This window comes from Rhodococcus sp. WB9 (genome assembly GCF_007558985.1).
Classification (GTDB): Bacteria; Actinomycetota; Actinomycetes; order Mycobacteriales; family Mycobacteriaceae; genus Rhodococcus_F; species Rhodococcus_F opacus.
Genome location: NZ_CP041769.1, coordinates 3235390 through 3293060 on the forward strand (window position 1 = coordinate 3235390; position 57671 = coordinate 3293060).

The 57671-nt window shown below is 67.4% G+C and carries 51 protein-coding genes and 2 tRNA genes (2 of these 53 only partly in view); 38 read left to right on the forward strand and 15 right to left on the reverse strand.

The genetic code is table 11. The features are described 5' to 3' along the window. Positions 1–460, forward strand: the 3' portion of a protein-coding gene (locus tag FND50_RS14950; protein WP_144289060.1) for a DoxX family protein. 410 nt of this gene lie to the left of the window's left edge; only the last 460 of its 870 coding nucleotides appear in the window; its start codon lies beyond the left edge, outside the window; it ends in the stop codon at positions 458–460. A 69-nt stretch (positions 461–529) separates the two neighbouring features. Here FND50_RS14950 and FND50_RS14955 read toward each other — a convergent pair whose 3' ends face one another. The 3 genes from FND50_RS14955 to FND50_RS14965 form a co-directional block, all read right to left on the reverse strand. Further along, positions 530–2065 carry an amino acid permease gene (locus tag FND50_RS14955; protein WP_144286236.1) on the reverse strand — a complete coding sequence of 512 codons (1536 nt, stop codon included), beginning with the start codon at positions 2063–2065 and terminating at the stop codon, positions 530–532. A gap of 321 nt (positions 2066–2386) precedes the next feature. After that, a complete protein-coding gene (gene ilvD / locus FND50_RS14960) occupies positions 2387–4231 on the reverse strand; it encodes a dihydroxy-acid dehydratase (RefSeq protein ID WP_144286237.1) in 1845 nt (614 codons plus the stop codon). A gap of 52 nt (positions 4232–4283) precedes the next feature. Next, the gene (locus tag FND50_RS14965) at positions 4284–4781 is read right to left on the reverse strand and encodes a PH domain-containing protein (protein WP_144289061.1); all 498 of its coding nucleotides are present in this window, start codon (positions 4779–4781) and stop codon (positions 4284–4286) included. 267 nt (positions 4782–5048) lie between these two features. On the opposite strand from FND50_RS14965, the gene FND50_RS14970 reads away from it, so the two are divergent. The 5 genes from FND50_RS14970 (at position 5049) to FND50_RS14990 (ending at position 11445) form a co-directional block, all read left to right on the forward strand. Then, positions 5049–6992 carry an acetolactate synthase large subunit gene (locus FND50_RS14970; protein ID WP_007296851.1) on the forward strand — a complete coding sequence of 648 codons (1944 nt, stop codon included), beginning with the start codon at positions 5049–5051 and terminating at the stop codon, positions 6990–6992. After that, on the forward strand, positions 6989–7492 hold the full coding sequence (gene ilvN, locus FND50_RS14975) for an acetolactate synthase small subunit (protein ID WP_005259476.1): 504 nt from the start codon (positions 6989–6991) through the stop codon (positions 7490–7492). Before FND50_RS14970 ends, ilvN begins: the two co-directional genes overlap by 4 nt. Positions 7493–7541: 49 nt before the next feature. After that, a complete protein-coding gene (gene ilvC / locus FND50_RS14980; RefSeq protein WP_061700158.1) occupies positions 7542–8543 on the forward strand; it encodes a ketol-acid reductoisomerase in 1002 nt (333 codons plus the stop codon). 224 nt (positions 8544–8767) lie between these two features. After that, the gene (gene serA, locus FND50_RS14985; protein WP_005264744.1) at positions 8768–10363 is read left to right on the forward strand and encodes a phosphoglycerate dehydrogenase; all 1596 of its coding nucleotides are present in this window, start codon (positions 8768–8770) and stop codon (positions 10361–10363) included. Positions 10364–10434: 71 nt separating this feature from the next. Beyond that, positions 10435–11445 (forward strand): 3-isopropylmalate dehydrogenase, encoded by a 1011-nt coding sequence (locus FND50_RS14990; protein ID WP_144286238.1) that lies wholly within the window; start codon positions 10435–10437, stop codon positions 11443–11445. Here the strand turns inward: FND50_RS14990 and FND50_RS14995 are convergent. Next, positions 11442–12686 carry an MFS transporter gene (locus FND50_RS14995; RefSeq protein WP_144286239.1) on the reverse strand — a complete coding sequence of 415 codons (1245 nt, stop codon included), beginning with the start codon at positions 12684–12686 and terminating at the stop codon, positions 11442–11444. The genes FND50_RS14990 and FND50_RS14995 overlap by 4 nt on opposite strands. 115 nt (positions 12687–12801) lie before the next feature. Between FND50_RS14995 and FND50_RS15000 the strand changes: the two genes are divergently transcribed. The 4 genes from FND50_RS15000 to FND50_RS15015 all read left to right on the forward strand — a co-directional run bounded on the left by FND50_RS15000 (position 12802) and on the right by FND50_RS15015 (position 15487). Continuing rightward, positions 12802–13575, forward strand: coding sequence for a fumarylacetoacetate hydrolase family protein (locus FND50_RS15000; protein WP_005264747.1), 774 nt, complete (start codon positions 12802–12804; stop codon positions 13573–13575). A gap of 73 nt (positions 13576–13648) precedes the next feature. After that, entirely contained in the window at positions 13649–15124 is a 1476-nt protein-coding gene (gene gltX / locus FND50_RS15005; protein WP_144286240.1) for a glutamate--tRNA ligase, read from the forward strand. A 142-nt stretch (positions 15125–15266) separates the two neighbouring features. Beyond that, a tRNA-Gln gene (locus FND50_RS15010) sits at positions 15267–15338 on the forward strand. Positions 15339–15414: 76 nt separating this feature from the next. After that, a tRNA-Glu gene (locus FND50_RS15015) sits at positions 15415–15487 on the forward strand. Positions 15488–15549: 62 nt separating this feature from the next. On the opposite strand, the gene FND50_RS36105 is transcribed toward FND50_RS15015, so the two are convergent. The 3 genes from FND50_RS36105 to FND50_RS15025 all read right to left on the reverse strand — a co-directional run bounded on the left by FND50_RS36105 (position 15550) and on the right by FND50_RS15025 (position 17057). Beyond that, positions 15550–15717: a DUF5302 domain-containing protein gene (locus tag FND50_RS36105; protein WP_005240394.1), complete on the reverse strand. Its 168-nt coding sequence runs from the start codon at positions 15715–15717 to the stop codon at positions 15550–15552. A gap of 81 nt (positions 15718–15798) precedes the next feature. Continuing rightward, positions 15799–16317, reverse strand: coding sequence for a pyridoxamine 5'-phosphate oxidase family protein (locus tag FND50_RS15020; RefSeq protein ID WP_005240396.1), 519 nt, complete (start codon positions 16315–16317; stop codon positions 15799–15801). Between the two features lie 38 nt (positions 16318–16355). After that, positions 16356–17057: an IclR family transcriptional regulator gene (locus FND50_RS15025; protein ID WP_005240398.1), complete on the reverse strand. Its 702-nt coding sequence runs from the start codon at positions 17055–17057 to the stop codon at positions 16356–16358. Between the two features lie 138 nt (positions 17058–17195). On the opposite strand from FND50_RS15025, the gene leuC reads away from it, so the two are divergent. The 3 genes from leuC to FND50_RS15040 all read left to right on the forward strand — a co-directional run bounded on the left by leuC (position 17196) and on the right by FND50_RS15040 (position 20104). Beyond that, positions 17196–18617: a 3-isopropylmalate dehydratase large subunit gene (gene leuC, locus FND50_RS15030; RefSeq protein ID WP_025432333.1), complete on the forward strand. Its 1422-nt coding sequence runs from the start codon at positions 17196–17198 to the stop codon at positions 18615–18617. A 27-nt stretch (positions 18618–18644) separates the two neighbouring features. Next, positions 18645–19253, forward strand: a complete 609-nt coding sequence (gene leuD / locus FND50_RS15035) for a 3-isopropylmalate dehydratase small subunit (protein WP_005240402.1) — start codon at positions 18645–18647, stop codon at positions 19251–19253. Between the two features lie 158 nt (positions 19254–19411). Beyond that, the gene (locus tag FND50_RS15040) at positions 19412–20104 is read left to right on the forward strand and encodes an HU family DNA-binding protein (protein WP_144286241.1); all 693 of its coding nucleotides are present in this window, start codon (positions 19412–19414) and stop codon (positions 20102–20104) included. A 103-nt stretch (positions 20105–20207) separates the two neighbouring features. Here FND50_RS15040 and FND50_RS15045 read toward each other — a convergent pair whose 3' ends face one another. The 3 genes from FND50_RS15045 to cofC form a co-directional block, all read right to left on the reverse strand. Beyond that, a complete protein-coding gene (locus FND50_RS15045) occupies positions 20208–21143 on the reverse strand; it encodes an NUDIX hydrolase (protein WP_144286242.1) in 936 nt (311 codons plus the stop codon). A 34-nt stretch (positions 21144–21177) separates the two neighbouring features. Continuing rightward, on the reverse strand, positions 21178–23382 hold the full coding sequence (locus FND50_RS15050; RefSeq protein ID WP_144286243.1) for an RNA degradosome polyphosphate kinase: 2205 nt from the start codon (positions 23380–23382) through the stop codon (positions 21178–21180). A gap of 68 nt (positions 23383–23450) precedes the next feature. Next, positions 23451–24173, reverse strand: coding sequence for a 2-phospho-L-lactate guanylyltransferase (gene cofC, locus FND50_RS15055; protein ID WP_005561652.1), 723 nt, complete (start codon positions 24171–24173; stop codon positions 23451–23453). Between the two features lie 149 nt (positions 24174–24322). On the opposite strand from cofC, the gene FND50_RS15060 reads away from it, so the two are divergent. The 3 genes from FND50_RS15060 (at position 24323) to FND50_RS15070 (ending at position 27649) form a co-directional block, all read left to right on the forward strand. After that, positions 24323–25321 carry an NAD(P)H-dependent glycerol-3-phosphate dehydrogenase gene (locus tag FND50_RS15060; RefSeq protein WP_005259443.1) on the forward strand — a complete coding sequence of 333 codons (999 nt, stop codon included), beginning with the start codon at positions 24323–24325 and terminating at the stop codon, positions 25319–25321. A 4-nt stretch (positions 25322–25325) separates the two neighbouring features. Next, positions 25326–26450: a cystathionine gamma-lyase gene (locus tag FND50_RS15065; RefSeq protein WP_144286244.1), complete on the forward strand. Its 1125-nt coding sequence runs from the start codon at positions 25326–25328 to the stop codon at positions 26448–26450. Positions 26451–26542: 92 nt separating this feature from the next. Beyond that, positions 26543–27649 carry a D-alanine--D-alanine ligase family protein gene (locus FND50_RS15070; protein WP_037204621.1) on the forward strand — a complete coding sequence of 369 codons (1107 nt, stop codon included), beginning with the start codon at positions 26543–26545 and terminating at the stop codon, positions 27647–27649. A 19-nt stretch (positions 27650–27668) separates the two neighbouring features. Here the strand turns inward: FND50_RS15070 and FND50_RS15075 are convergent, their stop codons facing one another. Together FND50_RS15075 and FND50_RS15080 are read right to left on the reverse strand one after the other, a co-directional pair. Beyond that, a complete protein-coding gene (locus FND50_RS15075; protein ID WP_144286245.1) occupies positions 27669–28265 on the reverse strand; it encodes a DUF3515 domain-containing protein in 597 nt (198 codons plus the stop codon). Between the two features lie 2 nt (positions 28266–28267). Further along, positions 28268–28501, reverse strand: a complete 234-nt coding sequence (locus FND50_RS15080; protein ID WP_144286246.1) for an Lrp/AsnC ligand binding domain-containing protein — start codon at positions 28499–28501, stop codon at positions 28268–28270. Between the two features lie 240 nt (positions 28502–28741). On the opposite strand from FND50_RS15080, the gene FND50_RS15085 reads away from it, so the two are divergent. The 3 genes from FND50_RS15085 to FND50_RS15095 are packed head-to-tail and all read left to right on the forward strand — an operon-like array spanning position 28742 to position 30858. Beyond that, positions 28742–29653, forward strand: coding sequence for a thiamine-phosphate kinase (locus FND50_RS15085; protein WP_260850987.1), 912 nt, complete (start codon positions 28742–28744; stop codon positions 29651–29653). A 9-nt stretch (positions 29654–29662) separates the two neighbouring features. Further along, complete coding sequence (locus FND50_RS15090) at positions 29663–30184, forward strand: gamma carbonic anhydrase family protein (protein ID WP_144286248.1); 522 nt, start codon at positions 29663–29665, stop codon at positions 30182–30184. Beyond that, complete coding sequence (locus FND50_RS15095; protein ID WP_144286249.1) at positions 30181–30858, forward strand: uracil-DNA glycosylase; 678 nt, start codon at positions 30181–30183, stop codon at positions 30856–30858. Before FND50_RS15090 ends, FND50_RS15095 begins: the two co-directional genes overlap by 4 nt. A gap of 109 nt (positions 30859–30967) precedes the next feature. Here FND50_RS15095 and FND50_RS15100 read toward each other — a convergent pair whose 3' ends face one another. After that, entirely contained in the window at positions 30968–31756 is a 789-nt protein-coding gene (locus FND50_RS15100; RefSeq protein WP_144286250.1) for an enoyl-CoA hydratase/isomerase family protein, read from the reverse strand. Between the two features lie 148 nt (positions 31757–31904). Then, on the reverse strand, positions 31905–32096 hold the full coding sequence (gene rpmB, locus FND50_RS15105; protein ID WP_005240429.1) for a 50S ribosomal protein L28: 192 nt from the start codon (positions 32094–32096) through the stop codon (positions 31905–31907). 236 nt (positions 32097–32332) lie between these two features. On the opposite strand from rpmB, the gene FND50_RS15110 reads away from it, so the two are divergent. The 10 genes from FND50_RS15110 to mutM all read left to right on the forward strand — a co-directional run bounded on the left by FND50_RS15110 (position 32333) and on the right by mutM (position 44343). Beyond that, positions 32333–34027, forward strand: coding sequence for a DAK2 domain-containing protein (locus FND50_RS15110; protein ID WP_144289062.1), 1695 nt, complete (start codon positions 32333–32335; stop codon positions 34025–34027). Positions 34028–34035: 8 nt separating this feature from the next. Further along, entirely contained in the window at positions 34036–36294 is a 2259-nt protein-coding gene (gene recG / locus FND50_RS15115) for an ATP-dependent DNA helicase RecG (protein ID WP_005259422.1), read from the forward strand. A 155-nt stretch (positions 36295–36449) separates the two neighbouring features. Beyond that, positions 36450–39854 (forward strand): pyruvate carboxylase, encoded by a 3405-nt coding sequence (locus FND50_RS15120; RefSeq protein ID WP_144286251.1) that lies wholly within the window; start codon positions 36450–36452, stop codon positions 39852–39854. Further along, the gene (gene rsmD / locus FND50_RS15125) at positions 39851–40417 is read left to right on the forward strand and encodes a 16S rRNA (guanine(966)-N(2))-methyltransferase RsmD (RefSeq protein ID WP_133986538.1); all 567 of its coding nucleotides are present in this window, start codon (positions 39851–39853) and stop codon (positions 40415–40417) included. The genes FND50_RS15120 and rsmD overlap by 4 nt, the downstream gene beginning before the upstream one ends. Next, entirely contained in the window at positions 40414–40908 is a 495-nt protein-coding gene (gene coaD / locus FND50_RS15130) for a pantetheine-phosphate adenylyltransferase (RefSeq protein WP_005240440.1), read from the forward strand. The genes rsmD and coaD overlap by 4 nt, the downstream gene beginning before the upstream one ends. 108 nt (positions 40909–41016) lie before the next feature. Continuing rightward, a complete protein-coding gene (locus FND50_RS15135) occupies positions 41017–41790 on the forward strand; it encodes a DivIVA domain-containing protein (protein WP_005566190.1) in 774 nt (257 codons plus the stop codon). Between the two features lie 158 nt (positions 41791–41948). Further along, positions 41949–42509, forward strand: a complete 561-nt coding sequence (locus tag FND50_RS15140; RefSeq protein ID WP_144286252.1) for a DUF177 domain-containing protein — start codon at positions 41949–41951, stop codon at positions 42507–42509. Positions 42510–42511: 2 nt separating this feature from the next. Beyond that, positions 42512–42694 carry a 50S ribosomal protein L32 gene (gene rpmF, locus FND50_RS15145; RefSeq protein WP_005240446.1) on the forward strand — a complete coding sequence of 61 codons (183 nt, stop codon included), beginning with the start codon at positions 42512–42514 and terminating at the stop codon, positions 42692–42694. A 19-nt stretch (positions 42695–42713) separates the two neighbouring features. Continuing rightward, positions 42714–43472: a ribonuclease III gene (gene rnc / locus FND50_RS15150; RefSeq protein WP_144286253.1), complete on the forward strand. Its 759-nt coding sequence runs from the start codon at positions 42714–42716 to the stop codon at positions 43470–43472. Then, entirely contained in the window at positions 43465–44343 is an 879-nt protein-coding gene (gene mutM / locus FND50_RS15155; RefSeq protein WP_144286254.1) for a bifunctional DNA-formamidopyrimidine glycosylase/DNA-(apurinic or apyrimidinic site) lyase, read from the forward strand. Before rnc ends, mutM begins: the two co-directional genes overlap by 8 nt. Here the strand turns inward: mutM and FND50_RS15160 are convergent. Further along, entirely contained in the window at positions 44285–44989 is a 705-nt protein-coding gene (locus FND50_RS15160) for a pyridoxamine 5'-phosphate oxidase family protein (protein WP_144286255.1), read from the reverse strand. The genes mutM and FND50_RS15160 overlap by 59 nt on opposite strands. Before the next feature lie 147 nt (positions 44990–45136). Between FND50_RS15160 and FND50_RS15165 the strand changes: the two genes are divergently transcribed. From FND50_RS15165 to ffh, 9 genes are all read left to right on the forward strand, one after another. Further along, on the forward strand, positions 45137–45577 hold the full coding sequence (locus FND50_RS15165; RefSeq protein ID WP_005240454.1) for an OsmC family protein: 441 nt from the start codon (positions 45137–45139) through the stop codon (positions 45575–45577). After that, positions 45577–46491 carry a hypothetical protein gene (locus FND50_RS15170; protein ID WP_144289063.1) on the forward strand — a complete coding sequence of 305 codons (915 nt, stop codon included), beginning with the start codon at positions 45577–45579 and terminating at the stop codon, positions 46489–46491. The genes FND50_RS15165 and FND50_RS15170 overlap by 1 nt, the downstream gene beginning before the upstream one ends. Positions 46492–46505: 14 nt before the next feature. Further along, positions 46506–46766 (forward strand): acylphosphatase, encoded by a 261-nt coding sequence (locus FND50_RS15175; protein WP_005259398.1) that lies wholly within the window; start codon positions 46506–46508, stop codon positions 46764–46766. Positions 46767–46788: 22 nt separating this feature from the next. After that, positions 46789–50394, forward strand: a complete 3606-nt coding sequence (smc, locus tag FND50_RS15180; RefSeq protein ID WP_144286256.1) for a chromosome segregation protein SMC — start codon at positions 46789–46791, stop codon at positions 50392–50394. Positions 50395–50460: 66 nt separating this feature from the next. Further along, entirely contained in the window at positions 50461–51852 is a 1392-nt protein-coding gene (ftsY, locus tag FND50_RS15185) for a signal recognition particle-docking protein FtsY (protein ID WP_144286257.1), read from the forward strand. A 259-nt stretch (positions 51853–52111) separates the two neighbouring features. After that, positions 52112–53431, forward strand: a complete 1320-nt coding sequence (locus FND50_RS15190; protein WP_210752954.1) for an ammonium transporter — start codon at positions 52112–52114, stop codon at positions 53429–53431. Positions 53432–53435: 4 nt separating this feature from the next. Then, on the forward strand, positions 53436–53774 hold the full coding sequence (locus FND50_RS15195; RefSeq protein WP_005240467.1) for a P-II family nitrogen regulator: 339 nt from the start codon (positions 53436–53438) through the stop codon (positions 53772–53774). After that, complete coding sequence (locus tag FND50_RS15200) at positions 53764–56316, forward strand: [protein-PII] uridylyltransferase (protein WP_144286258.1); 2553 nt, start codon at positions 53764–53766, stop codon at positions 56314–56316. The genes FND50_RS15195 and FND50_RS15200 overlap by 11 nt, the downstream gene beginning before the upstream one ends. A 76-nt stretch (positions 56317–56392) precedes the next feature. Further along, positions 56393–57671 carry the 5' portion of a signal recognition particle protein gene (ffh, locus tag FND50_RS15205; RefSeq protein WP_005564859.1) on the forward strand. The gene runs 308 nt beyond the window's last position, so 1279 of the gene's 1587 nt are visible here — the first part of the coding sequence; the start codon lies at positions 56393–56395; its stop codon lies beyond the right edge, outside the window.

Here is a 57671-nt window from a genome sequence, read left to right on the forward strand (position 1 = left end):
GGCACTCGTGCACGGGCTGCAGAAGCTGACGGGGATGTGGAACGGTCCGGGACTCGACGGGTTCGAAGAGATGCTCGTGAACTCGGGGTTCCAGCAGGCGAAACTGCTCGCGATCCTGGGTGCCATCGGTGAGGTCGCGGGCGGGGCGCTGCTGATCCTCGGTCTCGTCACCCCGCTGGCCGCCGCCTCAGTGCTGGCCGTGATGATCAATGCGTGGGCGTTCCGGCAGATCGCGGAACCGGGGCTCGAGTACTTTGCGCCCGCAGGCACCGAGTACGAGACGCTGCTGGGTGTGTGCGCCGGCGTGATCATTCTCACCGGGCCGGGACGTATCTCGCTCGACGGCCGTCGCGGCTGGGCGACGCGCCCGTTCATCGGGTCGTTCGCGGCACTTATCCTGGGCATCGGCGCCGGTGTGTGCGTGTGGATCTTCCTGAACGGCGCCAACCCGCTCATCTGATCGCCTCGTACATTCCACGGCTGCGCCGCACCCCCGGATCGGGAGTGCGGCGCAGTCGTTTTCGTCAGATCAGCGCTGGACGAGTTCCGGGATGTTCTCCTCCTCGGGCGGGCCGGCCTGTGCGGCCAGCTTCTGTCCGAGGACCGACTTGCGCCGGCCGTAGGCGAGGTACACGACGACGCCGAGGGCCATCCACACGAGGAATCGGATCCAGGTCTCGACCGAGAGGTTCAGCATCAGCCATCCGCAGGCCAGGACGGCGAGGATGGGAACCAGCGGGACGAGCGGAACGCGGAATCCGCGGGGCAGATCGGGACGCGTGCGGCGGAGGATGATGACGCCGATGCAGACGAGCACGAACGCGAAGAGGGTGCCGATGTTCACCATCTCCTCCAGCGTGCCCATCGGGAAGAAAGCGGCGAGGAGTGCGACCACGGCGCCGACGAACAGGGTGATGCGGACCGGGGTGCCGTTCTTTCCGGTCTTGGCGAGACCGCGGGGCACGAGTCCGTCGCGGGACATGGCGAACAGGACGCGGGTCTGGCCGAGCATCATCACCATCACGACGGTGGTGAGGCCTGCGAGTCCGCCGAAGTTGATGGCGGTCTGAGCCCAGGTGATGCCGTGTGCCTCGAAGGCGGTCGCCAGGGTGGCGCTGCTGTCGCCGACGAGCGGGCTACCGGTCTTCAGGTCGGTGTACTTCACCATGCCGGTGAGGACGAGGGTGACGGCGACGTAGAGCACGGTGACGATCGCGAGCGAGCCGAGAATGCCGCGGGGAAGCGCCTTCTGCGGGTTCTTGGTCTCTTCGGCGGTGGTGGCGACGACGTCGAAGCCGATGAAGGCGAAGAAGACGAGGCTTGCTGCGGCGAGGAGGCCGTACCAGCCGTAGCTGCTGCCGTCCGCTCCGGAGAGGAAGGAGAAGAGGGTCTGGTGCACACCCTGCGCGGAGCTGTCGTTGCTCTCGGCGGGCGGGATGTACGGGGCGTAGTTCTCCTTCTTGATGTAGAAGACGCCCACGGCGATGACGAGGAGGACGACGGCGATCTTGATGGCCGTGATGACGGCGGACACGCGTGAGGACACCTTGGTCCCGATGGCGAGCACGATCGTGATGCCGCCGACGATGATCAGCGAGCCCCAGTCGAAGTCGATGGGACCGAGGTGGGCGGTGGTCGATCCGCTGAACCCGAGGACGTTACCCAGATACAGCGACCAGCCCTTGGAGACGACGGCCGCTGCGAGGGCGAATTCGAGGATGAGGTCCCAGCCGATGATCCAGGCGACGAACTCGCCGAAGGTGGCGTAGGAGAACGTGTACGCACTGCCCGCGACGGGGACGGTGGATGCGAACTCGGCGTAGCAGAGAGCGGCCAGGCCGCACGCGATGGCGGCGAGGACGAAGGCGAGCGAGATGGACGGCCCGGCGACGTTGCCTGCAGTCCGGGCGGTGAGCGTGAAGATACCGGCGCCGATCACGACGGCGACACCGAAGACGGTGAGGTCCTTCGCGGTGAGTTCCCTCCGCAGCCGGGTGTCGGGTTCGTCGGTGTCCGCTATGGATTGCTCAACGGATTTCGTTCGCCAAATGCCGACTCCTGGCATGTGTCGCTCCTAGGTTGTGTTCCCGATGGCCTCGTGGGCCGGAGATGTTCCGGTGGTGCTGCCGATTGTGATGTAGGTCTCAACGGCCAACTGAGGGAACCACTACTGAGCGCCGTGTGCAAGAAGCGCGGGCTCAACTGATCAATTCGATCAGTAGAACCTGTTCTGGGGTGTTTCCGTCTGAGCGAGTTGATCACCCGTGAGCGCGGTCACATCCGAGGCGGAATCCGTGGGCCCACCGACGACGGAAGCCGGGTGCCGCGGCAGGAAGCTCCTGCTGCGGCACCCGGCTTCGTGTCTGCGTGCCTGGTGCGGGGTGCGTCAGGGGACCTGACGGACCGCGCCCTTGTCGGCGGACGTCGCCAGCGCGGCGTACGCGCGCAGGGCCGTGGTGACGGTGCGCTCGCGGTTCACCGGCTGCCACGGACGCTCGGACGACTCCATCTTCGCCCGGCGCTCGGCGAGCACCGCGTCGTCGACGAGGAGCTTCAGCGTGCGGGTCGCGATGTCGATGAGGATCTGGTCGCCGTCCTCCACCAGGCCGATGGCGCCGCCGCCGGCGGCCTCGGGGGAGATGTGGCCGATGGACAGTCCCGAGGAACCGCCGGAGAATCGGCCGTCGGTGATCAGCGCGCACTTCTTTCCGAGGCCGGATCCCTTGAGGAATGCGGTGGGGTGCAGCATCTCCTGCATGCCCGGGCCGCCTGCGGGACCCTCGTAGCGCACGACGAGGACTTCACCGGGCTGGATCTTCTTGCCGAGGATCACCGACACCGCCTCTTCCTGCGACTCCACGACGCGCGCGGGTCCCTGGAAGTGGAACAGGTCTTCGTCGATGCCCGCCGTCTTGATGACCGCGCCGTCGACGGCGATGTTGCCGCGCAGCACGGCCAGGCCGCCCTCGACCGTGTGCTTGTGCTCGAAGTCGCGGATGCAGCCGTTGGCGGCGTCCGTGTCGAGCGACGACCAGCGGTTGTTCGTCGAGAACGGCTCGGTGGTGCGGACGCCGCCGGGCGCGGCGTGGAAGAGTTCGACGGCCTCGTCGGATGCCTTGCCGGACCGGATGTCCCACGTGTCGAGCCACTCGTCGAAGCTCTCGGTGTGCACGGTCGAGACGTCGCTCTCGAGCAGTCCGGCCCGGCGGAGTTCACCGAGGATGGCGGGGATTCCGCCAGCCCGGTGCACGTCCTCCATGTGGTAGTCCGAGTTGGGCGAGACCTTCGACAGGCACGGCACCTTGCGGCTGATTTCGTCGATCTTGTCGAGGTCGAAGTCGTATACCTCACCCTCCTGCGCGGCCGCGAGGGTGTGCAGCACCGTGTTGGTGGAACCGCCCATCGCGACGTCCAGCGCCATCGCGTTGCGGAACGCGGCAGGCGTCGCGATGTTGCGGGGGAGGACGGAGTCGTCCTCGTCCCGGTAGTACCGCAGCGCGGCTTCGACGACGGTGGTTCCCGCGCGGGTGAACAGTGCGCGACGGGCCTCGTGGGTGGCCAGCGTGGAACCGTTGCCCGGCAACGCCAGACCGAGCGCCTCGGTGAGGCAGTTCATGGAGTTCGCGGTGAACATCCCCGAGCACGACCCGCACGTCGGGCAGGCGCTGCGCTCGACCTCGGACAGTCCTTCCTCGTCGACCTGGTCGTTGGCGCTCGCCGAGATCGCAGTGATGAGGTCGGTCGGTGCCTGGGCGACACCGTTCACCACCACCGCCTTCCCGGCCTCCATCGGTCCGCCGGACACGAACACCGTGGGAACGTTCAAACGCAGTGCGGCATTGAGCATTCCCGGGGTGATCTTGTCGCAGTTGGAGATGCAGACGAGGGCGTCGGCGGTGTGCGCGTTGACCATGTACTCGACGGAGTCGGCGATGATCTCGCGGCTGGGAAGGGAATACAGCATGCCGCCGTGCCCCATCGCGATTCCGTCGTCGACAGCGATCGTGTGGAACTCGCGAGGTACACCACCGGCGGCGCGGACGGCGTCGGCGACGATGTCGCCGACGTTCTTGAGGTGGACGTGCCCGGGAACGAACTGCGTGTACGAGTTCGCGATCGCGACGATCGGCTTCCCGAAGTCGGAGTCGGTCATTCCGGTGGCGCGCCACAGTGCGCGGGCGCCTGCGGCATTTCGTCCTGCGGTGGTGGTTCGGGACCTCAGCGGGGGCATGAGCGTATTCCTTAGTCAGCGTACGGAAGTACTGACAAACGCTACTCGCGCACTATTCGCCGTCTGTGTCCGGCCGGTTCTTCACCGGCTGCTCGCCGTTCGATTCGGTGTCGGCGTGGTGGGCCGCTTCGTCCGCCGCGGCGGACGCCGCGTAGGGGTCGGTGATGCGGCCGCCGCTCGCCTTGGCGATATCGGGAAGCCGGTCGAATGTGACGACGGGAAGGGTCACCTCGCCCCCGTCCGTCAGCGTGGCCCGGGCCCAGCCGCGCCCCGGGAAGCGGAATCCCGTGATCTCGGACCACGCCAGCGACCGGCCGCCGAACAGCCGGCGCACCTCGAGTCCGTCGGGCGTGACCGTGGTCCGCACCCGCGCGACCCAGGCCACCGCGACGATCGGGGCGATCACGAGCCAGCCGAAGGCGGCCGGCCAGCCGAAGATGGGGAACGACACGGCGAACAGGAGGAAGGCGCATCCCAGATAGGCCAGGGGAGAAATCCGGATGACCTGCTTGGGTGGGTTCGTCGTGTGGGATGATGATTCTGGTGGCACGGGCTGCTGCGGAGTTGACACCTCTACATCTTCGCACCGCAGCCGATGTATCTCATATTCTGGGACGGCCGACTCACCAAGTTGACTGTTCACTATTAGCGCGCCTACCGTCGAGCGCGTGAAACAGAATGAGTTGCTCGTAATCGGCCGGCGCGTCGTCGCCTGAGTCGATTCCTTCAACTCGCCAGATAACGACGCGCCACCCTCGTACAGCATCAGCTGACGGGGGTTTTTTGTTGCCCGGAGCCAGAATCAGAGGATTTCCCAGTGAGCGCACCAACCGCACGGCCTCAACCCACGCCGCGCAAGTCGGGGGCAGCAAGCCCGACGACCGCGGCCGCCGCGACTCAGACCGGTAGCCGCCGCCAACTCGCCCCCGAGCGGGTCAGCGGCGCCCAGTCCGTGGTCCGAGCCCTCGAGGAGCTCGAGGTCGACACGGTATTCGGCATTCCGGGTGGTGCCGTTCTGCCTGTCTACGACCCGCTCTTCGACTCGAAGAAGGTCCGGCACGTGCTCGTCCGTCACGAGCAGGGTGCAGGCCACGCCGCCACCGGGTACGCCCAGGCGACCGGCAAGGTGGGCGTCTGTATGGCGACGTCCGGTCCCGGTGCGACCAACCTCGTGACGCCGCTCGCCGACGCGCAGATGGACTCCGTTCCGGTCGTGGCCATCACCGGACAGGTCGGCCGCGCGCTCATCGGCACGGACGCGTTCCAGGAAGCCGACATCTCCGGCATCACGATGCCGATCACCAAGCACAACTTCCTCATCACCGACGGCGTCGACATTCCCCGGATCATCGCGGAGGCGTTCTACCTCGCCTCCAGCGGCCGTCCCGGCGCGGTGCTCGTCGACATCCCGAAAGACGTTCTCCAGGCACAGACCACGTTCTCGTGGCCGCCGGAGATGCGGTTGCCCGGCTACCGTCCCGTCACCAAGCCGCACGGCAAGCAGGTCCGCGAGGCGGCCCGCCTGATCGCCGACGCGAAGCACCCGGTGCTGTACGTCGGTGGCGGCGTCATCAAGTCGGAATCGTCTCCGGAACTGCTCGAACTGGCCGAGCTCACCGGCATTCCGGTGGTCACCACGCTGATGGCGCGCGGCGCGTTCCCGGACAGTCACACGCTGAACTGCGGCATGCCCGGCATGCACGGCACGGTCGCGGCGGTGGCGGCACTGCAGCGCAGCGACCTGCTGATCACGCTCGGCGCGCGTTTCGACGACCGGGTCACCGGTCAGCTCGATTCGTTCGCCCCCGACGCCAAGGTCATCCACGCCGACATCGACCCGGCGGAGATCGGCAAGAACCGGTACGCGGACGTCCCGATCGTGGGCGACTGCAAAGAGGTCATCGTCGAACTGATCGAGGCGATCAAGGCCGACCTTGCCACCGGAACCACGCTGGACCTCACCGAGTGGTGGGCGTACCTCGACGGCATCCGTCGCACGTACCCCCTCAGTTACGACCGTCCCTCCGACGGCGCGTTGTCCCCGGAGTACGTGATCCAGTCGGTCGGCAAGCTCGCCGGTCCCGACGCGATCTACTGCGCCGGCGTCGGCCAGCACCAGATGTGGGCCGCGCAGTTCGTCAACTACGAGAAGCCGCGCACCTGGCTGAACTCCGGCGGTCTCGGCACGATGGGTTACGCCGTCCCCGCCGCGATGGGCGCAAAGATGGGCATGCCCGACACCGAGGTGTGGGCCATCGACGGTGACGGCTGCTTCCAGATGACCAATCAGGAACTCGCCACCTGCGCGCTCGAGGGCATCCCGATCAAGGTTGCGCTCATCAACAACGGAAACCTCGGCATGGTGCGCCAGTGGCAGACGCTGTTCTACGACGAGCGCTACTCCAACACCAATCTCGGCACGCACGGCGCGATCCGCATCCCCGACTTCGTCAAGCTGGCGGAGGCGTTGGGCTGCCACGGGATTCGCGTCGAGCGCGAAGAGGACGTCGAGGCGGCGATCCGTGAGGCGCAGGCCATCAACGACAAGCCTGTGGTGATCGACTTCATCGTCGGCGCCGACGCTCAGGTGTGGCCGATGGTCGCGGCGGGCACGAGCAACGACGAGATCATGGCGGCGCGGGGCATCCGCCCGCTGTTCGACGACGACGAGGCGGCCGCCGAGCCGGCCGTCATTCACGAGGCCATGGAGCGCGAGCAGCGTTCGGGCATGGCCGCAGCGGCCGGGGAGGAAGATCAGTGAGTACGAGCCACACTCTCAGTGTTCTCGTCGAGGACAAGCCGGGCGTGCTGGCCAGGGTGGCCGCGCTGTTCTCCCGTCGTGGGTTCAACATCGAGTCGCTCGCCGTCGGTGGCACCGAGCTTCCCGAGATCTCCCGCATGACCATCGTCGTGACCGTAGACGAGTTCCCGCTCGAGCAGGTGACCAAGCAGCTCAACAAGCTCATCAACGTCATCAAGATCGTCGAGCAGGACGGTGAGGCCTCCGTCGCCCGCGAGCTGCTGCTCATCAAGGTGCGAGCCGACGCCAGCGTGCGCACGCAGGTGATCGAGACGGTGAATCTGTTCCGCGCCAAGGTGATCGACGTCTCCCCGGAGTCGGTCACGATCGAGGCGACTGGAACGCGATCCAAGCTGGATGCGCTGCTGCGGATGCTCGATCCGTACGGTATCCGGGAGATCGTGCAGTCCGGGGTCGTGGCCGTGGGACGGGGGCCGAAGTCCATCACGGCCACTCGCTAGTACTTTAGATACGCAAATCCAAGAAAGAGGTTGAACTGTGGCAGTCGAGATGTTCTACGACGACGATGCCGATCTGTCGATCATCCAGGGCCGCAAGGTCGCTGTGATCGGTTACGGAAGCCAGGGCCACGCGCACTCGCTGAGCCTGCGCGACTCGGGCGTCGATGTGCGTATCGGCCTCAAGGAAGGCTCGAAGTCCCGCGCGAAGGCCGAGGAGCAGGGCCTGACCGTCGGCACCCCCGCCGAGGTCTCCGAGTGGGCCGACGTGATCATGGTGCTCGCACCCGACACCGCGCAGGCGTCGATCTTCACCAATGACATCGAGCCGAACCTGAAGGACGGCGACGCGCTGTTCTTCGGACACGGCCTCAACATCCACTTCGACCTGATCAAGGCTCCGGAGTTCGTCACCGTCGGCATGGTCGCCCCCAAGGGCCCCGGCCACCTGGTGCGTCGTCAGTTCGTCGACGGCAAGGGTGTTCCCGCGCTCATCGCGATCGACCAGGACCCGAAGGGTGAGGGCCAGGCCCTCGCGCTGTCCTACGCCAAGGGCATCGGCGGCACCCGCGCCGGCGTCATCAAGACCACGTTCAAGGAAGAGACCGAGACGGACCTCTTCGGCGAGCAGGCCGTGCTCTGCGGCGGCACCGAGGAACTGGTCAAGACCGGTTTCGAGGTCATGGTCGAGGCCGGCTACGCGCCCGAGATGGCGTACTTCGAGGTGCTGCACGAGCTCAAGCTCATCGTCGACCTCATGTACGAGGGTGGCATCGCCCGCATGAACTACTCGGTGTCCGACACCGCGGAGTTCGGTGGCTACCTCTCCGGCCCGCGCGTCATCGACGCCGGCACCAAGGAGCGCATGAAGGCGATCCTGGCCGACATCCAGTCGGGTGAGTTCACCCGCCGCCTCGTCGCCAACGTCGAGAACGGCAACACCGAGCTCGAGGGCCTGCGCAAGGCCAACGCCGAGCACCCCATCGAGGTCACCGGCAAGAAGCTGCGCGACCTGATGAGCTGGGTCGACCGCCCGATCACCGAAACCGCCTAGGTTTCACTGCTTTACAGTTCCACCGAACCACCGGCCCGATGTCGCATCGGTCTCGTCAGAGGCCCCCGATGTGACATTGGGCCGGTGTTGTTTCGTGTCCGATTCCGTTGTTGCAGGCGTCCACTATGTGGTATCGCAGACCAGGATGCGGTTTCCCTGTGAGGGCGGACTAAGCTGTGTGTGGTTAAAACACCCCCACACCCACCTACTCAGGGAGTTTGCACGTGAGCCAGCCAGGCCGTCCTGTAGTTCTGATCGCCGACAAGCTCGCGCCGTCCACCGTCGAGGCATTGGGCGACGGTGTGGAGGTGCGATGGGTCGACGGACCTGATCGACCGGCCCTGCTCGCGGCGGTGCCCGAGGCCGACGCGATCCTCGTCCGTTCCGCCACCACCGTGGACGCCGAGGTCCTGGCGGCCGGTACCAAGCTCAAGATCGTCGCCCGCGCCGGCGTCGGTCTCGACAACGTCGACGTACCCGCCGCCACCGAGCGTGGTGTCATGGTCGTCAACGCCCCGACGTCCAACATCCACACGGCCGCCGAGCACGCCGTCGCGCTGATGCTCGCCACCGCCCGCCAGATCCCCGCTGCCGACGCCACCCTGCGCGACCGCGAATGGAAGCGCAGCAAGTTCAACGGTGTCGAAATCTTCGGCAAGACCGTCGGCGTCGTCGGCCTCGGCCGCATCGGCCAGCTGTTCGCGCAGCGTCTCGCCGCGTTCGAGACGCACGTCATCGCGTACGACCCCTACGTGTCGGCCGCCCGTGCCGCGCAGCTCGGCATCGAGCTCGTCACCCTCGACGAACTGCTCGAGCGCGCCGACCTCATCTCCGTGCACCTCCCCAAGACTCCCGAGACCAAGGGACTGCTCGGCACGGAGAACCTGGCGAAGACCAAGAAGGGCGTCGTCATCGTCAACGCTGCCCGTGGCGGCCTGATCGACGAGGCCGCGCTGGCCGAGGCCATCAAGTCGGGTCACGTGCGCGCCGCGGGCCTCGACGTGTTCGAGACCGAGCCCTGCACCGACAGCCCGTTGTTCGACCTGCCCGAGGTCGTCGTGACGCCGCACCTCGGTGCGTCCACGAGCGAGGCTCAGGACCGCGCCGGAACCGACGTCGCGAAGTCTGTACTGCTCGCTCTCGCAGGCGATTTCGTTCCCGACGCCGTCAACGTGTCCGGTGGCGCGGTGGGCGAGGAAGTTGCCCCGTGGCTCGAGATCGTCCGCAAGCAGGGTGTGCTCATCGGCGCCCTGTCGGGTGAACTGCCCGTCAACCTCTCCGTCGACGTGCGCGGCGAGCTCGCCTCCGAGGACGTCGAGGTGCTCGCGCTCTCGGCTCTGCGCGGTGTGTTCTCCGCCGTCATCGAGGACGCGGTCACGTTCGTCAACGCTCCCGCACTCGCGGAAGAGCGCGGTGTCACGGCCGAGGTCACCAAGGCCGCCGAGAGCCCCAACCACCGCAGCGTGGTGGACCTGCGCGCCGTGTTCGGCGACGGCGGTGTCATCAACGTCTCGGGCACGCTGACCGGCCCCCAGCAGGTCGAGAAGATCGTCAACATCAACGGCCGCAACTTCGAACTGCGCGCCGAGGGTCTCAACCTCGTGGTCAACTACACCGATCAGCCCGGCGCGCTCGGCAAGATCGGCACGCAGCTCGGCAACGCCGGCATCGACATCCAGGCTGCGCAGCTCAGCCAGGACGCCGAAGGCGAGGGTGCGACCATCCTCCTCCGCGTCGACCGGGAGGTGCCGAGCGAGGTGCGGGACGCGATCTCCACCGCCGTCGGCGCCACCAAGATCGAGCTCGTCAACCTGGCCTAATCCCCACTGTGCGCGTGTCACGACCCCTCTTGTCGTGGCACGCGCACAGCTCTATGTGAAGTGAGGCGTTCATGAAGCTTGCGGTCATTCCAGGTGACGGCATCGGTGTCGAGGTCACGGCCGAGGCGCTGAAGGTGCTGCGGAAGCTCGTACCCGATCTCGAGACCACCGAGTACGACCTCGGTGCCCGTCGATACAACGCCACCGGGGAACTCCTCCCGGACGCCGATCTCGCGGCGATCCGCGAGCACGACGCGATCCTGCTGGGCGCCATCGGCGACCCGTCGGTGACGCCGGGTGTGCTCGAGCGGGGTCTGCTGCTGAACATGCGATTCGCGTTGGATCATCACGTGAATCTGCGTCCGTCGCAGCTCTATCCGGGATCGAAGTCGCCGCTCGCGGCGCAGCCGGACATCGATTTCGTGGTCGTGCGCGAGGGCACCGAGGGTCCGTACACCGGCAACGGTGGCGCGATCCGCGTCGGCACCCCGCACGAGATCGCGACCGAGGTGTCGATCAACACGTGGTTCGGTGCCGAGCGGGTGGTGCGTTACGCGTTCGCGCTCGCGCAGACCCGGCGTAAGCACGTCACCCTGATCCACAAGACGAACGTCCTCTCCAACGCCGGTGCGATCTGGACGCGTGCCGTGGAGACGGTGTCGGCCGAATACCGGGACGTGGAGACGGCGTACTGCCACATCGACGCGGCCACCATCTACATGGTCACCGATCCGTCGCGCTTCGACGTGATCGTCACGGACAACCTGTTCGGCGACATCATCACCGACCTCGCGGGTGCGGTCACGGGAGGCATCGGACTGGCGGCGTCGGGGAACATCGACGCGTCGGGGACCAACCCCTCGATGTTCGAGCCGGTGCACGGCAGCGCCCCGGATATCGCCGGCCAGGGGATCGCGGACCCCACGGCCGCGATCTTGTCTGCGGCGCTGCTGCTGCGTCACCTCGGCCGGGACGGCGATGCCGCGCGCATCGAAGCTGCCGTCGAGGCCGATCTGGCGTCCCGTGGTGACTCGAAGGTCGTCACGTCGGAGGTCGGCGACCGGATCGCCGCCGCCCTCTAGGACCGCGATTCGATCTTGTCTCCCTCGATCCCCGTGGCCCGGTCTTCGGACCGGGCCACGGGGATCAGTGGTATCGAGGCGGCCGGAAATCCCGCAGCTATGGCGAAAGTCACCGGGAAGCCGACGATTCCGATCAGTGCGCCGAACACCGGGGGAACGATCGAGGCCGCGACGAACTGACCGGTGTTCTGAACGCCGAGCGCGCGTCCGCCCCAGAACGGACCCGCGATCTCGGCGACGGCGGTGAAGGCGAGGCCGTTCGGTGCCACGGTCGCGACGGACGCTGCCAACAGCGCCGCGATCGCCAGCGGCGAGTCCATCGCATCCGTCACGGCGAGCGCCGCCATCGACACTCCGCCTGCGACGGCGACCCAGCGAAGCGGACGCATGCGACTGCCCACCAGGTCGGACCAGAAACCGACTCCCATTCGGCCGAATGCGCCGAGGATCTGGGCGACGGTCACGACCAGGCCTGCCGCCGTTGCTTCCCAATGCCTTTCGGAGATCAGCCACACGAGCGCGTACGTCCATACCGTGTACTGGGGCACGACGAGCAGCACCGAGACGGCGTGGATGCGCCACAGTTTTCCGCTGTCGCGATACGGATTCACGAGCATGCCGAGATCCTCCGCGGCGCTTCGGCTCGGCCTGGGCGGATCGACCACCCAGAGTGCACAGGCCAGCGCGGCAGTCGCGCACAGGGTAGCGGGCAGCGCGAGCGCCCACCCGATGCCGTGGTCGTGTGCGACCGAGGGGAGCGTCAGCGCAGCGCAGGCAATGCCCAGCGGCAGCGACATCTGCCGGATACCCATCGCCAGTCCGCGGCGCTCGGGCGGGAACCATCCGACGACGACGCGACCGCTCGCGGCATTCGCCGAGGCCGCCGCCATGCCGCCGAGCAGCAGGAAGGCTGCGGTGGCCGTGAGCGATCCGGACAGGGCTGCGCCGAGTCCCGCGGCCGCCGTGGCCGCCATTCCGGCGGCCAGCACTCGGCGTTCGCCGTAGCGGTCGGCCAGGGCGCCCCACGCGATCAGCGTCAGCATGACTCCGAGGGTGGGTGCGGCGACGAGGAGTCCGGTGCGGGCGAGGCTGAGCCCGTGGTTCTCCTGGAGTTCGGGGATCAGGAAGGCGACGCCGTTGACGAAGACCGCCTGTGCGGCCTGGGCGAACATCCCGAGGGCGAGCATCCACCATCTGCGGGCAGTTCCGACGGCGGACGGCGTGTCGATCGATGCAGTCATGTCATCTCAATATCTAGGATTTAAGTCTCATATATTGGGGAACATGCGGAGTCTATACCTCGCGTCCCCCGGCGTCCCGGTACGGCGGTGAACCGGGGCCGATAGACTCGGCACCATGCGTCTTGGTCGAGTGGCAAGTCCCGATGGTGTTGCGTTCGTCAGTATCGAGGGGGACGAGGGGTCCCGGATCGCGAAGGAGATCGCCGAGCACCCGTTCGGCACCCCCACTTTCACCGGACGGAGCTGGCCACTCGCCGATGTGCGACTGCTGGCACCGATCCTTGCGAGCAAGGTCGTCGCGATCGGAAAGAACTACGCCGCCCACGCCGCCGAGATGGGGGGCGAGGCGCCTGCCGATCCTGTGATCTTCCTCAAGCCCAACACCTCGATCGTGGGCCCCGACGCCGCAATCGTCCTGCCGAAGTCCTCCAATGAAGTTCATTACGAAGGAGAACTCGCGGTCGTCATCGGACGCCCCTGCAAGGACGTGCCCGCCGCCAAGGCTCTCGACGTGGTGCTCGGGTATACGGCCGCCAACGACGTGTCGGCCCGTGACCACCAACGCCACGACGGGCAGTGGACGCGGGCGAAGGGCCACGACACGTTCTGCCCACTGGGACCGTGGATCGAGACCCGGCTCGACGCCTCCGACGTCGACATCACCACCGAGGTGGACGGGGTGGTGAAGCAGTCGAGCAACACTTCGCTTCTGCTGCACGACATTCCGAAGATCATCGAATGGGTGTCGGCTGTCATGACGCTGCTCCCGGGCGACGTCATCCTCACGGGCACCCCTGAAGGCGTCGGTCCGATCGTCGACGGTCAGAGCGTGAGCGTGACCATCGGTGGTATCGGCACCCTCACCAACCCGGTGACTGCCAAGCGCTGACGGCTCTCGTGTCGAAATCGGGAGCGGACTAGCCTGTAGGAGTCCGTTTTCCCAGCGTCGACCCAAGTGAGCCATGACCACAAGCGAAGTTCGCGTCCGTTTCTGCCCGTCGCCCACCGGAACCCCGCACGTGGGGCTCGTCCGAACCGCCCTGTTCAACTGGGCGTTCGCCCGACACAACGGTGGTTCGTTCGTGTTCCGCATCGAGGACACCGATGCTGCCCGTGACAGCGAGGAGTCGTACCAGGCGATCCTGGACGCGCTGCGCTGGCTCGGACTGAACTGGGACGAGGGCCCGGAGGTCGGGGGACCGTACGAGCCCTACCGTCAGTCCCAGCGACGGGACCTGCATCTGGACGTCGTCGCGAAGCTGCTCGCGGCGGGCGAGGCGTACGAGTCGTTCTCGACACCCGAGGAGGTCGAGGAGCGGCACAAGGCGGCCGGCCGCGATCCCAAGCTCGGCTACGACAACTTCGATCGTGATCTGACACCGGAGCAGCGGCAGGCGTTCCTCGACGAAGGCCGCAAACCCGTGGTGCGGCTCCGGATGCCGGATCACGACCTGACGTGGGACGACCTCGTGCGCGGCGAGACGACGTTCAAGGCCGGAACCGTTCCCGACTTCGCCCTCACCCGCGGCAACGGGATTCCGCTGTACACGTTGGTCAACCCTGTCGACGACGCGTTGATGAAGATCACACATGTCCTGCGCGGCGAGGACCTGCTGTCGTCGACGCCGCGGCAGCTCGCCCTCTACGAGGCGATGCAGCGGATCGGCGTGGCCGAGTTCACTCCGAAGTTCGGGCATCTGCCGTTCGTGATGGGGCAGGGCAACAAGAAACTGTCCAAGCGCGACCCCGAGTCGAATCTCTTCATCCATCGCGATCGCGGTTTCGTCCCCGAGGGACTGTTGAATTACCTGGCGCTGCTGGGCTGGGGTATTTCCGACGACCACGACGTGTTCTCGCTGGACGAGATGGTCGCCGCCTTCGATATCTCCAAGGTCAATTCCAATCCGGCCCGGTTCGACCAGAAAAAGGCCGACGCGATCAACGCCGAGCACATCCGGCTGCTCGAGCCCGCTGATTTCGCCGCGCGCCTGCGCGCGTTCCTGACGCTCCACGGCCATCTCGGGGAGACCGTGGACGAGTCCGTCTTCGCGACCGCTGCCGAACTGGTTCAGACGCGCATCGTCGTCCTGTCCGACGCCTGGGATCTGCTGAAGTTCCTGTTCGTCGACGAGGCCGACTTCGCGATCGATCCTGCCGCCGCTGCCAAGAACCTGGGCGCCGACGCCGTACCCGTACTGGACGCCGCCCTCGCGTCGCTGGACGCAGTCGAGGCGTGGGATGCGGCCTCACTGGAAGAGGCCCTCAAGACCGCTCTCGTGGACGAACTGGGCCTCAAGCCACGTAAGGCGTTCGCTCCGGTGCGGGTGGCCGTCACGGGCTCGCACATCAGTCCGCCGCTGTACGAATCGATGGAACTGCTCGGACGCGACGTTTCGCTGTCCCGGCTGCGCTCTGCGCGGGCCGGCATCGCCGGCTAGAACGCCGCTCTCGGGCCGAAAAGGGTGCAAAAACAGCCTCTGACCATACGATTTGGTAAATCCCGGCAGTAGGCTGGTAATCTCTTCTTCGGCCCGAGGCGGGCCGCAGAGCCCAGAAGCTCAGCGGTCCGAGAACGGCCATTGGGGTATGGTGTAATTGGCAACACAGCGGTTTCTGGTACCGCCATTCTAGGTTCGAGTCCTGGTACCCCAGCGGAAGTTCGGCCGATTTTGACTCCGAACTTCTGGAGGCTATGCTTGCTGAGCTTCCAAAGCAAGACAAAGTTCCTGGCCCCGTCGTCTAGCGGCCTAGGACGCCGCCCTCTCAAGGCGGTAGCGCGGGTTCGAATCCCGTCGGGGCTACAAAAAGAAACACCCTCCAAGAAATTGGAGGGTGTTTCTCTTTATCCGGGACGATGTGTCGTTTATCCGGTCTTGCGGCGGAATTCGCGTTTGTGGTCGGCAGGCCCGTGGGCCTCGTGCGCCTTGGAATGTCCGTCCTTGTGATCGGTGGACAGCCCGGCCTGATGATTCTTCCGCTCGAGTGCTTCGCGGAATTTCTTTTTCGTGTCCTCGTTACTGGCGTCAGTCATGGTGAACTCCCTCGGGTAGTCGGTTCACTCTGTGAAGCTACGCCGAGGGCACCGAGAATGCGCCCGTTTTTCTGCCCGCGGTCAGGCGCGGCGGTCGGCCGTCTCCAGGTACGCGGCCGTGGTCCCGCCCACCGGCATCGCGGGCATGCCGAGCTTGGCGTGATCCCAGCTCCTGATGCGCTCGGGAACGATCCGCACGACAACCCGCTTGTACAGCAGCTGATCGATGGCGGGACGCAGATCGTCGGTGTAGGGCCCGGTGTAGCGTTCCCAGACGCTGACCCCGACCGCGAACATCGCGTCCGGGTCCTCCACGATCTCCGCCCGGCCCTCGATGGAAATTCCGCGCAGGGTGTCGTACGTCTGGCCGTCCTCGATCAGGACGGTAACCCGATCGTCACGGCGCAGGTTGACCGCCTTCTGCGATTTCGACTTCGTCTCGAACCAGATCTCGCCGTCGATCACGGCGTACCACATGGCGACCAGATGAGGTCTGCCGTCCGCTGCCACCGTTGCGAGCGTGGCGATCCGGCTCCGATCCACGAATTCGGCGATCTCCGAATCCGTCATCGTGATCTGCGATCGTTGGTTCTTCCCCATCGGCTTCTCCTGTCGCGGTGAACGGCGGTCGTGAGTGGTCAGAGTCTCTTGTGCAACGCCTCCGCGGCGGCGAGCAGGTCGGCCGCCCACCGGGCGCCGGGGCGCCTGCCCATTCTGTCGATGGGTCCGGACACCGAAATCGCTGCGATGACAGCGCCGCCGGCATCCCGTACGGGTGCGGCGACACTGGCGACACCGGGTTCCCGCTCGGCGGCGCTCTGCGCCCAGCCGCGTCTGCGAACCTCGAGCAGCACGCGTTCGCCGAACGCCGCGTCGGGAAGAATCGCGCGCTGGGTCTGTGGGTCGGCCCAGGCGAGAAGGACCTTGGCGCCCGAGCCGGCGCTCATCGGCAGTCGCGCCCCGACGAGAACGGTGTCGCGGAGGCCCGTGGGCGGCTCCATCGCCGCCACACAGATGCGCTGCGTGCCTTCCCTGCGGTACAGCTGCACGCTCTCACCGGTGATCTCGCGCAGTCGCGGAAGGACGAGCGCCGCCGCCGAGACGAGCGGATCGTTAGCCGTTGCAGCGAGTTCGGCGAGGCCGGGTCCGGGGCACCACAGCCCGTCGGAGTCGCGGGTCAGGAGGCGGTGGACCTCGAGCCCGACGGCCAGCCGGTGGGCGGTGGCGCGGGGGAGTCCGGTGCGCGAGCACAGTTCGGTGAGGCTGCAGGGCTTCTCGGCCACGGCATGCAGCACGCCCACCGCTTTGTCAAGGACCCCGATGCCGCTATGCTGTCTCATAGGTCGATACCACTTTCTCGCATACTGGGATCATAGCGCACCTTCGTCTCACGTCGAGTGCGTGTCCGGGAAGAGGGTAACGACATCAAGCGCACGGCGGACGGGCCCGAAGCCCGCGGTGCGAGAAGACACACAGAGGTGGAGAAGATGGCGGAGAAAGCACGCACCCTGGCAGAGAAGGTGTGGGAAGACCACGTCGTGGTCCGGGGTGAGGGAGACAACCCCGACCTCATCTACATCGACCTGCATCTCGTTCACGAAGTGACGAGTCCGCAGGCATTCGACGGACTCCGGCTGGCGGGGCGCCCACTGCGCCGGCCCGACCTGACGATCGCCACCGAAGACCACAACGTCCCCACCGTCGACATCGACAAGCCGATCGCAGACCCCGTCTCCAAGACTCAGGTGGACACGCTGCGGCGCAACTGTGAGGAATTCGGTGTCCGGCTGCACCCGATGGGAAACATCGATCAGGGCATCGTCCACGTCGTCGGACCCCAGCTGGGGCTCACCCAGCCCGGCATGACCGTGGTGTGCGGTGACAGCCACACGTCCACCCACGGCGCGTTCGGCGCGCTCGCGATGGGTATCGGCACCAGTGAGGTCGAACACGTCATGGCGACGCAGACGCTGTCGTTGCGTCCTTTCCGGACGATGGCGATCACCGTCGACGGCGAATTGCCCGAAGGCGTGACGAGTAAAGATCTCATTTTGGCTGTCATCGCGAAGATCGGAACGGGTGGAGGCCAGGGCTACGTCCTGGAGTACCGCGGCGAAGCGATCCGGAAGATGTCGATGGAAGCGCGGATGACCGTCTGCAACATGTCCATCGAGGCGGGTGCGCGAGCAGGCATGATCGCCCCCGACGAGATCACCTACGAATTCATCAAGGGACGACCCCACGCGCCGAAGGGTGCCGACTGGGACGCCGCGGTGGAGGCCTGGGAACAGTTGAAGACCGACGAGGGCGCGGTTTTCGACAACGAGGTCCACATCGACGCGAGCTCGCTGACGCCGTTCGTGACCTGGGGCACCAACCCGGGGCAGGGCCTGCCGCTCGGCGAGGCCGTGCCGAATCCGGCCGAGATCGTGGACGAGAGCGAGCGTCACGCCGCGGAGAAGGCGTTGACCTACATGGGTCTCGAAGCCGGAACTCCGTTGCGTGAGGTGGCGATCGACACAGTTTTCGTGGGTTCGTGCACCAACGGCCGGATCGAGGATCTGAGGGCCGTGGCCGACGTGTTGCGCGGCCGCCACGTCGCCGACGGGGTCCGGATGCTGATCGTGCCGGGCTCGATGCGCGTGCGCGCGCAGGCCGAAAAGGAGGGTCTCGGCGAGATCTTCACCGCCGCGGGCGCCGAATGGCGGCAGGCGGGGTGCTCGATGTGCCTCGGGATGAACCCGGATCAGCTCGCGCCCGGCGAGCGTTCGGCCTCCACGTCCAACCGCAATTTCGAAGGCCGTCAAGGCAAGGGCGGCCGGACTCACCTGGTTTCGCCGCTGGTCGCCGCCGCGACCGCAGTCCGGGGAACACTGTCCGCGCCGACAGATCTGGCCTAGGACCCAAGGAATTTAGGAGATTTTTCGATGGAATCCTTTAGCACACACAAAGGTATCGGCGTTCCGCTGCGGCGATCCAACGTGGACACGGACCAGATCATTCCGGCGGTCTACCTGAAACGAGTGACCCGCACCGGTTTCGAGGACGGTCTGTTCGCCGCGTGGCGGAACGATCCGAACTTCGTTCTGAACGTCGCCCCGTACGACAAGGGCAGCGTTCTGGTGGCCGGGCCCGATTTCGGCACGGGCTCCTCCCGGGAGCACGCCGTGTGGGCGCTATCCGACTTCGGATTTCGGGTCGTGATCGCGTCTCGCTTCGCGGACATCTTCCGGGGCAACGCCGGCAAGGCCGGTCTGCTGGCCGCTCAGGTAGCCCAGTCGGACGTCGAACTGCTCTGGAAGTTGCTCGACGAGCAACCCGGTCTCGAATTGATTGTCGACCTCGAGAACAAGACTGTGACGGCCGGAACCACCGTGGTGCCCTTTGCGATTGATGACTACACGCGATGGCGTCTGATCGAGGGTCTGGACGACATCGGATTGACATTGCGGCAGGTAGAAGCCATTTCCGAGTTCGAAAAGTCAAGGCCTTCTTGGAAACCTGCGACTCTTCCGGAGCCCACTCCGGCCGACTGAAAGTTGGAATCGGAGCCCTGTCTCCCAGATAATAAGTTCCTGAGAATGGTGCCGCGTTGTATGAGAATTGGCGTGGCACATAGACTCCTGCGGTATTCAGGTTTACCGTAGTTCGTAGTCGGTCCGATGATGGACCATTAGTTCGCGGAGGAATTTCAATGAATAAGGCAGAGCTCATCGATGTTCTGACCGAGAAACTGGGCACGGACAGGCGCACGGCAACGGAAGCTGTCGAGCATGTCGTGGACACGATCGTCCGGGCAGTGCACCGCGGCGACAGCGTGACCATCACCGGTTTCGGTGTCTTCGAGCAGCGTCGTCGCGCGGCACGTGTCGCACGTAACCCGCGCACGGGTGAGACCGTCAAGGTCAAGCCGACGTCGGTGCCGGCGTTCCGTCCGGGCGCTCAGTTCAAGGCGGTTATCGCTGGCGGCCAGAAGCTTCCGGCCACCGGTCCGGCAGTCAAGCGCGGTGCAGCGGCACCCGCCACCAAGGCCGCCGCCAAGAAGGCTGCTGCCAAGAAGACGGCTGCCAAGAAGACCGCAGCCAAGAAGGCAGCTCCGGCCAAGACCACGGCTGCCAAGAAGACTGCGGCCAAGAAGGCTCCGGCCAAGACCACGGCTGCCAAGAAGACCGTGGCGAAGAAGGTGGCTCCGGCCAAGACCACGGCTGCCAAGAAGACTGCGGCCAAGAAGGCTCCGGCCAAGACCACGGCTGCCAAGAAGACTGCGGCCAAGAAGGCTCCGGCCAAGACCACGGCTGCCAAGAAGACCGCAGCAAAGAAGGCTCCGGCCAAGACTGCAGCCAAGAAGACCGCAGCAAAGAAGGCTCCCGCGAAGCGCGCCAAGTAATACAGCGCACACAGGACTGCCCGAACACAGACAGGCGCCGACCCTGGGGGTTGGCGCCTGTCTGTGTTCTCCTGGTGTCCCGGTGAACTCCGGTCGGCGGGTCTCAGTCCTTCCGGGTGGGAGGCAGCGGACTGTCGATATGGTCGGCGGCGATGAGTTTGCCACCGGACAGCGAGAGCACCCAGGTGCTCGCCTTTCGGTTCCGCGCCGGGGGAAGCGCGATGCCGTCGATCTCCGCCCACCAGTCGAGCAGATCGGGAATGACGCCACCCTGACTGCAGATCACCTGAACTCCGCCGAGAGCGGCGATCTTGCGGACCCGTGTGCGAGTGGCCACCGGGTCGGCGGTGTAACTCTCCTCGGACAGCAACGGATCCAACCGGACGGTCGTGTCCAACGCGCGTGCCAGCGGCTCGACCGTCTGTGTGCACCGCGTCCGGTCGGCCGACGTGATGTCCGTGGCTCCGAACGCCTCGAGCTGCGCGACGAGCGCTTGGGCCTGGAGTTGGCCGTTCGCATCCAGGGGCCGGGTGGTGTCGTCACCCTTGTAGCGTTTCCGGCTTCCAGCCTTGGCGTGCCGGACCAGTAGCACGGTCGCGGTGTCGGGTGGCTGAGCCGTGAATCGACGGAGCATCTTGCGATCCATGGGATACGACAGTTGATCGGCGACCTCGGATACGGGAAGCCACCGCATTTCGTCCACTTCGCTGTTGGAGACGAATTCGCCGGCACGGGCTTCTGCCGCCCAGTATTCGACACGTTTCAATCGGCGGTGGCCCGGAATCGGATACGTCAACGCGCCGAGATGCCGGCCGAGACGCCCGCGAATTCCCGTCTCTTCTTCCACCTCACGCAGTGCGGCCACCACGGCAGTCTCGCCGGGGTCGAGCTTTCCCTTGGGAAATGACCAGTCCTCGTATTTGGGCCGGTGAATGAGCGCGATCTCGATCTCGTCGGGATTACCGGGAGATTTTCGCCACAGCACGGCGCCCGCGGCGAAGATATTGGCTTTGACCGGTTTGCCGGGTGAACTGCTCACCGAGTTCCTTCCTTCTTCCGCGGATTCGCCGCGATCAGGATCCGGTGCCCATTCGTTTGCGCATCATGGCCTCCTGGTGGTCGCGAACCTCCTCGCCGTGGGCAGGCGACGGAACCCACCGGCCGTCGGCCCCGAGCACCCAGCACCGCGTGACGGGATCGAGCGCGGAATCGATGATCTCGCCTATCTGAGCAGTGAGTCGAGGATCTTTCACCTGCGCCATGACCTCGACACGTCGGTCGAGGTTGCGGTGCATCATGTCTGCGCTGCCGATCCAGAATTCGTCGGCGCCGCGGAAATGGAAGACGCGGGAATGCTCGAGGAAACGTCCGAGAATCGACCGGACGTGGATGTTCTCGCTCAGGCCGGGCACTCCGGGTTTGAGGGCGCAGATGCCACGCACGACGATCTCGACGGGCACACCGGCCTTGGATGCGCGATAGAGCGAGTCGATCACCTGTTCGTCGACCAAGGCGTTGGCCTTCAGTAGGATTCCGGCATCCTCGCCTCGCAGCTTGTGCGCGATCTCACCGTCGATCCGCTCGATGATTCCCCGGCGGACGCCGTACGGCGCGACGAGGAGGTTGCGGTACTGCGTCTTCCGCGAGTAGCCGGTGAGGGAATTGAACAGGTCGGTAAGGTCTGCGCCGATCTCGGGTGCCGCGGTGAGCAGGCCGATGTCCTCGTACAGCCGGGCGGTCTTCGGGTTGTAGTTGCCGGTACCGATGTGGCAGTAACGCCGGATGGTGGACCCTTCGCGGCGGACGACGAGGCACGTCTTGCAGTGGGTCTTGAGCCCGACCAGTCCGTACACCACGTGCACCCCCGCGTGTTCGAGCTTGCGCGCCCATTTGATGTTCGCCTGCTCGTCGAATCGCGCCTTGATCTCGACCAGTGCCACAACCTGTTTGCCCGCCTCGGCGGCGGTGATCAACGCGTCGACGATGGGGGAGTCGCCCGAAGTGCGGTAGAGAGTCTGCTTGATCGCCAGAACCTGGGGGTCGGCCGCAGCCTGTTCGATGAAGCGCTGAACACTCGTGGAGAACGAGTCGTACGGATGGTGGACCAGGACGTCGCCGTCGCGGAGGGTGGAGAAGACGCTCTTGGGCGTTTCTCGCTCGCCGAACGCCGGATGCGTTGCCGGGACGAACGGTGCGTCCTTGAGGGCCGGCCGGTCGACCGCGTACACCTGCCAGAGGCACGACAGATCCAGCAGTCCGGGTACCTGGATGACGTCGCCGGGATCGACGTCGAGTTCGCGTAGGAGGAGTTCGAGCATGTGCTCGGTCATGTCGTCCGCGACCTCGAGTCGCACCGGTGAACCGAAGCGGCGGCGGGCCAACTCACGCTCGAGCGCCTGCAGGAGATCTTCGTCGCGGTCTTCCTCGACCTCGAAATCGGCGTTGCGTGTAATCCGGAATGCATGGTGCTCCACAATCTCCATGCCCGGGAACAGCATGTCGAGGTGTGCGGAGATCAGATCTTCCAGGGGCAGGAACGCGTCGATGGAGGAGGGAGTCTCGTCACGGCGGACGCGGACGAACCGGCCCACGTTGTCCGGAACCTTGACCCTCGCAAAGTGTTCGCCACCCGTGACCGCATCCTTCACCGTCACCGCGAGGTTGAGACTCAGGCCGCTGATATACGGGAACGGGTGGGCGTGGTCGACGGCGAGCGGAGTGAGTACGGGGAAGATCTGGTCCTGGAAATGCACCGACAGGCGCTCGCGGTCGTCCTCGGTGAGATCGTCCCATCCGATGATGGAGATCCCTTCGGCGGCAAGCGCGGGACGAACGGAGTCGAGGAAGACCCGGGCGGCCTTCTCCGAGATCTCCTGGGTCCGGGTCGCGATCAGCGAGAGCTGTTCACGGGGGGAGAGACCGTCGGCGGACCGCACGGACAGCCCGGTCTCGTCGCGGCGCTTGAGTCCGGCGACACGGACCATGAAGAACTCGTCCAGATTGGACGCGAAGATGGCGAGGAACTTGGCGCGTTCGAGCAGCGGCAGCGACGTGTCCTCGGCGAGGGCGAGAACCCGGGCATTGAAATCGAGCCAACTGAGTTCGCGGTTCAGGTAACGATCTTCGGGGAGCCCGTCGGTCAGTGCGCTCGTGAGGGCACTCGTGGCAGCGGGGGGCGCCATGGGAACGTTCGTGGGATTCGCCGTGACGATGCCGTCGCGGGTTCCGTTCTTTCCGTCGACGTCGGTCTGCTGGTCGAGTGCTTCTCGGTTACTCACCCCACGATCATCCCTCGAGAATTCGGCCGCGGACAATCGATGGGGCAAATTCACGCGGGGTGCGTTGCCTACTCGTTTCCGCAGCGCGAGGGGGCGGTGTGTTCGAGTGCGTCGAGTGCGGCACGCGTCGCAGGTCCGACGCCGAGAGCCTGCGCGGCATCGAGATCGTCGGCGGTGTCGACGTCGGTCCGCAGACCCGGCCAGTGCCCGTCGAGGGGACGGGCCCCGGATTCGAGATGCCGCTTCGCCGATCCGGGTCCGAACCGGGGATCGAGCGGAATTTCCGGGTCGCAGGAGAACAGTGCGGCGGTTCCGGTGCCGTGATGGTCGACGACCACCGACCTGCCGCCGGTTCTCGCCGCGGCGAGTGCTTCACCGAATTCGCCTCCGCGCAGAGACGGAAGATCGGCCTGGAGTGCGACGACGTCGACTCCGCGCTCGTTGCTGCGGACGTGCTCGGCCGCCGCCGACAGCGCCGCATTGAGACCGTGCTCGGTGCCGGCCTCGTCCGGCCGGTCTTCGGTGGAAACAGGTGCGGGGTCGGCGTAGACATGCGCGCCGACGCTGCGTGCGAGCCGCGCCACCGCGGGGTCCGGCGTGACCACGGTGACACCGACGACCGTCGCGACATCGCTGACGACGGCGAGGGTGTCGCGCAGCATCGACAGCACCAGTCCGGTGCGGTCGTCCGTGTCGAAGACACCCGACAGCCGCGTCTTGGCCGCGTGGAGTTCCTTCACGGCGACGAGTACGTGCGCGCGCGGCGCCACGGATCGGGTCGCTGTGCTCATGCGGATATCTTGCCAGCCCGCGCGGGGTGGTGCTCCGGACGCCCGGTCGTGGCTGAGCAGCGAACGAGTTCGGTAGCGGGGCGGCGCTCGACCTCGGCATCGGCAATACTGTGGGCGACGCATCGGGTAACGAACGACGAGGGGGCTGTGTGAGCAAGGCTGCGGTACTGGGAGCGGGTTCATGGGGGACTGCATTTGCGAAGGTCCTGGCCGACGCCGGGACCGATGTCACCATGTGGGCGCGACGCGGTGAGATCGCCGAGTCGATCGTCTCGCGGCACGAGAACACGGACTACCTGCCGGGCATCGCCCTGCCTCCGTCGTTGACTGCCACCGACGACGCGCGGGCCGCACTCGACGGCGCGGACATCGTCGTTCTCGCGGTGCCGTCGCAGTCTCTGCGCGACAATTTGCAGGTCTGGAGTCCGATGATCCCCGAGAACGCCACCCTCCTGAGCCTCGCCAAGGGCATCGAGACCGGCACCCTCATGCGGATGAGTCAGGTGATCATCCAGGTCACCGGCGCAGACCCGGGGCGGGTCGCCGTCCTGTCCGGGCCCAATCTGGCCCGGGAGATCGCGATCGGTCAGCCGGCGGCGACGGTCGTCGCGTGCACGGATTCGACGCGGGCGCTGGAACTGCAGAAGGCTTCGGCCACCGGATACTTCCGTCCGTACACGAATTCGGACGTCATCGGGTGCGAGGTCGGCGGCGCCTGCAAGAACGTCATCGCCCTCGCCTGCGGTATGGCATCTGGAATCGGTTTGGGAGAGAACACGATTGCGAGCATCATCACTCGAGGTCTGGCCGAGATCATCCGGCTGGGAGTAGCGCTCGGTGCGAAACCTGCCACCCTCGCGGGTCTCGCGGGAGTGGGCGATCTGGTTGCGACGTGCACGTCGCCCCTGTCGCGCAACCGGTCGTTCGGTGAACGCCTCGGCCAGGGTGGTTCGATCGAGAGTGCCCAGGCGGCCACTCACGGTCAGGTCGCCGAGGGCGTCAAATCGTGCTCGTCGGTTCGGGCTCTCGCCGCCAGTTACGACGTCGAGATGCCGTTGACCGATGCCGTGCACCGGGTGTGCCACGAGGGCCTCGTGGTGCAGGACGCGATCGGTCAGCTGCTCGGTCGCCGCACGAAGCCGGAGTGAACTCGTGAGTGGTGATTCCACCCGCTGCGTCAAAGCCGTTGCCGCAGAGAGTGTTCCCGGCTCACCGATGCAGAGGGGGCCGGTTTTCGCTGCCCCCTATCAGCTGAGCGCGGACGAGGGAACCGAGTCCGACACCTACGCGCGTGCCTCCAATCCGGGCTGGCGCGACCTCGAATCGGCGCTGGCGACGCTCGAGGGCGCCGCGGGCGCACTCGTCGTCGGCTCCGGGATGTCGGCGGTCACCGTCGTGCTGCGGAGTCTGCTCACCGCCGGTGACACCGTGGTCGTTCCGTCCGACGGTTATTACCAGGTGCGTGCGTACGCGCGGGAGCGTCTGGAGCCGATGGGCATCACCGTGCACGAACTGCGGACCGCCGACATGGCCGGCGAGGCGGCCGCCGCACTGCTGGCGTCCGCCGAGGGGACGACGGTGGTGGTGGCCGAGACTCCGGCCAACCCGTCCCTCGACGTGGTGGATCTGCGTGCCGTGTCCGAGCAGTGCGCCAAGGCGGGCGCCGTTCTCGTGGTGGACAACACGACCGCCACCCCACTCGGCCAGCAGCCGCTCGAACTCGGCGCCGACGTGGTAGTCGCCAGCGGCACAAAGACTTTGAGCGGTCACAGTGATCTCCTCATGGGGTACATCGCCGCGTCGGACGCCGACTTCCTGGCCGGAATGGAACGCGAGAGGGCGCTGTCGGGCACGGTGCTGGGGCCGTTCGAGACGTGGCTCGCCCACCGGAGTCTCGGGACGGCCGGTCTGCGATTCGAGCGGCAGTGCGCCAACGCCCTGGCCCTCGCCGCCCTGCTCGAGTCGCACCCGGCGGCTCACCGTGTCCGGTACCCGGGGCTGCCCGGAGATCCTGCGCACGCCGTCGCCGCCGGTCAGATGCGTAGATTCGGCGGGCTGGTGAGCTTCGAGGTGGATTCCGCCGAACAGTTCCACCGACTCGTCGCCGGAAGTGAGCTCCTCGTGCCTGCGACGAGCTTCGGCGGCATCCACACCAGCGCCGACCGCCGGGCCCGGTGGGGTGACCCCGTGCCCGACGGGTTCGTGCGGATCTCGTGTGGAATCGAGGACACCGAAGATCTCGTCGTCGATCTCGAGCGTGCCCTGTCCGCATTGTGAATGCGGCACCCGACGTGTCGTGAGGTCGGCGAAGGAAATGTGAGGAGAGGTGGGTGCGGTGAGCTTGTCACGGCGACGGTACGGTTTGTGTCGTGAGTAAACCGCGTACCCGGGTAGCCGTCATCTTCGGTGGCCGCAGCAACGAGCATTCCGTGTCCTGTGTGTCGGCCGGAAGCGTCCTGAGGAACCTCGACCCGGAACGGTACGAGGTGGTGCCGATCGGCATCACCACCGAGGGCTCGTGGGTCCTCGGCTCCACCGACCCCGAGACGCTGGCCATCCGCGGCCGGGCACTCCCCAGCGTCGATGCAGACGGGTCCGCACTGGCCCTCACCGCCGACCCGACGCGGTCCGGCGACCTCGTCGCCCTCGACGACGGCGAAGCGGGCAAGATCCTGGCCTCGGTCGACGTCGTCTTCCCCGTCTTGCACGGCGCCTACGGCGAGGACGGCACGATCCAGGGCCTGCTCGAACTCGCAGGTGTCCCGTACGTCGGTCCCGGCGTGCTCGCCAGCGCTGCCGGTATGGACAAGGAATTCACGAAGAAGCTGCTCGCCGCGGAAGGCCTGCCCATCGGGTACCAGGTCGTCCTGCGCCCCGGCACCGCCACGCTGACCGACGAACAGAAGTCCCGCCTCCACCTCCCGGTATTCGTGAAGCCGGCCCGCGGCGGATCGTCGATCGGCATCACCCGGGTGGCCGAGTGGGCCGCGCTCGACGACGCCATCACCCACGCCCGTCTGCACGACCCGAAGGTGATCGTCGAATCCGGGATCGTCGGCCGCGAGGTCGAGTGCGGAGTCCTCGAGTTCCCGGACGGCGACGTGCGGGCCAGCGTCATCGCCGAGATCCGGATGCCGGAAGGCGCAGGCGACGACGAGGCGTTCTACGACTTCGACAGCAAATACCTCGACGACGTGTGCGAGTTCGACGTGCCCGCGAAACTCGACGAATCGGTCAGCGAAGAGATCCGTGAACTCGCGGTGCGCGCGTTCTCCGCGCTCGACTGCCAGGGACTCGCGCGGGTCGACTTCTTCGTGACCGAAGACGGCCCGGTGATCAACGAGATCAACACGATGCCCGGATTCACGTCGATCTCGATGTACCCGCGCATGTGGGGTGCGGTGGGCGTCGACTACGGCACCCTCGTCTCGACCCTGGTCGACACCGCCCTTGCGCGGGGCGTCGGTCTCCGCTAGATAAACCGCGGTCCGGCGCTCAGGGATTCGCCACAGGCGCCGGATCGAGGGGTTGCTGCGGCAACGCCTGCGACACCGCGCCGGAAATGTCCTGAAGCGGCGTCGGTCCCACCCCGGTGGGAACCGTGAGTCCGATGTACACGCCGCGGTCGACGGCGAAATAGCTGCTCGCGTCGATTCCGGCGCTCGCGCCCGAGATCTCGAACCACTGAACTCCGTCGATGACCTGCAGCGGCGAAGCCTGATCGAACTCCGCGGGGCGGTCCAGACCACAACGCAGGACGAGTGGTTCGCCCTCGGCCGGTTGCCACGCGGCGGTAGCCTCGGGAGCGGGTTCGGTGAGTTCGGCGCGCGTGTAGTCGCCCAGAGCGTCGGGGAGGCCCGCCATCAGGGTGGCGCACTCCGCGGAGCCGGAGGCGGGCGCGGGCACGGGGCCCAGCGACACGGGTTCCTTCACCGGGTTCCGGCCGGCGAACACCGCCGCGACGACGATGCCGATGACCAGGGCCACGGGGAGCGCAACGGCCGTCGCGATGAGTGCGGGATTGCGCCGCTCCCCGGGAACCGGGTCGGAGTTGCCGGCGGGTGTGTTCTGTTCGGGTTCGAGATCGGACATGCTCAGTTCTTGTTCGCAGACTTTTCGGGGACGTCGCAGGTGAGGGTGCGAGTGATGCCGGAGACCTGACGGATCTCCGTGACGACGGGGGCGACATCGTCAGCGGACACACGCACGATGACGTCGTACGGTCCGACCACGTCCTCGGCGGTCCGGACTCCGGTGATCTTCGCGATCTCCGTCGCGATCGCCGCGGCCTTGCCGACTTCGGTCTGGATCAGGATGAACGCTTGCACTCTCGCTCCGGCCCTTCCCTGCTCCGCGCCGCATGATCTCGGTAGAGTCGCGGGTGCTTCGGCGCGCTGATCGGTCACGTGCCGAGAAGTCCCGGCAACAGCTAAAAGGTACCGCAGTCGCACATTCCGTCGACCGGACCCACGGCCGCTGCCCGGGCCACCCGACACTGGAGGCACACCATCACACCGACGGATTCCCCGGACCCGCCCCTCACCGTCGCCGACGTCGGCGAGTTCGCCGTGATCGGCCGAGCGGTGGAGGGACGGGTACAGCCCCTGTCCACCCTGATCGGCCCCGGCGACGACGCCGCCCTCGTCCGGGCGGCCGACGGCCGGGTGGCGGTGTCCGCCGACATGCTGGTGCAGGACAGGCATTTTCGGCTCGACTGGTCGTCCCCGCGAGACGTGGGCCGCAAGGCGGTGGCACAGAACGCGGCCGACGTCGCGGCGATGGGGGCGCGCCCCACCGCTTTCCTGGTTTCCCTCGGCCTGCCGCCGGACACGTCGATCGACGTGGCGGACGGCATCTCGGCGGCAATCGGGGAGAGCGCCGAGGAACTCGGGGCCGGCGTCGTGGGCGGTGATCTCGTGCAGGCCGGGCAGGTCGTGATTTCCGTCACCGTCCTCGGTGATCTGGGTGGCAGGAGCCCGATCCGGCGGTCTGGCGCGCTGCCGGGCGACGTCGTCGCGGTGGCCGGCGAACTCGGCCGGTCGGCGGCCGGTCTCGCGCTGCTGCTCGGCGGGTCCTCGAATTTCCCGGATCTTCTCGCCGCACATCGTGTCCCCACTCCGCCGTATTCCGCCGCCTGGGCCGCCGCGGACGGGGGCGCCCACGCCATGACCGACATCTCCGACGGGCTCCTCGCCGATCTCGGTCACATCTGCGACGCCTCCGGCGTCGGAATGTCCCTCACCCGATCCCACATGGCCGTCTCACCCGAACTGGTGTCGGCGGCGAAGCTTCTCGGTGCCGACCACTGGGAATGGGTGCTCACCGGGGGAGAGGACCACGGCTTCGCCGCCAGCTTTCCTGCCGACGTCCCGCTCCCCGCGGGGTGGACGACGATCGGCGCGGTGCACGACGGGTCCGGCATCTCGGTCGACGGCGAGACCTGGCCGGGGGCCGGCGGCTGGCAGAGCTTCTCGGTATAGGTTGCACGCATGGCTATCTACGCGCTCGGGGACCGCGAACCCGACATCCATCCGGACGCCTACGTCCATCCCGACGCCGTGGTGATCGGGAACGTGACCCTGGCGGCAGGCACGTCGGTGTGGCCACAGGCCGTGCTCCGCGCCGACTACGGCACCATCACCGTCGGCGCCGACACGAACATCCAGGACGGCACCGTGATCCATTGCACGTCGATCGATCCCACCGTCATCGGCTCGGGGTGCGTCGTCGGTCACGCCGCGCACATCGAGGGATCCACGATCGGTGACCACTGCCTGATCGCCTCCGGATCGATCGTGCTCAACGGTTCGGTCATCGGTGCCTGTTCGGTCGTCGGAGCCGGCGCCGTCGTTCCGTTCCAGTTCGAGGTTCCGCCGCGCAGCATGGCACTCGGCGTCCCCGCGAAGATCCGGCAAAACTACGAGGTTCCCGAGGGGCACCTCGAGATGAACGTGAAGATGTACGCCGCGAACGCCGCCTACTACCGAGACTCGCTGCGCAGGCTCGACTGATGGCGGCGCCGCTGTCGGACCTCGTCGAGGCCGGATGGGCAGACGCCCTCGAACCGGTGGCCGGACGGATCACGGAGATGGGCGAGTTCCTGCGCGCGGAAATCGCCGACGGGCGTGAGTACCTCCCCGCGGGAGAGAACGTCCTGCGGGCGTTCACCCACCCGTTTTCCGAGGTCAAGGTCCTGATCGTGGGTCAGGACCCGTACCCCACGCCCGGTCACGCGGTCGGTCTCAGTTTCTCGGTGGCCCCGGACGTGCGCCCGGTGCCGCGCAGCCTCGGCAACATCTTCACCGAGTACAGCAAGGACCTCGGCTACGAGACACCCACCACCGGGGACCTCACCCCGTGGTCGCGCCAGGGAGTGCTTCTGCTGAACAGGGTTCTCACCGTGCAGCCCGGACTCCCGGCCTCACACCGGAAGAAGGGCTGGGAAGCGGTGACCGAGCAGGCCATTCGCGCTCTCGTGGCGCGCCCCGAACCCCTCGTCGCAATTCTGTGGGGCCGGGACGCGTCCACGTTGAAACCGATGCTCGGCGACGTGCCGACCATCGAGTCGGCCCACCCCTCACCGTTGTCCGCGTCGCGCGGATTCTTCGGATCGCGGCCGTTCAGCCGGGCGAACGAACTCCTCGACGGACTGGGTGCCGAGCCGGTGAACTGGCAGCTCCCGTAATCGGCGAATTTCCCTACTGCACCGACGAGAAGTCGGCACGCCGCTTCACTGCACCGACGAGAAGTCGGCACGCCGCTTCACTGCACCGACGAGAAGTCGGCACGCCGCTTCACTGCACCGACGAGAAGTCGGCACGCCGCTTCTCGACGAAGGCGTCGACGCCCTCGCGTCCCACCGGGCTGTCGGCCGCGGTGGCGATCGACGCGGCCTCCGCGTCGAGTTGCTCGGCCAGCGTGCGATATCGGGAGGCGCGGACGAGCGTCTTGATCCCCGAGAAGGAGGGCGTCGGGCCGGCAGCGAGCGTGCGGGCGAGCCGGAGTGCCTCGTCCTGAACGACGTCGTCGCCGACGAGGCGGCTGAGGATGCCCAGGCGGACGGCCTCGTCACCGCTCAGAACGGCATCGGTGATCAGGATCTCGCGCGCGCGGGCGTCGCCGACGATGCGCGGAAGGGTCCAGGACATGCCGCCGTCCGGGGTGAAGCCGATGGACGGGTAGGCCGGGCGCAGCTTGGTGCCCGGGCCGCCGATGGCGACGTCCGTGAGGCAGACAAGGCTCATACCGGCGCCCGCAGCCCACCCGTGAACACCGGCAATCACCGGAACGGTCACGGCGTCGAGCGCACGAACGAATTCGTGGAACACGCGCGCCACCTCGGCGACGTATTCGCTTCGCACCGGTGCGGACGCGAAGGCGTGGACGTTGCCGCCCGCGCAGAAGTTCGGGCCCTCCCCGACGAGGAGGACGCTGCCGATTCGGTCACCGACCGCTTCGAGTGCCCGGGCACCCTCCACCATGCCCTCGCCGTCCAGCGAGGTGCCGTTCTCCGCCGTCGCGATCGTGATGCGCAGGACGCCGTCTTCGAGCTGTACTTTGCTGAGTCCATCGAGAGAAGTCACCGTTGCACCTTACGTGGGCCCCTGCCGGTGCCCGACGTGCCCCGATGCGCTGCGACGATGCCGAATCGGACAAGGTGCGGCGGCATAAAAAACTGCGCCCCCGACACCGAAGTGTCGGGGGCGCAGTGACATCGCACGCAGCGTCGGGTCAGCCCCGAGCAACCTTTCCAGCCTTCAGGCAGGAGGTGCAGACGTTGACCTTCCGGGTGTTTCCGGGGGCAACCTCGGCACGAACAGTCTGAATGTTCGGGTTCCAGCGACGGTTGGTACGCCGGTGCGAGTGCGAGACCGACTTACCGAAGCCGGGCCCCTTGGCGCATACGTCGCAGACGGCAGCCATAGTCGCGAACTCCTTCAAGATAGTGAACTGTGAAATTTGCTGGCCTCATGGAGACAGGGCACAGCAAGCGCGCCCTGTACGAGGCAACCGTGCAAGAGTAGCCGCTCGAGGGCGGATTGGCCAAACCCGGTCCCGAAGGGCTCGGACCGCGGGCCCGATCATCGTCCCCCGACTAGTCTGACGGCACCTTCCCATTCCCCTGGCCGGAGAGGACGACAGTGGCCCCTGAGCTCCCGATGGACGGTCGAGTCCTCGAATCGTGGGCGCGGACCGCCGTCGCGGGTCTGGAAAAGCGGTGCGAGGAGATCAACAGCCTCAACGTCTTTCCGATCCCGGACTCCGACACGGGTACCAACCTGCTGTTCACCATGCGGGCGGCGCTGGGTGCGATCGACGAGTACGCGGGCACTGCAAGCGGCACCAAGGACGTCCGGCAGGTTGCCATCGCCCTGGCTCGGGGTGCGGTCGCAGGCGCGCGCGGGAATTCCGGAGTGATCCTGTCCCAGGTGCTGCGAGGGGTCGCGGAAGCGGCCGTCACCTCCGCCGTCGACACCCGGACGGTCCGGACCGGACTTCTGATGGCCACCAATCTGGTGACGGACGCGGTGAGCTACCTGGTGGAGGGCACCATCGTCACCGTGCTGCGCTGCGCGGCCGACGCGGCGGCGGAGTTCCCGGACGAGGCGCCGATCGCGGTCACGGCACGCGCAGCCGCGGATGCCGCGGCGTCCGCGCTCACCAGGACGCCGTCGCAACTCGACGTGCTGGGCACCGCGGGCGTCGTCGATGCGGGAGGACTCGGCCTCGTGGTGATCCTCGACGCTCTCGTCACGGCCGTGACGGGTGCGCCGCCGGATCGCGCACCGATCGCGCTCCACGTTCCGCGCCGCACCCCGTCCACGCATCGCGCAGGGCCCGTCCCCGTTGTCGCGCCGCCCGCGTCGCGGGGCCCGCATGCGCATCCGGGACCCGGACCCGACTGCGACGAGGGCTCGGATCAGGACTTCGAGGTGATGTACCTGGTCGCGGAGTCCGACGAGGACCGCATGGGGGAGTTGCGCACCACGCTGAACGCCCTCGGGGACTCGATCGTGATCGTCGGCGACGGCGGCGGCGGCTGGTCGGTGCACGTGCACTGCACGGACGCGGGCGCCGCCGTGGAGGCCGGACTGTCGGCGGGACGCATCCACGGAATCCGGGTCAGCAGTTTCCTCGTGGATGCGCGGGACCAGGGATTGTTCGTTCCACCGGTCCGGACCAGGCCGGATCAGGGGGAGCGGGGCATCGTCGCCGTCGTGGCCGGGGACGGCGCCGCCGAACTCTTCGCCAGCGAAGGCGCGACCGTCCTCCGGTGCGACGACGCCCCCGTCACCCGGGCCCAGCTTCTCGGCATCATCAGGCAGATGGGACGGACCGAGGTGCTCGTCCTCCCCAACGGCGCGCTGACGGCCCAGGAACTCGTCGCGGTCAGTGCCGCGGCGAGGGACGCCCGCCATGAGGTCCTGCTGCTCGCGACGTCCGCGATGGTGCAGGGACTCGCGTCCCTGGCGGTGCACGACCCCGAGCGTGAGGCGGTGGACGACGCGTTCGCTATGTCGGAGGCGGCCGCCGCCACCCGCTGGGGATCGCTGCGCATCGCCCGGGAGCGGGCTCTCACCTATGTGGGCACGTGCGAACCGGGCGACGGCATCGGACTGATGGGTCACGAGGTGATCGTCATCGAACCGGACGCGGTCGCGGCCGGACGGCGGCTCGTCGACCTCGTCCTCGGCGCGGGTGGCGAACTGGTGACGCTCCTGATGGGGTCGGAGGCACCGGAGGGGCTGGACACGGAATTGGCCGATCACATCTCGCAGCGGCACCCCGGCGTCGAGGTGATGATCTACCACGGTGGACAACCTGGAGATCTGTTGCAACTCGGGGTGGAATGAGGAATTCGATGGCCACATTGTCCGACCGGCTCGATCATCTGCTGGGGAAGAAGACCGCCGACGCGCTCGAGGAGGCGTTCGACATTCGCACGGTCGAGGACCTGCTGCGGCATTACCCGCACCGGTACGCCTCGCAGGGCCGCGAGCTCGCGGAGAAGGATCCGCCGGAGGGCGAGCACATCACGATCATCGCCCGGGTCACGTCCGCGGCCGTCGTGAAGATGAAGAACCGGCCGGGCAGCATGCTCAAGGTGGTCCTGTCGACCGACACCCAGAACGTGGACGTCACGTTCTTCAGCCCGCAGAAGGTCAAGCACGTGATCAAGCCGGGTGTGCGCGCGATGTTCTCGGGAACGGTCAAGTACTTCCGCCAGAAGTGGAGTCTCACCCATCCGAGCTACCTCATCCTGCCCGAGCCGCGTGCCGGCAGCGAGGACCCCGTCGTGAACGTCGACCGGATCCGCGGTGCCGGGGATCTCGCGGGAATCGCCCGGGCGTCGCAGGAACCCGGTGCGGGGGTCGACCTGTCCGTGTTCGACCGGGCGCTGATCCCGCTCTATCCGGCCACCCGGGACGTGGAGAGCTGGACGATCATGAAGTGCGTCCGCCAGATCCTGGACCAGCTCGATCACGTCGACGACCCCCTGCCGGAGAACATCCGGGCCGAACGCGACCTGATCGGTCTCGACGAAGCCCTCCGGTCGGTTCACCTGCCGGACACCCGCGAGGACGTGGAGAACGCCCACGACCGTCTGCGGTTCGACGAGGCGACGGCGCTGCAGCTGGTTCTCGCCCGGCGCCGCCACGACAACGCCGAGCGAGTCGCGCCCGAGTGCCCGCCGGTGCCCGGCGGGATCGCCGACGTGTTCGAGAAGATGCTTCCGTTCCAGCTCACCGACGGTCAGCACGCGGTCGCCGACGAGATCTCGGCCGATCTGGCGCAGCCGCACCCGATGAGCAGGCTGCTGCAGGGTGAGGTGGGTTCGGGTAAGACGATCGTGGCCCTGCGCGCCATGCTCCAGGTGGTCGACGCCGGCTACCAGTGCGCCCTGCTCGCGCCGACCGAGGTCCTCGCGACGCAGCACGCCCGGTCGCTGCGGGCGATGCTCGGCTCCCTCGCGACCGCGGGGGAGCTCGGGGCGCACGAGAAGGCCACACGGGTGGCGCTGCTGACGGGGTCGATGCCGGTCGCCGCCAAACGCACGGCTCTGAACGAGGCGATCACCGGCGACGCCGGGATCGTCATCGGCACGCACGCCCTGATCCAGGACAACGTCGAATTCTTCAATCTCGGGATGGTGGTGGTCGACGAGCAGCACCGGTTCGGTGTCGAGCAGCGCGACCGGCTGCGGTCGAGGGCGCGGGAGGGCCTGAGCCCGCATCTGCTGGTGATGACGGCGACGCCGATTCCCCGCACCATCGCGATGACGGTGCTCGGCGATCTCGAGGTGTCGACGCTGCGCCAGCTGCCGAAGGGGCGGTCACCGATCAAGAGCAGTGTGGTACCCGCGTCCCAGAAGCCGCAGTGGGTCGCGCGCGCGTGGGAACGGATCCGCGAGGACGTGGCCGAGGGGCGGCAGGCGTACGTCGTGTGCTCGCGCATCGGCGACGGCGAGAAGGGTGACGGTGAGGACGCGTTCGACGAGAAGGCGCCCGAGACGAAGTCCGCCGTCGAGGTGTTCGAGGAGTTGAGCGGCAGCGTCATGCCGGACCTGCGGGTGGGTCTGCTGCACGGCCGGCTTCCCGCGGACGAGAAGGACGCGGTGATGCGCGACTTCACGGCCGGCGATATCGACGTCCTCGTGTGCACCACGGTCGTGGAGGTCGGTGTCGACGTCCCGAACGCGACGATCATGGTGATCGTCGACGCGGACCGTTTCGGTGTGAGTCAGCTGCACCAGCTGCGCGGACGCGTCGGCCGTGGCAAACACCAGGGCCTATGCATTCTCGTCACGAAGATGAATCCGGGCGGTCCCGCCTACGAGCGATTGTCGAGCGTGGCGTCGACCAACGACGGCTTCGAACTCGCGCAACTCGACCTCGCCACGCGCCGCGAGGGCGACATTCTCGGTGCGGCGCAGTCGGGCACGACGTCCACGTTGCGGCTGTTGTCGCTGCTCGGCCACGAGGACGTCATCGCCGCGGCGTCCGAATTCGCGCGTTCGGTGATCGCGGACGACCCGCGCCTCGAGAACCATCCCGGACTGTCGGCGATGGTGACGTCGGCGCTCGACGCGGACCGCATCGAATATCTGGAGAAAACGTGAGAACTTACTTCGCTTCACGTAAATCTTTGCTCGTCTGTTTCGGGTCTGTTGCAGAATTCGCACACGTCAGGGGGGTCTTTGTGAAGTTTGTGGACGATCCTGAAATGTGGGATGCCATTTATCCGCGGCCGTCGACGGCGGGGTAGTTTGCTCCAATGTTCTCCAAAGTCCTGGTCGCCAACCGTGGCGAAATTGCGATCCGCGCTTTCCGTGCCGCCTACGAACTAGGTGCTGGAACGGTCGCGGTGTTCCCGTACGAGGATCGGAACTCGATCCACCGTCTGAAGGCTGATGAGAGTTATCAGATCGGCGAGGAGGGACACCCGGTTCGGGCGTACCTCTCCGTCGACGAGATCGTCTCCGCGGCCAAGCAGGCAGGCGCCGACGCCATCTACCCCGGCTACGGCTTCCTTTCCGAGAACCCGGATCTCGCCGCCGCGTGCGCCGAGGCGGGCATCACGTTCGTGGGTCCGTCCGCCGAGGTACTCGAGCTCACCGGCAACAAGGCACGCGCGATCGCCGCGGCGAAGGCAGCCGGTCTGCCGGTGCTGGCGTCCTCGGAGCCGTCCGCCGACGTGGACGAGTTGCTGGCCGCGGCCGAGACCATGCAGTTCCCGCTGTTCGTGAAGGCCGTCGCCGGCGGCGGTGGCCGCGGCATGCGGCGCGTCGCCGAGCGGGCTCAGCTCAAGGAGTCCATCGAGGCCGCCGCGCGTGAGGCCGAGTCGGCGTTCGGCGACCCGACGGTGTTCCTCGAGCAGGCCGTCGTCGACCCGCGTCACATCGAGGTCCAGATCCTGGCCGACGGTGAGGGCAACGTCATCCACCTGTTCGAGCGCGACTGCTCGCTGCAGCGCCGTCACCAGAAGGTGATCGAGCTCGCGCCTGCCCCGAACCTTTCGGAAGAGCTGCGGGCGAAGATCTGCGCGGACGCCGTCGCGTTCGCGAAGGAGATCAACTACTCCTGTGCCGGCACCGTCGAATTCCTCCTCGACACCCGCGGCAACCACGTCTTCATCGAGATGAACCCCCGCATCCAGGTCGAGCACACCGTCACCGAAGAGGTCACGGACGTCGACCTCGTGCAATCGCAGTTGCGGATCGCGTCGGGGGAGACCCTCGCGGATCTGGGCCTGAGCCAGGACAAGATCACGCTGCGCGGTGCGGCCCTGCAGTGCCGCATCACCACCGAAGACCCTGCCAACGGGTTCCGCCCGGACACCGGTCGGATCACCGGCTACCGCACCCCGGGTGGTGCCGGTATCCGCCTCGACGGCGGAACGTCGGTCGGCGCAGAGGTCTCCGCGTACTTCGATTCGATGCTCGTCAAGCTCACCTGCCGCGGCCGCGACTTCGAAACCGCCGTCGCCCGGGCCCGCCGCGCGGTCACCGAGTTCCGCATCCGCGGCGTGTCGACGAACATCCCGTTCCTGCAGGCGGTGCTCGACGACCCCGATTTCAAGGCCGGCCGGGTCACCACGTCCTTCATCGAGGAGCGCCCCCAGCTGCTCACGCTGCGCAGCTCCGCGGACCGTGGCACCAAAATCCTCACCTACCTCGCCGACGTGACCGTCAACAAGCCGCACGGCGAGCGGCCGTCGGCTGTGTACCCGCGCGACAAGCTGCCCCAGATCGACCTGTCCACCCCGCCGCCGGACGGCAGTCGCCAGAAGCTCCTCGCCCTCGGCCCGGAAGGATTCGCCAAGGCACTGCGGGAGCAGAAGGCCCTCGCCGTCACGGAGACCACGTTCCGCGACGCACACCAGTCGCTGCTCGCGACCCGCGTGCGCACCAGCGGTCTGCTCGACGTCGCCGGACACGTCGCCCGGCTGACCCCGGAACTGCTCTCCATCGAGGCCTGGGGTGGTGCCACCTACGACGTGGCTCTGCGGTTCCTGCACGAGGATCCCTGGTACCGGCTGTCGGCGCTGCGTGAGGCCGTGCCGAACATCTGCCTGCAGATGCTGCTGCGTGGCCGGAACACCGTCGGGTACACCCCGTACCCGGAGAAGGTGACGCGGGCGTTCGTCGAGGAAGCCACGAACAGCGGCATCGACATCTTCCGCATCTTCGACGCCCTCAACAACGTCGACCAGATGCGGCCGGCCATCGACGCCGTCCGCGAGACCGGCACCGCGCTCGCCGAGGTCGCGCTGTCCTACACCGGCGACCTGTCGAACCCGAACGAGAACCTGTACACCCTCGACTACTACCTGCGCCTGGCGGAGGAAATCGTCGAGGCCGGTGCGCACGTCATCGCGATCAAGGACATGGCCGGACTGCTTCGCGCCCCGGCCGCCACCACCCTGGTGACGGCGCTGCGCAAGAACTTCGACCTGCCCGTGCACGTGCACACCCACGACACCCCGGGTGGTCAGCTCGCGACCTACCTGGCCGCGTGGCAGGCAGGCGCGGACGCCGTCGACGGGGCCTCGGCCGCGCTGGCGGGCACCACCAGTCAGCCGGCGTTGTCGGCGATCGTGGCGGCCGCCGCGCATTCGGAGTACGACACCGGCCTGGACCTGCAGGCCGTGTGCGACCTCGAGCCGTACTGGGAGGCGCTGCGCAAGGTCTACAAGCCCTTCGAGTCGGGGCTGCCGGCCCCGACCGGACGCGTCTACACGCACGAGATCCCGGGCGGTCAGCTGTCGAACCTGCGCACCCAGGCCGTGGCCCTCGGTCTCGGCGACAAGTTCGAGGAGGTCGAGGCCAAGTACGCGGCCGCCGACCGCATGCTCGGCCGCCTCGTGAAGGTCACCCCGTCGTCGAAGGTCGTCGGCGACCTCGCCCTGCACCTCGTCGGATCCGGTGCCTCCACCGAGGAATTCAAGGACAACCCGGCGAAGTTCGACATCCCCGACTCGGTGGTCGGATTCCTGCGCGGCGAACTGGGCACCCCGCCCGGTGGCTGGCCCGAACCGTTCCGCACCCGGGCACTCGAAGGCCGCGGCGAAGCGAAGCCGGAGGTGCCGCTGTCCGCGGAGGACGAGAAGGCCCTCTCCGGCACGTCCGCGGAACGCCGCGCGACGCTCAACCGGCTGCTGTTCCCCGGCCCTACGAAGGAATTCCTCGAGCACCGCGACAAGTACGGCGACACGTCGCAGCTCTCGGCCAACCAGTTCTTCTACGGCCTGCGCCGCGGCGACGAGCACCGGGTCCGCCTCGCGCAGGGTGTCGAGCTGATCATCGGGCTCGAGGCCATCTCCGAACCCGACGAGCGGGGATACCGCACCGTCATGTGCATCCTCAACGGGCAGCTGCGTCCGGTGTCGGTGCGCGACCGGTCCATCTCCAGTGAGATGCCCGCCGCGGAGAAGGCGGACAAGAACAACCCCGGCCACGTGCCGGCGCCGTTCGCCGGTGTGGTGACCCTCGCCGTGACCGAGGGCCAGCACATCTCCGCGGGCGACACGATCGCGACCATCGAGGCCATGAAGATGGAAGCGGCCATCACCGCCCCGCGGAGTGGCACGGTCTCCCGGCTGGCCATCGGATCGGTCCAGCAGGTGGAGGGCGGCGACCTGCTCGCCGTCGTGGCGACAGGGGAGTCCGCGAGCGAGTGACTCGGATCATCGCGGGGCTCGCGGGCGGCCGACGCCTGCGGGTCCCGCCGAGCGGGACCCGGCCCACTTCGGACCGGGTCCGCGAGGCATTGTTCAGCGCACTGCACAGCCGGATGGACCTCGAGGGCGCGTCCGTCCTCGATCTCTACGCGGGATCGGGGGCGCTCGGCCTGGAAGCGCTCTCCCGGGGTGCGGACCGCGTCGTCCTCGTCGAGTCCGACGCGAAAGCGGCGGGCATCATCAAACACAACGTGAGCACCGTCGGTCTACCGGGCGCGGAAGTCCGCGGCGCTCCGGTGGCGGCGGTGCTCGCGGGCGCCGCCGACCGGCCGTACGACCTGGTGATGGCGGATCCGCCGTACGCCGTCGACGACCAGGCGGTGCAGACGGTGCTCGGCCACCTGCGGGTCAACGGCTGGGTCGGCGACGGCTCGATCGTGGTGCTCGAGCGGTCGTCGAGGTCACCCGAGACGGCCTGGCCCGAAGGCTTCGCACCCGTCAAGGCGAAGAAGTACGGCGAGGCGAGAATTGAATTGGCGACCTGCTACGGTCTGGACTCATGACTGGCGCTGTCTGCCCCGGATCCTTCGACCCCGTGACCAATGGCCACCTTGACGTGATCGGCAGAGCTGCCGCGCAGTTCGACGAGGTCATCGTGACGGTCATGGTCAACAAGAGCAAGCGTGGCCTGTTCACCGTCGAAGAGCGCATCGAGATGCTCGAAGACTCGACCAGTGAGCTGCCCAACGTGCGGGTCTCGTCCTGGCACGGCCTGCTGGTGGATTACGCCAAGCAGCAAGGGATCACAGCGATCGTCAAGGGCCTGCGCGGCGCCAACGACTTCGACTACGAGCTGCAGATGGCGCAGATGAACCAGAAGCTCAGTGGTGTCGACACCCTCTTCATCCCGACCAATCCCACGTACAGCTACCTGTCGAGTTCGCTCGTGAAGGAAGTGGCCACGTTCGGTGGCGACGTCTCCGACATGCTGCCCGAGAAGGTCCACGCCCGTCTTCTCGCGAGGATCGCCGAGCGCGCCGCCGAGAGCAGCTGATACCCGACACACCGGCTGCCACGACACACCCTCGGCGTCCGGTCGGGCAGACTTGCACGGAGAAGGCTGCGCCGACCTGCTGAGGGTCATGGATGATTGGGGTTGCTTGTGTACCGGGTATTCGAGGCGCTCGACGAACTTGTCGCGATTGTCGAAGAGGCACGCGGCGTACCGATGACCGCCGGCTGCGTGGTTCCACGCGGTGACGTCCTCGAACTGCTCGACGACGTGCGCGATGCGATTCCCGGTGAACTCGACGACGCCCAGGACGTCCTGGACCACAAGGACAAACTGGTGGGGGACGCGCGGTCCAACGCGGAGAAGACGATCTCCAGCGCCAACGCCGAGGCGAACTCCACCATCGAGAACGCGCGAGACGACGCCGACCGCATTCTGGCGGACGCGAAGGCGCAGGCCGACCGGATGGTCGCCGAGGCCCGCGCGCACGCCGAGCAGTTGGTCACCGACGCGCGCGCCGAGGCCGAGTCCTCGGTCGCGGAAGGCCAGCGCGAGTACGACGCACTCACGGGTCGAGCGCGGGCCGAGGCAGATCGCATGATCGAGTCGGGCAAGGCATCGTACGAGAGGTCCGTCGCGGAGGGCACGGCGGAGCAGGCGCGCCTCGTCTCGCAGACGGAGGTCGTCCAGGAGGCGCACGCCGAGTCGGCCCGGGTGATCGACTCCGCGCACGCCGAATCCGATCGTCTCCGCTCGGACTGCGATCTGTACGTCGACACGAAGCTCGCGGAATTCGAGGACTTCCTGAACGGCACCGTCCGGTCCGTCGGCCGAGGACGTCAGCAGTTGCGGACCGGTTCGGGTGTTCCCGACTACGCCTCGGACTACGACGTCGACGACCGCCGCGCCGAGCGTCGCCGCTGAGCGACGGTCGGGTCGGCGCACTCGATCGAATTTGGCTCCACCGCGCAGATTGCGTATCGTGGAGTGGTTGCCCTTTGTCGTTTCCCTTTTCTCGAAAGTGAAGTTTGTTGTCATCCCATCGCCACAGCTCATCGCGTTCCCGACGGGACGCGGACTTCGTGCTGGACACGGTCAAACTCGGCCGTCGTCCCGGTTCGATGCGCACCGTGGAACGGGTGGTGACGGCGCCACAGCGCATCGGTCTCGACCTGATCGCCATCGAGGAAGGATCGGAGATCGATCTCGATCTCCGGTTGGAGGCCGTATCCGAGGGGGTCCTGGTCACCGGTTCGTTGCGAGCCGACACCGTGGGGGAGTGCTCGAGATGTCTCGAGCCGTTCTCCGACACGGTGGACCTGAGTCTCACGGAGCTGTTCGCATACCCGGACAGCACAACGGAAGAGACCACGGAGGAGGGGGAGGTCTATCACGTCGTGGACGACGAGATCGACCTCGAACCCGTCGTGATCGATGCCGTCGGCCTCGCACTGCCATTGCAGCCGCTCTGCAGTGACGACTGCCAAGGATTGTGCCCAGAATGTGGCGTTCGCCTGGCGATTGCCGAATCTGGCCATGGGCATGACATACTTGATCCTCGCTGGGCTGGTCTTGCAGCCAAATTTGGCGTGGAATCAGAACCCAGCAAGAATCTTGTGAACACCGAAGCCGAGGAGAAGTAGAAGTGGCTGTCCCCAAGCGCAGAATGTCGCGATCCAACACGAGGTCGCGTCGCAGCCAGTGGAAGACCACTGTGCCTACTCTCGTCACCTGCCCCAACCGTGGCTGCGGCGAGAAGACGCTGCCCCACGTCGCGTGCCCGTCGTGTGGCACATACAAGGGCCGCCAGGTCACTGCCGCCGTCTAGTTCTCCGCGGAGAGGCGTTGTGACGAGCGACATCAGTAATACACCCGCCGGCGGCGAGGAGGATCATGCTTCCCTCCTCGCCGCCCTCGGCGTAGAAATCGAGCCTTCGCTGCTCACCTTGGCGTTGACGCACCGCTCGTATGCGTACGAGAACGGTGGTCTCCCCACCAACGAGCGTCTCGAATTTCTCGGTGACTCCGTGCTCGGACTCACCGTCACCGAGAAGCTCTACCTTGCGCATCCGGACAAGTCCGAGGGCGACCTCGCGAAGATCCGGGCGAGCATCGTCAACATGCACGCGCTCGCGGAGGTGGCCCGCAGTCTCGGTGAGGGCGGCCTCGGTGCCCATCTCCTGCTCGGTAAAGGCGAGGAGATGACCGGTGGCCGTGACAAGCCGAGCATCCTGGCCGACGGCATGGAGTCGATTCTCGGCGCCATCCACCTCGAGCACGGCATCGACACGGCGCGACGCGTCGTACTCGACCTCTTCAGCGAGCTCCTCCAGCGGGCCCCCCGTCTCGGTGCGGGTCTCGATTGGAAGACGAGTCTGCAGGAGTTGACCGCGGAGCGTGGCGTCGGCGTCCCGGCGTACGAGATCACCGCGACCGGCCCGGACCACGACAAGGAATTCACCGCCACCGTGATCGTCGGCGGCAAGCCCCTCGGCGTCGGTATCGGCCGCTCCAAGAAAGAGGCCGAGCAGAAGGCTGCGAGCACGGCGTGGAATGCGTTGTCCGACGCAGGCCCCGACGTAGCGGCCGACGACGTCAGTGCCTGAACTGCCCGAAGTCGAGGTGGTCCGGCGTGGACTCGAACGCCACATCGTGGGGGCGTCGATCGATTCCGTCGACATCCTGCATCCGCGGGCGATCCGGCGTCATCTGCCCGGCGCCGCCGACCTCGCCGGACAGCTCACCGGCGAACGCATCGCGAGCGCCGACCGTCGTGGAAAGTATCTGTGGCTGGTCCTCGAACCCAGCACGGTCGCTCTCGTGGTGCATCTCGGCATGAGTGGTCAAATGCTCGTGCAGCCACCGGAATTGCCGACCGAGAAGCATCTGCGCATCCGTGCCCGGCTCGATTCCGGTCTCGACCTCCGGTTCGTCGACCAGCGGACGTTCGGGGGCTGGGCGCTGGCACCGCTCGTCGACGTCGACGGCTCGCTCGTGCCGGACTCGGTGGCGCACATCGCCCGTGACCCACTGGATCCGCGGTTCGACCTCGCGGCGACCGTGAAGGTCGTGCGCGGCAAGCACACCGAGATCAAGCGTGCGCTTCTCGACCAGACCGTCGTCTCCGGCATCGGCAACATCTACGCGGACGAGGCGCTGTGGCGCGCACAGATCCACGGAAATCGGCTCACCGACAGGCTGAGTGGTCCCAAGGTCCGTGAACTGCTCACGGCCGCCCGGGAGGTCATGCGTGAGGCACTCACGCAGGGCGGCACGTCCTTCGACGCGCTCTACGTGAACGTCAACGGCGAGTCGGGCTATTTCGACCGTTCGCTGTCCGCCTACGGTCAGGAGGATCGCCCGTGCCCGCGGTGCGGCTCCGCGATCCGGCGGGAGAAATTCATGAACCGCTCGTCGTTCAGTTGCCCGAAGTGCCAGCCGGCACCACGGAGAAGCCCGGCGAAATCGTCTGTGTGAGCTCGGCGGTCACGGGCTCGTCGGCGAACTGTCCGTCGGTGTCGTGGCGTGGTGTCGCCTTGGCGTCAAAGTAGTCGCCGCCCTTGCGTTTCACGTCGTCGGTGCCCCATTCGCGGTGGCGGGGGACCGGTGCCATTCTCGGAATGTGCTTTCGGCAGTGGATGTATGCCTCCTCCACCTCCACCACCACCCAGCGTTCCGGGATCCGGCCGTTCGCGTGGTCCGCAGGCAGATCCGCGATGTCGGAGCGGAGGACCGGGTCTTCGACGATCCGGGCCGAACCGTTCACGTGCAGTCCGATGAGGTCCTGCACGAAGTCCACGAGAATGATTCCGACGTGCGGGTTTTCCCGGATGTTGCCGAGGCTCGCCATCACGCCGTTGCCGCGGTACTCCGGGTACGCGAGGGTCTTCGAGTCGATGACGTGCATGAATCCCGGTGTCCCGGCGCGCAGACTGTTGTCGCATTCGCCGGACGCGTCGGCGGTGGCGATGAAGGCGATCTCCTGGCGTCCGATGAACTCGATCATCGTCGGATTGAGATGGTCCAGCATCTGATCCGCGTAGAAATTGGCGGCACGATCCTCGGTCCCGTACTCGGACTGAAGTTGGCGCTCTCCCGCACTACCGATCTGGCCCATCTGCATTCCCCGCTACGTCTCGGCGTCATTGGTCGGTTCACCCTACGGCCCACCGGTTCCCTCCGCTGAGAATCCTCGTTCACAATTGCGCGGAAGCCACTGCCGCCCACCCACCTACCTGGTGGTGCGTCGATCGGTGGCAGGATTGAGCGCATGGCAGAACAGACTTCCGACACGACGGCGCCCACCTCACTGTGGGTCGAGCGAACGGGCACCCGGCGGTACACCGGCCGCAGCTCGCGCGGCGCCGAGGTCCTGATCGGCTCGGAGGGCGTGGAGGGCGTGTTCACCCCCGGGGAACTCCTGAAGATCGCACTCGCCGCGTGCAGCGGAATGAGCTCGGACTTCCCGCTGTCGCGGCGGCTGGGCGACAACTACGACGCCACCATCCGGGTGTCCGGTGCCGCGGACCGGGAGAACGAGGTGTACCCGCAGCTGGACGAGGTCATGGAGCTGGACCTCAGCGAACTCGACGCCGATGCGCAGGAGCGTCTGGTGGCGCTCGTGGAGCGGTCGGTGGACAAGGTCTGCACGGTCGGGCGGACGCTGAAGGCCGGGACGAAAGTGACGCTGACCGTCGAGAGAGAAGCATGATGCGGCGTGAGCTGGCCGCGCTCGCGGGCGGGACGGCGCTCTGCGCGGGTCTGCTCGTGGTCGCGCCCGCGGCCGCCGGGCCCGCGTTCTCGCCGCCCGGCGGCGCGTGCACCCCGTGGTCGGTGTCGGAGGTGGCGTCCGGGGCGGGGGTTCTCGAGAACCTGGCCTTCGACGGGGCGGGCACCATGCTGGTGTCGCGAACAGGCCTGGTCGGCGGCGGAGCCCTCGACGGCACCGTCACCCCGATCGTGCCCGAGGTCGAGTCGCCCGGCGGAATCGCCGTGGACGGCGCCGACGCGTACTTCGCCACGGGGAACTCCTTCGCCGCTGGGGTCACGGGCTCGGCGAACGGCACGGTCGACGTCGTGAACCTCGCCACGGGTGACAGACGAACCGTGGCCGAGGGGCTGGTCATGCCGAACGGGCTGGTCCGGCTGAGTAGCGGAGACATTCTCACCGCCCGGAATCTGGGTTCCGGGGCGGGGCTGACCCGCGTTCCAGCCGCGGATCCCCACACACCGGAGGTCGTGCGCACCGATCTGGGAACGGTCGACGGTCTCGCCGCGCACGACGGCAACGTCTACACGGTGACGACGTTCGACACGACCACCACGCTGCGCATCCTCCGCGAAGACGACCTGAGCGGTCCCGTCGTGTCGGTCGAACTGCCCGGCTCCGGGCCCCTCAACGCGGCCGACGATCTCACCGTCGGACCGGACGGCATCGTCTACGTCGCCTACAACGGCGGCGGCAAAGTGGTGCGGGTCGATCCCACGACGGGGGAGAGCTGCGCCCTCGCGTCCGGGCTGCCGCTGGTGTCGTCGGTGCGGTTCGGCGCCGGGCCGGGCTGGGATCCGGACGCGCTCTACGCCACCAGCTTCACCGGGAAGATCTACAAACTCGAACGGTCGTGACGGACATGGAGAGAATGACCGCGTGGGTGCACGGATTCGTGCAGGGTGTGGGATTCCGGTGGTGGACCCGCGCCCGCGCGCTGGAACTCGGCCTCGTCGGATACGCGGCCAACCAGAAGGACGGCCGCGTGCTCGTCATCGCCGAGGGGCCTCGCGACAAGCTGGAGACCCTCCTGACGCTGCTGCGGTCGGGAGACACGCCGGGCGCGGTGGATCTCGTCGTGGAGCAATGGGATTCCGCCCGCGGCGACCTCACCGGGTTCGTGGAACGGTGAACCGCAGGTAAAGTTCTCCGTCATGCATCTGAAGAGTCTGACGCTGAAGGGATTCAAATCCTTTGCGTCCGCAACGACTCTGCGATTCGAGCCGGGAATCACCTGTGTCGTGGGGCCCAACGGGTCGGGTAAGTCCAACGTCGTCGACGCGCTCACCTGGGTGATGGGCGAGCAGGGGGCGAAGGCGCTGCGCGGCGGCAAGATGGAAGACGTCATCTTCGCCGGCACCGCCGGGCGGGCGCCCCTCGGACGCGCCGAGGTCACGCTGACCATCGACAACTCCGACGGCGCCCTGCCGATCGACTACTCCGAGGTGTCGATCACCCGGCGCATGTTCCGCGACGGAGCCGGCGAATACGAGATCAACGGCAGCTCGTGCCGGCTGATGGACGTGCAGGAACTGCTCAGCGACTCCGGCATCGGCCGGGAGATGCACGTGATCGTCGGTCAGGGCCGCCTTGCCGCCATCCTCGAATCCCGTCCGGAGGACCGGCGCGCGTTCATCGAGGAAGCAGCCGGTGTCCTCAAGCACCGTAAACGCAAGGAAAAGGCGGTCCGCAAACTCGACGCGATGCAGGCCAACCTGGCGCGCCTGAACGACCTCACGGCGGAACTGCGGCGCCAGCTCAAACCACTCGGACGGCAGGCCGAGGTGGCACGCCGCGCCCAGACCGTGCAGGCCGACCTCCGCGACGCGAAGCTGCGGCTCGCCGCGGACGACCTGGTCACGCGACGCGAGGACCTGGCCAACCAGGCTCAGGACGAGAAGGTCGCGCGAGAGCAGCACGACCAGGTCACGGAGGCACTCGACGAAGCCAATCTCGAGCTGGGACGGCACGAACAGGAACTGTCGAGGCTCACACCGGGTGCGGAAGCGGCCGCGCAGACCTGGTTCCAGCTGTCGGCACTCGCCGAGCGCGTCAACGCGACCATCCGCATCGCCCGCGAGCGGGCGCGTCACCTCGACGCCGAGCCCTCCGCGAACCGCGGTCAGGATCCCGACGAGATGGAGGCCCGCGCCGACCGGATCGCCGCGGAGGAAATGGAGCTCGTCGAAGCCGTCGAGATGGCGCGCGCGGCGCTGGACGCGGCCAAGGAGCAGCTGGCACTGGGGGAGGAGACCGCCGCCGAGGCGGAACGAGCCCACATGGCAGCGGTCCGGGCGATCGCCGACCGCCGTGAAGGCCTGGCCCGGCTGTCCGGCCAGGTCGACACGCTGCGCACCCGCGCCGACTCCGTCGACGCCGAAGTGTCCCGGCTGACCGTCGCGATCGAGGAGGCCCGCCAGCGCGGCGACGCGGCACAGTCAGAGTTCGAGGTCGTCCAGGACGAGATCGGTGACCTCGACGCCGGCGAGCTCGGACTGGATTCCCACCACGAGCGTGCCGTCGAGGCACTGCGTCTGATCACCGAACGCGTCACCGAACTCCAGGCCGAGGAGCGCGCAGCCGGGCAGGAAGTGGCATCCCTGCGTGCCCGGATCGACGCACTGTCGATGGGCCTCGAACGCAAGGACGGCGCCGGCTGGCTCGTCGAGAATCGCGGCGAACACGGCATCCGCGGACCGATCGGTGGCCTCATCACCGTCGAGAAGGGGTACGAGGGCGCCGTCGCGGCCGCCATGGGCCCCGCCGCCGACGCTGTCGTCGCCGAATCCCTCGACGCCGCCCGCAGCGCGGTCGGTGCGCTGAAGGAGACGGACAGCGGTCGGGCGTCCCTGGTCATCGGAACCGATCTGGCGGCGCCGAACGGCGGACACCTGGACTCCGGCGCCCGGTGGGCCGTCGACGTCATCGACTGCCCCGCCGAACTGCGGACCGGACTCGCGGCGCTCCTGGGTGGAGTGGTCGTGGTCGATTCCCTCGACGACGCCGTCGAAACCGTCCGGCGCAGGCCCGACGTGCGCGCCGTCACCCGCGACGGAGATCTCCTCGGAGCGGGCTGGATGAGCGGCGGGTCGGACCGTCAGCCGAGCACCCTCGAGGTCCAGGCCGCCATCGACAACTCGGTGCAGGATCTCGCCCGCGCCGAACGTCGCGCCGAGGAACTGTCCGCGGCACTGTCCGGCGCGGTCGCGGAACAAGCCGACCGCCAGGAGAACGCCGAGCAGGCACTGGCCGCGCTGAACGAGTCCGACGCCGCGATGTCCGCCATCTACGAGCGCCTCGGCCGCCTCGGCCAGGCCGCGCGGGCCGCGCACGCCGAATCCGATCGGCTCATGGCGCAGCGCGACAAGGCCGAGAGCGGTCGCGAGGACACGCTGACCGCGCTCGTCGAACTCGAGGAACGGCTGCGCCTGGCGGAACAGGACGGGTCGTCCGCCGGCGCCGACACGGGCGGTTCCGACACGACGAGCATCGATCGTGAGATGGCGGCCGCCGCACTGGCCGAAGTGCGGGCCGTGGAAGTGGAAGCCCGGCTGTCCGTGCGCACGGCCGAGGAGCGCGCCGAGTCGGTGCGCGGCAAGGCCGACTCCCTGCGCCGCGCCGCACAGGTGGAACGCGACGCGCGCGCCCGCGCCGAACGCGCGATGAAGGCCCGCCAGAACGCGGCCGCCGTCGCGGCGGCGGTCGCCGAGTCGGGACAGCGGGTCGCCGAGCACCTCGGTGACGTCGTCGACGCCGCGATGGCGCACCGTGACGAACTCGCCCGGGCCCGCACCGAGCGGACGACCCAACTCGAACAGGTGAAGGAAAAGGTGCGTCAGCTGACCGGACAGCTGGCGTCGCTCACCGATGCCGTGCACCGCGACGAGGTGGCTCGCGCCCAGGCCGCGCTGCGCATCGAGCAGCTCGAGGAGGCGATCCTCGAACAGCACGGGATCGGCCTGGACGATCTGATCGCCGAATACGGCCCCGATGTCGCGCTGCCGCCGTCCGCACTCGAAATGGAGGAGTACGAGCAGGCGAAGGAGCGCGGCGAGCAGGTCACGATGCCCGCACCGATTCCGTACGACCGCGCCACGCAGGAACGTCGCGCGAAACGTGCCGAGAAGGACCTGGCGACGCTCGGCAAGGTCAACCCCCTGGCACTCGAGGAGTTCGCCGCACTCGAGGAGCGATACAACTTCCTCTCGACTCAACTCGAGGACGTGAAGACCGCCCGCAAGGATCTTCTCGGGGTGGTGGCCGACGTCGATGCCCGCATCCTGCAGGTGTTCACCGAGGCCTATTCGGACGTCGAACGCGAATTCGTGCAGGTGTTCGCGAAGCTGTTCCCCGGTGGTGAGGGCAGGCTGGTGCTCACCGATCCGTCGAACATGCTGACGACCGGCATCGAGGTGGAGGCCCGCCCGCCCGGCAAGAAGGTCAAGCGGCTGTCGCTGCTGTCCGGTGGCGAGAAGTCTTTGACGGCGGTGGCGATGCTCGTGGCGATCTTCCGGGCCAGGCCGTCCCCTTTCTATGTGATGGACGAGGTGGAGGCCGCGCTGGACGACACGAACCTGCGTCGTCTCATCGGGTTGTTCGAGCAGTTGCGGGAGAAGTCGCAGCTGATCGTCATCACCCACCAGAAGCCGACGATGGAGGTGGCCGACGCGCTCTACGGCGTCAGCATGCGCGGCGACGGCATCACCACCGTCATCTCGCAGCGGCTCCGTGGCCAGGACATGGCGGCCGCGGACGCGTGATTTCGACCCGCTCCGGGACGGCGCGGGCGGGAAGGCAGTGCGCGACGAAATCCGGAGCCTGAAACAATGGGCGGCGTGACTACCGGAGCTTGGATTGCCATCGCGGCCGCACTGGCCGTACTTCTCGTCGTTCTCGTCGTCGGGTCCCTGCTGTATCGGCGTCGCCGGATTTCCCTGAAGGCGCCGGACACCCCGCAGGTCACCACGGCGGAGAAGGACCGTTCGGGCAGTTACCGGGCGGACGGCGGGTTCAACTTCAGCCAGGGGTCGACGGCGACGGCACCGCCGCGTCCGCCTGCGCCCGAGCCGGTTCTGCCGAAACCGGCGCCCGAACCCGAGGTGGCTGCGCCCGAACCCGAGGTCGTCGCGCCCCCGGCGCCGGAAAAGGCCCCTGAGAAGGCCCCGGAGAAGCCGACGGCCCCGGCGGAGCCGGTCACGTACGAACCGGTCGTCTCGCCGGAGGTCGAAGCGGAACCCGAGGTCGCGCCCGCACCCGAACCCGAACCGGCTGCCGCAGTGCCGGTGCTCGACGTCATCGCCCCTACCGAAGGACGGCTCGACCGCCTGCGGGGGCGGCTGTCCCGTTCCCAGTCCGCGGTGGGCAAGAGCCTGCTCGGACTGCTCGGCGGTGGTGATCTCGACGAAGACTCCTGGGAAGAGGTGGAGGACACGCTCCTCATCGCCGACCTCGGCTCGGCGACCACCACGAAGATCGTCACGTCGCTGCGTGAGCAGATGGCATCGCGCAGCGTCCGCACCGAGGCCGATGCCCGCGCGCTGCTGCGTGAAGTCCTGGTCGCCGAACTCCGGCCGGAACTCGATCGCTCGATCCGTGCCCTGCCGCACGACGACCACCCGGCGGTCCTGCTGGTCGTCGGTGTGAACGGCACCGGCAAGACCACCACCACCGGCAAGCTCGCACGGGTGCTCGTGGCCGACGGCAGGCGCGTGCTGCTCGGTGCCGCCGACACGTTCCGTGCCGCCGCCGCGGACCAATTGCAGACGTGGGCCGAGCGAGTGGGCGCCGAGGTGGTGCGCGGGAAGGAAGCCGCAGATCCGGCGGCCGTCGCGTTCGACGCCGTGTCCAAGGGAATCGATACCGGCGTCGACGTCGTGCTGATCGATACCGCCGGCCGGCTCCACACGAAGACGGGACTGATGGACGAGCTCGGCAAGGTGAAGCGGGTCATCGAGAAGAAGGCTTCGGTCGACGACGTGCTCCTCGTCCTCGACGCGACCATCGGCCAGAACGGCCTCGCGCAGGCGCGGGTGTTCGCCGAGGTCGTCGACATCACCGGTGTGGTCCTCACCAAGCTCGACGGCACCGCCAAGGGCGGCATCGTGTTCCAGGTTCAGCACGAACTGGGGGTTCCCGTGAAGCTCGTCGGGCTCGGTGAGGGCGCCGACGATCTGGCGCCGTTCGAGCCGGGCGCCTTCGTCGACGCGTTGCTCGGCTGACGCAGCGATTCGGGGTCGTCGCGGGGTCCCGGACCGCTCCGGGGAGATGAAACCGACCGCAAATCGCCTGGCGAAACCTGGACGCAACAAAATAGGCCGATGCGTTCACGAGCGCGAAACAGTGCAGTGGCATAGCCGAAACACCAACTGAGCACCCTTCTTCTCAGGTCGTCAGCCGCTACCGGCTGGGCAGAGAAGGAGGAGGCTCAAGGTGGATTTCCCCACTATCGGTGCACCGGACACCGGGGACACAGCGTGGATGCTGACCAGCGCCGCGCTCGTGTTACTCATGACTCCGGGTCTTGCGTTCTTCTACGGCGGCATGGTGCGGGCCAAGAGCGTGCTGAACATGCTCATGATGAGCATCAGCGCGATGGGTGTCGTCGGCATCCTGTGGGTTCTCTACGGCTACTCCATGGCCTTCGGTGAGGACAAGGGAAACCTTGTCGGTGATCCGTTCCAGTACTTCGGACTCAAGGGACTGTTCGGCGGGTCCTACCTCGCCGAGACCGACGACGCAGGTTCGGTCATCGCCGATTCCGCGATCCCGCTCGTCGGCACCATCCCCGCGACGGTGTTCGTCGCGTTCCAGGCCATGTTCGCGATCATCACCGTCGCCCTCATTTCGGGTGCCGTGGCGGATCGCCTGCGCTTCGGGCCCTGGCTGCTGTTCGCCGGCCTCTGGGCGACGGTCGTGTACTTCCCCGTGGCGCACTGGGTGTTCGCCTTCGACGGTGTCACCGCCGAGACCGGTGGCTGGATCGCCAACAAGCTCGCCGCGGTCGACTTCGCGGGTGGTACCGCCGTCCACATCAACGCCGGCGCCGCCGGCCTCGTCCTCGCGATCATTCTCGGCAAGCGCAAGGGATGGCCGGGAACCCCGTTCCGCCCGCACAACCTGCCCTTCGTGATGCTCGGCGCCGGCCTCCTCTGGTTCGGCTGGTTCGGTTTCAACGCCGGTTCGGCTGTCGGGTCCAACGGCATCGCCGGAGCAACCTTCATCACCACCGTCATCGGAACGTGCGCGGCCATGCTCGCCTGGCTCCTGGTCGAGCGGATTCGCGACGGCCACGCCACCACACTCGGCGCGGCGTCCGGAATCGTGGCCGGCCTGGTTGCCATCACGCCTTCCTGCTCCTCGGTGAACGTCCTCGGCGCACTCGCCATCGGCGTCGTGGCGGGCGCACTCTGCGCGCTCGCGGTCGGACTCAAGTTCCGCTTCGGATTCGACGACTCGCTCGATGTCGTCGGTGTCCACCTCGTCGGCGGCATCGTCGGAACGCTGATGGTGGGCCTGGTCGCAACGGCTGAGGCGCCCGCGGGTGTTGTCGGACTGTTCTATGGTGGAGGCCTCGACCAACTCTGGCGTCAGGCAGTGGGCGCCGGAGCAGTACTGCTTTACTCGCTCGTCGGTACAGCCGTCGTCGCGTTGATCGTGAAGTTCACGATCGGTCTGCGGCTCAGCGACGAGGGTGAATCACTTGGAGTGGACGAGTCGGAACACGCAGAAACTGGCTACGATTTCGCCGCTCTCGGCGGAAACTCGGCAACTGCTCGTGTATCCGGCAAGGAGGGATGAGGAAATGAAGCTGATCACAGCAATTGTCAAGCCGTTCACTCTGGAGGACGTGAAGACGGGCCTCGAGCAGGCGGGCGTCCTCGGGATGACCGTCAGCGAGGTTCAAGGGTACGGCCGGCAGAAGGGCCACACCGAAGTCTACCGAGGTGCCGAGTACTCGGTCGATTTCGTTCCGAAGGTCCGAGTCGAGGTCGTCGTGGACGACGCTGCTGTGGACAAGGTCGTCGAGGTGATCGTCGAGGCGGCACGCACCGGCAAGATCGGTGACGGCAAGGTCTGGGTCTCACCGGTCGAGTCGGTGATCCGGGTGCGTACCGGGGAACGCGGCGCGGATGCGCTCTGACCCCAACGGGTCCGGTAAGACCGGCCCTGGTCCCGTCGCCAAGGCGACGGAACCAGGGCCGGTTGCGTCAGGCGGATCGGACCAAGCAGCGGACCTGGCCCGCGCACGCAGGCAACTGCTCACCGGTGGCTCCGAGACCGGCCCCGGCGCAAGGAATCCCGCAGGTCACGGGCGTCGACTCGACGCCGCCGCGCTCCGTCATGCGCTCGTCGACCTGCACGAGTTCTGGTTGACGACAAAGGGTGCAGAGCTGGGCATCAAGCCCGACAGCGGTTTCGCGCTCGTCGCGGTCGGTGGGCTCGGTCGCCGGGAACTCCTGCCGTACTCGGATCTCGACCTCCTTCTGCTTCACGACGACATGGATCCGGCGGTCGTCTCGCAGGTGGCCGACCAGCTCTGGTATCCGTTGTGGGACGCGCACATCAAGCTCGACCACAGCGTCCGCACCATCCCTCAGGCCCTGCAGGTGGCGGACACGGACATCACCGCGGCGCTGGGAATGCTCGAGGCCCGTCACATCGTCGGTGACGTCGAGCTGACCAATCTGCTCATCAGCGGGGTGCGCCGGCAGTGGCGCACCGACATCCGCAACCGTTTCGACGGCCTCATCGAGCAGACCCGGTCGCGCTGGGAACGCAGCGGCGAGATCGCCCACCGCGCAGAGCCCGACCTGAAGAGCGGTCGCGGTGGACTGCGGGACGTACAGTTGCTCAACGCGCTGTCCATCGCGCAGCTCACCGACGGCATGCCCGGGCTCGGTCCCGAGTCGCCCGGCGGGGGACTGGCACTCGCACATCGCCGGCTCCTCGACGTCCGCACCGAACTGCACCGGGTCGCAGGCCGCTCCCGGGATCAGTTGCGAGCGCAGGACGCCGACGAGATCGGCGCCGCACTGCGGATCGGCGATCGATTCGACCTCGCGCGCATGCTCAGCGACGCCGCGCGCACCATCAGCTATTCCGTCGAGGTCGGTGTGCGGACGGCCGGACACGCCCTGCCGCGGCGCGGTCTGGCGCGGTTGCGCCGACCACCGGTGCGACGGCCCCTCGACGAGGGTGTCGTCGAGCACGCCGGGGAAGTGGTGCTGGCGCGCGACGCCCGGCCGGCGAAGGACCCCGGCCTCGTGCTGCGGGTCGCGTCGGCGTCGGCGACGACGGGGATGCCGATGTCGGCGTCCACTCTGAATCGCTTGGCCGACAACGCCCCCGAGCTGCGCGAGCCGTGGCCGAAGGAGGCGCTGAACGATCTGCTGGTGATGCTCGGCTCGGGTAGCCGTGCCGTCGCGGCGATCGAGGCTCTCGATCGGACCGGGCTGTGGGGCAGGCTTCTTCCCGAGTGGGGCGCCGTCCGGGATCTGCCGCCGCGGGACGCGGTGCACACGTGGACCGTGGATCGTCATCTCGTCGAGACCGCCGCCTACGCCAGTGGGTTCACCACCCGCGTCGCGCGCCCGGACCTGCTGATGCTCGGTGCGTTGCTGCACGACATCGGCAAGGGCCGCGGCGGCGACCACAGTGTGGTCGGCGCGGAACTGGCCACCCAGATCGGTAAGCGTCTCGGATTGTGGCCTTCGGACGTCGCGCTGCTGACGGCGATCGTGCGCCACCATCTGCTGCTGCCGCACACCGCGACTAGGCGTGACCTCGACGATCCCGAGACGGTCGAGAAGGTCGTCGAGGCACTCGGCGGTGACGGCGTTCTGCTGGAGTTGCTGCACGCGCTGGCGGAGGCGGATTCACTGGCGACGGGTCCCGGTGTGTGGGGCGACTGGAAGTCCTCGCTGATCGGGGAACTCGTGCGGCGCTGCCGCATGGTCATGGCGGGCGAGGTTCTTCCCGCACCCGATCCGCTCGATCCGGAACACGTCGCGCTTGCGGCGTCGGGTGGCGTGCACGTCGCGCTGGTCCCCGCCGACAGTCCCCACACGTACGTGGTGACGGGCATCGCCCCCGACCAGCGTGGTCTGCTGTCGAAAGCGGCAGGTGTGCTCGCGCTTCATTCGCTGCGGGTCCACTCCGCGTCGCTGGGCAGTGCCGAGGGGTCGGCTGTCAATTCATTCGTCGTGTCTCCGAGATTCGGGGCGCCGCCGCAGGCGGGTCTGCTGCGGCAGGAGCTGATCCGCGCGCTGGCGGGAGAGCTGAATCTGCTGGAGATGCTCACGGCCAAGGAAGAGGAGGCTCGCGAGAGCCAGCGCGTGGCCGCCGTGGAGGAACGGGGCGAAGCCGCGGTTCCGGTGCAGTACGCGCAGGCGCCGCCGCGGGTCATCTGGTTCGACACCGCGGCGCCCGGCGAGGTCATCCTCGAGCTCAGGGCCGAGGATCGGCTGGGGCTGCTGTCCAGGCTGGCCGACGCGTTCGACACGTGCGGGGCCGACGTCCGCTGGGCGCGGGTGACCACCCTGGGTTCGTCGGTGATCGACTCGTTCTGCCTCGATCTCGGCGGCGGGGACACCCGGGCGAGCCGGGAACAGGTCGAGAGCGCGATCCTCGGCGTCGTTCCGCTGACGAAGCCGAAGAAGCAGGAGGGCAGCGGGGGAGAATGAACGGCAGGACGTGAGCGGCTAGGCTGGTGCCCGAGAATATCCACCGCACACTCGTATGACTTCAGGAGCGCACTCGGTGTTCGAATCCCTTTCCGACAGGTTGACCGGAACCCTCAAGGATCTGCGTGGCAAGGGTCGCCTTTCCGGAGCCGACATCGATGCCACCTGCCGTGAGATCCGGTTGGCCCTGCTCGAGGCAGACGTCGCGCTGCCCGTCGTCCGCGCGTTCATCGCCAAGATCAAGGAACGCGCCAAGGGTGTCGAGGTGTCGGCAGCGCTGAACCCGGCGCAGCAGGTCGTCAAGATCGTCAACGAGGAACTCGTCGGGATCCTCGGTGGCGAGACCCGCCGTCTGGTGTTCGCCAAGACGCCGCCGACGGTCATCATGCTCGCCGGTCTGCAGGGTTCCGGTAAGACGACGCTCGCCGGCAAGCTCGCGAAGTGGCTGCGCGACCAGGGGCACACCCCGCTGCTCGTCGCCTGCGACCTGCAGCGTCCCGGCGCCGTCACCCAGCTGCAGATCGTCGGCGAGAGGGCGGGCGCCACGGTGTTCGCTCCGCACCCCGGCACGTCCATCGGCGGCGGCGACAACGAGCTGGGCATCACCGCGGCCGACCCGATCGAGGTGGCCCGGGCAGGTGTCGAGGAAGCCCGCAACAAGCAGTTCGACGTGGTCATCGTCGACACCGCGGGCCGCCTGGGTATCGACGCCGACCTGATGGCGCAGGCGGCGGGTATCCGCGACGCCGTGAACCCGGACGAGACGATCTTCGTTCTCGACGCGATGATCGGTCAGGACGCGGTCAGCACGGCCGAGGCGTTCCGTGAGGGTGTCGGATTCACCGGTGTCGTGCTCACGAAGCTCGACGGCGATGCCCGCGGTGGTGCGGCGCTCAGCGTCCGCGAGGTCACCGGGCAGCCCATCCTGTTCGCGTCCACGGGTGAGAAGCTCGAGGACTTCGACGTCTTCCACCCCGATCGCATGGCCAGCCGCATCCTCGGCATGGGTGACGTCCTCAGCCTGATCGAGGCGGCCGAGCAGCACTTCGACGCCGAGCAGGCCGAGGCCACCGCACAGAAGATCGGCTCGGGCCAGCTCACGCTGGAGGACTTCCTCGAGCAGATGATGGCCGTCCGCAAGATGGGCCCCATCGGCAACCTCCTGGGCATGCTCCCGGGTGCGGGACAGATGAAGGACGCTCTCGCGAACGTCGACGAGAAGCAGCTCGACCGGGTGCAGGCCATCATCCGAGGCATGACCCCCGCCGAGCGCGACGATCCCAAGATCATCAACGCCTCCCGCAGGCTGCGGATCGCCAACGGTTCGGGCGTCAAGGTCTCCGACGTCAACCAGC

Excerpts from the sequence above, each read along its gene's own strand:
- FND50_RS15075 (WP_144286245.1), bottom strand. The coding sequence starts at position 28,265 with ATGTCCGATCTCGAACCCGAACAGAACACACCCGCCGGCAACTCCGAC.
- FND50_RS15190 (WP_210752954.1), top strand. The coding sequence starts at position 52,112 with ATGCTGACCAGCGCCGCGCTCGTGTTACTCATGACTCCGGGTCTTGCG.
- FND50_RS15020 (WP_005240396.1), bottom strand. The coding sequence starts at position 16,317 with ATGGGGAAGAACCAACGATCGCAGATCACGATGACGGATTCGGAGATC.
- FND50_RS15000 (WP_005264747.1), top strand. The coding sequence starts at position 12,802 with ATGCGTCTTGGTCGAGTGGCAAGTCCCGATGGTGTTGCGTTCGTCAGT.
- ilvC (WP_061700158.1), top strand. The coding sequence starts at position 7,542 with ATGTTCTACGACGACGATGCCGATCTGTCGATCATCCAGGGCCGCAAG.
- FND50_RS15170 (WP_144289063.1), top strand. The coding sequence starts at position 45,577 with ATGCGGCGTGAGCTGGCCGCGCTCGCGGGCGGGACGGCGCTCTGCGCG.
- FND50_RS15090 (WP_144286248.1), top strand. The coding sequence starts at position 29,663 with ATGGCTATCTACGCGCTCGGGGACCGCGAACCCGACATCCATCCGGAC.
- FND50_RS15195 (WP_005240467.1), top strand. The coding sequence starts at position 53,436 with ATGAAGCTGATCACAGCAATTGTCAAGCCGTTCACTCTGGAGGACGTG.
- leuD (WP_005240402.1), top strand. The coding sequence starts at position 18,645 with ATGGAATCCTTTAGCACACACAAAGGTATCGGCGTTCCGCTGCGGCGA.
- FND50_RS14955 (WP_144286236.1), bottom strand. The coding sequence starts at position 2,065 with ATGCCAGGAGTCGGCATTTGGCGAACGAAATCCGTTGAGCAATCCATA.
- gltX (WP_144286240.1), top strand. The coding sequence starts at position 13,649 with ATGACCACAAGCGAAGTTCGCGTCCGTTTCTGCCCGTCGCCCACCGGA.
- FND50_RS15165 (WP_005240454.1), top strand. The coding sequence starts at position 45,137 with ATGGCAGAACAGACTTCCGACACGACGGCGCCCACCTCACTGTGGGTC.
- ftsY (WP_144286257.1), top strand. The coding sequence starts at position 50,461 with ATGGGCGGCGTGACTACCGGAGCTTGGATTGCCATCGCGGCCGCACTG.
- FND50_RS14995 (WP_144286239.1), bottom strand. The coding sequence starts at position 12,686 with ATGACTGCATCGATCGACACGCCGTCCGCCGTCGGAACTGCCCGCAGA.
- ilvD (WP_144286237.1), bottom strand. The coding sequence starts at position 4,231 with ATGCCCCCGCTGAGGTCCCGAACCACCACCGCAGGACGAAATGCCGCA.
- FND50_RS15040 (WP_144286241.1), top strand. The coding sequence starts at position 19,412 with ATGAATAAGGCAGAGCTCATCGATGTTCTGACCGAGAAACTGGGCACG.
- FND50_RS15200 (WP_144286258.1), top strand. The coding sequence starts at position 53,764 with ATGCGCTCTGACCCCAACGGGTCCGGTAAGACCGGCCCTGGTCCCGTC.
- rpmB (WP_005240429.1), bottom strand. The coding sequence starts at position 32,096 with ATGGCTGCCGTCTGCGACGTATGCGCCAAGGGGCCCGGCTTCGGTAAG.
- FND50_RS15175 (WP_005259398.1), top strand. The coding sequence starts at position 46,506 with ATGACCGCGTGGGTGCACGGATTCGTGCAGGGTGTGGGATTCCGGTGG.
- FND50_RS15110 (WP_144289062.1), top strand. The coding sequence starts at position 32,333 with ATGGACGGTCGAGTCCTCGAATCGTGGGCGCGGACCGCCGTCGCGGGT.
- FND50_RS15120 (WP_144286251.1), top strand. The coding sequence starts at position 36,450 with ATGTTCTCCAAAGTCCTGGTCGCCAACCGTGGCGAAATTGCGATCCGC.
- smc (WP_144286256.1), top strand. The coding sequence starts at position 46,789 with ATGCATCTGAAGAGTCTGACGCTGAAGGGATTCAAATCCTTTGCGTCC.
- FND50_RS15025 (WP_005240398.1), bottom strand. The coding sequence starts at position 17,057 with ATGAGACAGCATAGCGGCATCGGGGTCCTTGACAAAGCGGTGGGCGTG.
- recG (WP_005259422.1), top strand. The coding sequence starts at position 34,036 with ATGGCCACATTGTCCGACCGGCTCGATCATCTGCTGGGGAAGAAGACC.
- cofC (WP_005561652.1), bottom strand. The coding sequence starts at position 24,173 with ATGAGCACAGCGACCCGATCCGTGGCGCCGCGCGCGCACGTACTCGTC.
- FND50_RS36105 (WP_005240394.1), bottom strand. The coding sequence starts at position 15,717 with ATGACTGACGCCAGTAACGAGGACACGAAAAAGAAATTCCGCGAAGCA.
- FND50_RS14990 (WP_144286238.1), top strand. The coding sequence starts at position 10,435 with ATGAAGCTTGCGGTCATTCCAGGTGACGGCATCGGTGTCGAGGTCACG.
- FND50_RS15160 (WP_144286255.1), bottom strand. The coding sequence starts at position 44,989 with ATGCAGATGGGCCAGATCGGTAGTGCGGGAGAGCGCCAACTTCAGTCC.
- coaD (WP_005240440.1), top strand. The coding sequence starts at position 40,414 with ATGACTGGCGCTGTCTGCCCCGGATCCTTCGACCCCGTGACCAATGGC.